Source organism: Glycomyces tarimensis, from assembly GCF_054776215.1.
Map to the genome: position 1 here is coordinate 1 of NZ_BAAHCB010000023.1, position 41,198 is coordinate 41,198.

39 protein-coding genes, 2 tRNA genes, 1 pseudogene and 1 riboswitch are annotated in these 41,198 nt (G+C 68.4%); of the genes and pseudogenes, 29 read left to right on the forward strand and 13 right to left on the reverse strand.

From position 1 onward, the window contains the following. Positions 1-246: 246 nt before the first annotated feature. The 8 genes from ACYVK3_RS18620 to rpmH all read right to left on the reverse strand — a co-directional run bounded on the left by ACYVK3_RS18620 (position 247) and on the right by rpmH (position 6,583). Complete coding sequence (locus ACYVK3_RS18620) at positions 247-1,347, reverse strand: ParB/RepB/Spo0J family partition protein (protein ID WP_460498840.1); 1,101 nt, start codon at positions 1,345-1,347, stop codon at positions 247-249. Positions 1,348-1,350: 3 nt separating this feature from the next. Next, entirely contained in the window at positions 1,351-2,484 is a 1,134-nt protein-coding gene (locus tag ACYVK3_RS18625) for a ParA family protein (protein ID WP_460498950.1), read from the reverse strand. 745 nt (positions 2,485-3,229) lie between these two features. Further along, a complete protein-coding gene (gene rsmG / locus ACYVK3_RS18630) occupies positions 3,230-3,913 on the reverse strand; it encodes a 16S rRNA (guanine(527)-N(7))-methyltransferase RsmG (RefSeq protein ID WP_460498841.1) in 684 nt (227 codons plus the stop codon). Positions 3,914-3,921: 8 nt separating this feature from the next. After that, entirely contained in the window at positions 3,922-4,416 is a 495-nt protein-coding gene (locus ACYVK3_RS18635; RefSeq protein ID WP_460498842.1) for a Jag family protein, read from the reverse strand. Between the two features lie 68 nt (positions 4,417-4,484). Next, on the reverse strand, positions 4,485-5,627 hold the full coding sequence (gene yidC / locus ACYVK3_RS18640; RefSeq protein ID WP_460498843.1) for a membrane protein insertase YidC: 1,143 nt from the start codon (positions 5,625-5,627) through the stop codon (positions 4,485-4,487). Beyond that, positions 5,624-5,959, reverse strand: coding sequence for a membrane protein insertion efficiency factor YidD (gene yidD / locus ACYVK3_RS18645; protein ID WP_460498844.1), 336 nt, complete (start codon positions 5,957-5,959; stop codon positions 5,624-5,626). The genes yidC and yidD overlap by 4 nt, the downstream gene beginning before the upstream one ends. Next, positions 5,956-6,360, reverse strand: coding sequence for a ribonuclease P protein component (gene rnpA, locus ACYVK3_RS18650; protein WP_460498951.1), 405 nt, complete (start codon positions 6,358-6,360; stop codon positions 5,956-5,958). The genes yidD and rnpA overlap by 4 nt, the downstream gene beginning before the upstream one ends. A gap of 85 nt (positions 6,361-6,445) precedes the next feature. Continuing rightward, positions 6,446-6,583 carry a large ribosomal subunit protein bL34 gene (rpmH, locus tag ACYVK3_RS18655; RefSeq protein WP_460498845.1) on the reverse strand — a complete coding sequence of 46 codons (138 nt, stop codon included), beginning with the start codon at positions 6,581-6,583 and terminating at the stop codon, positions 6,446-6,448. 570 nt (positions 6,584-7,153) lie between these two features. On the opposite strand from rpmH, the gene dnaA reads away from it, so the two are divergent. From dnaA to ACYVK3_RS18720, 13 genes and pseudogenes are all read left to right on the forward strand, one after another. Continuing rightward, on the forward strand, positions 7,154-8,902 hold the full coding sequence (gene dnaA / locus ACYVK3_RS18660; protein ID WP_460498846.1) for a chromosomal replication initiator protein DnaA: 1,749 nt from the start codon (positions 7,154-7,156) through the stop codon (positions 8,900-8,902). Between the two features lie 397 nt (positions 8,903-9,299). Beyond that, on the forward strand, positions 9,300-10,448 hold the full coding sequence (gene dnaN / locus ACYVK3_RS18665) for a DNA polymerase III subunit beta (protein ID WP_460498847.1): 1,149 nt from the start codon (positions 9,300-9,302) through the stop codon (positions 10,446-10,448). A gap of 65 nt (positions 10,449-10,513) precedes the next feature. Then, positions 10,514-11,389, forward strand: coding sequence for an NADP(+)-dependent, decarboxylating phosphogluconate dehydrogenase (gene gnd / locus ACYVK3_RS18670; protein ID WP_460498848.1), 876 nt, complete (start codon positions 10,514-10,516; stop codon positions 11,387-11,389). 88 nt (positions 11,390-11,477) lie between these two features. Beyond that, positions 11,478-12,614 (forward strand): DNA replication/repair protein RecF, encoded by a 1,137-nt coding sequence (gene recF, locus ACYVK3_RS18675; RefSeq protein ID WP_460498849.1) that lies wholly within the window; start codon positions 11,478-11,480, stop codon positions 12,612-12,614. Next, a complete protein-coding gene (locus ACYVK3_RS18680) occupies positions 12,604-13,086 on the forward strand; it encodes a DciA family protein (RefSeq protein WP_460498850.1) in 483 nt (160 codons plus the stop codon). The genes recF and ACYVK3_RS18680 overlap by 11 nt, the downstream gene beginning before the upstream one ends. Before the next feature lie 294 nt (positions 13,087-13,380). Beyond that, complete coding sequence (gene gyrB / locus ACYVK3_RS18685) at positions 13,381-15,339, forward strand: DNA topoisomerase subunit B (protein WP_460498851.1); 1,959 nt, start codon at positions 13,381-13,383, stop codon at positions 15,337-15,339. Between the two features lie 139 nt (positions 15,340-15,478). Next, a complete protein-coding gene (gene gyrA / locus ACYVK3_RS18690; RefSeq protein ID WP_460498952.1) occupies positions 15,479-17,899 on the forward strand; it encodes a DNA gyrase subunit A in 2,421 nt (806 codons plus the stop codon). Between the two features lie 255 nt (positions 17,900-18,154). Further along, positions 18,155-18,592 (forward strand): annotated as a pseudogene (locus tag ACYVK3_RS18695) (DUF3566 domain-containing protein); the annotation flags it as partial. A 199-nt stretch (positions 18,593-18,791) separates the two neighbouring features. Beyond that, a tRNA-Ile gene (locus tag ACYVK3_RS18700) sits at positions 18,792-18,868 on the forward strand. 256 nt (positions 18,869-19,124) lie between these two features. Further along, a complete protein-coding gene (locus ACYVK3_RS18705) occupies positions 19,125-19,256 on the forward strand; it encodes a DLW-39 family protein (protein WP_460498852.1) in 132 nt (43 codons plus the stop codon). 102 nt (positions 19,257-19,358) lie between these two features. Beyond that, positions 19,359-19,431: transfer RNA gene (locus ACYVK3_RS18710), tRNA-Ala, on the forward strand. Between the two features lie 458 nt (positions 19,432-19,889). Beyond that, on the forward strand, positions 19,890-20,582 hold the full coding sequence (locus tag ACYVK3_RS18715) for a hypothetical protein (RefSeq protein WP_460498853.1): 693 nt from the start codon (positions 19,890-19,892) through the stop codon (positions 20,580-20,582). 140 nt (positions 20,583-20,722) lie between these two features. After that, complete coding sequence (locus ACYVK3_RS18720; RefSeq protein ID WP_460498854.1) at positions 20,723-21,349, forward strand: class I SAM-dependent methyltransferase; 627 nt, start codon at positions 20,723-20,725, stop codon at positions 21,347-21,349. Between the two features lie 36 nt (positions 21,350-21,385). On the opposite strand, the gene ACYVK3_RS18725 is transcribed toward ACYVK3_RS18720, so the two are convergent. Next, positions 21,386-21,559 carry a hypothetical protein gene (locus tag ACYVK3_RS18725; RefSeq protein ID WP_460498855.1) on the reverse strand — a complete coding sequence of 58 codons (174 nt, stop codon included), beginning with the start codon at positions 21,557-21,559 and terminating at the stop codon, positions 21,386-21,388. Between the two features lie 409 nt (positions 21,560-21,968). Next, entirely contained in the window at positions 21,969-23,090 is a 1,122-nt protein-coding gene (locus ACYVK3_RS18730) for an aminoglycoside phosphotransferase family protein (protein ID WP_460498856.1), read from the reverse strand. Between the two features lie 20 nt (positions 23,091-23,110). Here ACYVK3_RS18730 and ACYVK3_RS18735 point away from each other — a divergent pair, with 20 nt between their 5' ends. After that, a complete protein-coding gene (locus tag ACYVK3_RS18735) occupies positions 23,111-23,551 on the forward strand; it encodes a hypothetical protein (protein ID WP_460498857.1) in 441 nt (146 codons plus the stop codon). A 239-nt stretch (positions 23,552-23,790) separates the two neighbouring features. Here the strand turns inward: ACYVK3_RS18735 and ACYVK3_RS18740 are convergent, their stop codons facing one another. After that, the gene (locus tag ACYVK3_RS18740) at positions 23,791-25,128 is read right to left on the reverse strand and encodes a dicarboxylate/amino acid:cation symporter (protein WP_460498858.1); all 1,338 of its coding nucleotides are present in this window, start codon (positions 25,126-25,128) and stop codon (positions 23,791-23,793) included. Positions 25,129-25,419: 291 nt separating this feature from the next. Here ACYVK3_RS18740 and ACYVK3_RS18745 point away from each other — a divergent pair, with 291 nt between their 5' ends. The 3 genes from ACYVK3_RS18745 to ACYVK3_RS18755 all read left to right on the forward strand — a co-directional run bounded on the left by ACYVK3_RS18745 (position 25,420) and on the right by ACYVK3_RS18755 (position 28,787). Then, the gene (locus tag ACYVK3_RS18745; protein ID WP_460498859.1) at positions 25,420-25,878 is read left to right on the forward strand and encodes a fluoride efflux transporter FluC; all 459 of its coding nucleotides are present in this window, start codon (positions 25,420-25,422) and stop codon (positions 25,876-25,878) included. Further along, positions 25,875-26,237: a fluoride efflux transporter FluC gene (locus ACYVK3_RS18750; protein ID WP_460498860.1), complete on the forward strand. Its 363-nt coding sequence runs from the start codon at positions 25,875-25,877 to the stop codon at positions 26,235-26,237. Before ACYVK3_RS18745 ends, ACYVK3_RS18750 begins: the two co-directional genes overlap by 4 nt. 96 nt (positions 26,238-26,333) lie before the next feature. Next, positions 26,334-28,787 carry a S8/S53 family peptidase gene (locus ACYVK3_RS18755; RefSeq protein ID WP_460498861.1) on the forward strand — a complete coding sequence of 818 codons (2,454 nt, stop codon included), beginning with the start codon at positions 26,334-26,336 and terminating at the stop codon, positions 28,785-28,787. Here the strand turns inward: ACYVK3_RS18755 and ACYVK3_RS18760 are convergent, their stop codons facing one another. After that, positions 28,788-29,525 (reverse strand): SDR family NAD(P)-dependent oxidoreductase, encoded by a 738-nt coding sequence (locus tag ACYVK3_RS18760; RefSeq protein ID WP_460498862.1) that lies wholly within the window; start codon positions 29,523-29,525, stop codon positions 28,788-28,790. Positions 29,526-29,639: 114 nt separating this feature from the next. Then, positions 29,640-29,881: riboswitch (cobalamin riboswitch) on the forward strand. Between the two features lie 36 nt (positions 29,882-29,917). Here ACYVK3_RS18760 and metE point away from each other — a divergent pair. The 7 genes from metE to tsaD all read left to right on the forward strand — a co-directional run bounded on the left by metE (position 29,918) and on the right by tsaD (position 37,262). Then, positions 29,918-32,149, forward strand: a complete 2,232-nt coding sequence (gene metE, locus ACYVK3_RS18765) for a 5-methyltetrahydropteroyltriglutamate--homocysteine S-methyltransferase (RefSeq protein WP_460498863.1) — start codon at positions 29,918-29,920, stop codon at positions 32,147-32,149. Positions 32,150-32,263: 114 nt separating this feature from the next. Further along, positions 32,264-33,388, forward strand: a complete 1,125-nt coding sequence (gene alr, locus ACYVK3_RS18770; protein ID WP_460498953.1) for an alanine racemase — start codon at positions 32,264-32,266, stop codon at positions 33,386-33,388. Further along, the gene (locus ACYVK3_RS18775) at positions 33,385-34,599 is read left to right on the forward strand and encodes an alpha/beta fold hydrolase (RefSeq protein WP_460498864.1); all 1,215 of its coding nucleotides are present in this window, start codon (positions 33,385-33,387) and stop codon (positions 34,597-34,599) included. Before alr ends, ACYVK3_RS18775 begins: the two co-directional genes overlap by 4 nt. 16 nt (positions 34,600-34,615) lie before the next feature. Next, positions 34,616-35,083, forward strand: a complete 468-nt coding sequence (gene tsaE / locus ACYVK3_RS18780; RefSeq protein WP_460498954.1) for a tRNA (adenosine(37)-N6)-threonylcarbamoyltransferase complex ATPase subunit type 1 TsaE — start codon at positions 34,616-34,618, stop codon at positions 35,081-35,083. Further along, on the forward strand, positions 35,077-35,718 hold the full coding sequence (gene tsaB / locus ACYVK3_RS18785; protein WP_460498865.1) for a tRNA threonylcarbamoyladenosine biosynthesis protein TsaB: 642 nt from the start codon (positions 35,077-35,079) through the stop codon (positions 35,716-35,718). The genes tsaE and tsaB overlap by 7 nt, the downstream gene beginning before the upstream one ends. Before the next feature lie 38 nt (positions 35,719-35,756). Continuing rightward, on the forward strand, positions 35,757-36,203 hold the full coding sequence (gene rimI, locus ACYVK3_RS18790; protein ID WP_460498866.1) for a GNAT family protein: 447 nt from the start codon (positions 35,757-35,759) through the stop codon (positions 36,201-36,203). Then, complete coding sequence (tsaD, locus tag ACYVK3_RS18795) at positions 36,204-37,262, forward strand: tRNA (adenosine(37)-N6)-threonylcarbamoyltransferase complex transferase subunit TsaD (protein WP_460498867.1); 1,059 nt, start codon at positions 36,204-36,206, stop codon at positions 37,260-37,262. It abuts the gene before it with no gap. A 109-nt stretch (positions 37,263-37,371) separates the two neighbouring features. Here tsaD and ACYVK3_RS18800 read toward each other — a convergent pair whose 3' ends face one another. Further along, the gene (locus ACYVK3_RS18800; protein ID WP_460498868.1) at positions 37,372-37,809 is read right to left on the reverse strand and encodes a DoxX family protein; all 438 of its coding nucleotides are present in this window, start codon (positions 37,807-37,809) and stop codon (positions 37,372-37,374) included. 177 nt (positions 37,810-37,986) lie between these two features. Here ACYVK3_RS18800 and ACYVK3_RS18805 point away from each other — a divergent pair, with 177 nt between their 5' ends. From ACYVK3_RS18805 to ACYVK3_RS18825, 5 genes are all read left to right on the forward strand, one after another. Further along, complete coding sequence (locus ACYVK3_RS18805; RefSeq protein WP_460498869.1) at positions 37,987-38,523, forward strand: NUDIX hydrolase; 537 nt, start codon at positions 37,987-37,989, stop codon at positions 38,521-38,523. Positions 38,524-38,565: 42 nt separating this feature from the next. Beyond that, positions 38,566-39,093 carry an NUDIX hydrolase gene (locus ACYVK3_RS18810; protein WP_460498870.1) on the forward strand — a complete coding sequence of 176 codons (528 nt, stop codon included), beginning with the start codon at positions 38,566-38,568 and terminating at the stop codon, positions 39,091-39,093. A gap of 21 nt (positions 39,094-39,114) precedes the next feature. Further along, positions 39,115-39,687 (forward strand): NUDIX hydrolase, encoded by a 573-nt coding sequence (locus ACYVK3_RS18815; RefSeq protein ID WP_460498871.1) that lies wholly within the window; start codon positions 39,115-39,117, stop codon positions 39,685-39,687. A 5-nt stretch (positions 39,688-39,692) separates the two neighbouring features. Beyond that, on the forward strand, positions 39,693-40,235 hold the full coding sequence (locus tag ACYVK3_RS18820; RefSeq protein ID WP_460498955.1) for an NUDIX hydrolase: 543 nt from the start codon (positions 39,693-39,695) through the stop codon (positions 40,233-40,235). A 90-nt stretch (positions 40,236-40,325) separates the two neighbouring features. Continuing rightward, positions 40,326-41,183 (forward strand): hypothetical protein, encoded by an 858-nt coding sequence (locus ACYVK3_RS18825; RefSeq protein WP_460498872.1) that lies wholly within the window; start codon positions 40,326-40,328, stop codon positions 41,181-41,183. The last annotated feature ends 15 nt before the right edge of the window (positions 41,184-41,198 follow it).

The following is a 41,198-nucleotide window of genomic DNA, read 5'->3' on the forward strand; positions in this document are numbered from 1 at the left end:
CCTCCGGGCCTCCGGGCCTCCGGGCCTCCGGGCCTCCGGGCCTCCGGGCCTCCGGGCCTCCGCTGAGGATCGTAGCCCCTTGAGCTCACCCAGATCGGTGATGACGCGGCAGGCCAGTCTGTCGGACCTGCTGCATAGACTTGATATAAGAGCTCCCTTGGGGGCGCAAATCAGCAAATATCCGATTTCACGTTTGGCGGCCCCATGAGGGCCGCCACCACCGGCGAATCGGCTACGCACCTCTGGCTACTTGACGCCGATCTGTTCGACGATCCGGTCGAGGTCGGCGAGCGAGCCGAATTCGATGACGATCTTTCCCTTCTTGCGGCCCCAGCTCACGCTGACCTTCGTCTCGAAGTGGTCCGAGAGACGCTCCTTCAACTCATCGAGTCCGGGCGCCTTGATGCGGTCCTTCGCCGGAGTGCGCGTCCCGCTGCCGCTCGGCTCGTCGAGTTCCGGAGTCTCCTCCAGGCGGCAGGCCGACACGAGCTCCTCGGTGCTTCGCACCGACAGGCCTTCGCTGATGATCCGCTCGGCGATGTGCTCCTGCGTGTCATTGCTGTCAAGCCCGAGGAGAGCGCGAGCGTGACCAGCCGTCAGCACGCCGGCCGCGACCTTCGTCTGTACCGTCGGGGGAAGACTCAACAGTCGGATCATGTTCGAGATCTGCGGTCGGCTCCGGCCGATCCGCTTGGCAAGCTCCTCCTGCGTCACGTTGAACTCTTCGAGGAGTTGCTGATAGGCCGCGCCCTCTTCGAGCGGGTTCAGTTCGACGCGATGGATGTTCTCCAGCAGCGCCTCTCGGAGGAGTTCGTCGTCGGAAGTGCGACGGACGATCGCCGGAACGCTCTCCCATCCCAGCGCCGTCGCGGCGCGCAGGCGGCGCTCTCCCATGACGAGTTCGAACCTCGCACCATCGCTGGTGTCGCCCGCCGGATCGTTCTCGGTCTTCTCGCGAACGGCGATCGGTTGGAGCATGCCGACCTCGGTAAGCGAGATCTCGAGTTCGGCGAGGTGGTCTTCGTCGAAGATCTGTCGCGGCTGCTTCGGGTTGGTGGAGATCTCGTCGATCCGGATCATCTGGAAGCTCGCGCCCGGCACAGCTACCAGCTCGGGTCCCTCCGACTCCGTCTCGAATGTTTCACGTGAAACATCAGCGGGCTCCGCGGGCGACGTTTCACGTGAAACATCGACCGCGCCGGGCACGGCCTGACGGGGTGCGCCATTCGGCCGAGGCGAAGGCTCCTCGTCGAGCTCATCGACTTCAGTGGTCATGCTCTCGGCCAATCCTGTCGGGATCAACGCCCCGAGTCCTCGACCGAGACCTCCACGCTTCGCCGCTGCCATCGACTAGTTCCCGCCCTTCTCGTTCTCTTGACCTGATCGCCGCGGGCTCAATTTGGCGCCCCGCAGGGCGATCTCCTCGGCCGCCTCGAAATAACTCGTCGCCCCTCTGGAACCGGGGTCGTACGTCAGAATCGATTGGCCGTACCCAGGAGCCTCCGAGACGCGGACGCTGCGCGGCACGACCGCGTCGAGCACGATCTCGCTGAAGTGACCGCGAACCTCCTTCTCAACCTGATCGGCGAGCTTGGTCCGCTTGTCGTACATCGTCAGCAGTATTGTCGACACGCGAAGGCGTGCGTTCAGGTGTGCCTTGACGAGTTCGATGTTCCGCAGCAACTGGCCCAGCCCCTCGAGCGCGTAGTACTCGCACTGGATCGGGATGAGCACCTCTTCGGCTGCGACGAGCGCGTTGACGGTCAGCAAGCCGAGCGACGGCGGGCAGTCGATGAAGATGTAGTCGACCTCGCCGCCGTAGGCGGCGATGATCTTCTGCAGCCGTGCTTCGCGGGCGACCACGTTCACCAACTCGACTTCGGCGCCGGCCAAGTCGATGGTCGCCGGAATGCAGAACAGCGAAGGAATGCCATCGACGCGTTGCTCGATCTCCTCGAGCGGCATCGCGTCGACGAGCGCCTCGTAAACGCTCGGCGTTCCCGCGCCATGCTCGACACCGAGACCGGTGGAGGCATTGCCTTGAGGGTCGAGGTCGATGACCATGACCCGATTGCCGTGGAGGGCAAGAGCGACTGCCAGGTTCACCGCGCTGGTGGTCTTCCCGACTCCGCCCTTCTGGTTCGCCACGGCGAATACGCGGCGCCGCGGCGGGCGCGGCATGGTGACGCTCCCGGCAGGGTTGAGGACTCGGACCGCGCGCTGCGCTTCGCGGGCGAGCGGCAGGTCGTCTTCGAGTGGGTCGGGTTGCTGCGGAATCTCGCCGCTGTGGTCCTCCACCGTAGTCCCGGCATCGCCGGAGTGCTCGGCGACGATGTCGTAGCCGCCCGAGTCCGAGGGCGTCTCGACGCGAAAACCGCGTAGCGATTCCGCGCTGCTGTCCGAATGAGTTTCCTGGCCGCCGACCGCGGCATCCGGTGCTGTGTGACGTCCGGACCTACCTCGTGGCGATGTGGATCTGCGCATCCCGTCCCGTTCCCCGCCGTCGTTCGACAGATCGTTTTGACTGCGGAAGACCGAGTCTGAGCCTCCGGCCGCATAGCCGTAGCTCGGGCCGGTCTCCCCTGAAGCCGATTCTGTCCCAGTGGACCCGTAGCGCTGCGCTTCGCCACCCGGCGATGGTGAAGTTTCTCGGTAGCGACGTCGGCGCGGAGTCGTCTCCTCCTCGCTCACAGCGGCATCGAGGACATTCTTGATGCGGCGTTCGGCAGGGGTGTCGCCGCCGATGGAGCTCTGGTGTTCACGATCTTCTGAGGGAAGGGGGTCGCGCACATTCACCGCCACAGATTACGGGCCGGATGTTTCACGTGAAACATCGACCCCGTTCTTGAAGAAGCTTACGAGCCATACACTAGCCCAAGTGAGTGAATCGTGCGTCGATCGTTTCGACAACGTGAGTCCGACGGCGGCTGAACGCTCACTGCCGCAAGGGGACTGACAACGTGAACATGCTCACCGCCGCGCTCAGTGCCTCGACCAGAACATGAAAGCGGAAATTTGCTGATTCATCCCTTCGGGGGGACCCCTAGTCTTAATCCTATGTCGATCGTGTGACAGGAAGTAGCCGAGATCTGCACCCTAGCTCCCGATACCGTGCGGCCCCGAGGTAATCCTTCACCGCCGACCACAGCCACCAGATTCCCCGGGGGCGCGGCGCCCGCTCCGCCAGTCAGTTCGCTCCCGTGCCACGTGAAGACACTGGCGCCCGCGCTCAGCGAACCCTTTCGACCCTCACTACCGTTGTGGGCACGGTGAAGACCGGATCAGACAGCTTCTCCCGGCCGCACACCCGAAGCTCGGCCCTGCTGCCGCCCGCCGAGCGGATCTGCTTGGCGTCCCGCTCGATTTCGTCGGCGGCGCTCTGGCCCTTGATCGCCAGCATCACGCCGCCCACCCGCGCCAGGGGCAGGCTCCACTTCACGAGCTTCCCCAGCGGCGCGACCGCCCTGGAGACCACCGCGTCCGCCCGGCCCTTCGGGGCGACCTCGTCGGCCCTGGCCCTCAGCACGTCCACGTTCGTGATCCGGAGCATCTCCACGACTTCCTCGAGAAAGTCCACCCGCCGCTGCATCGGCTCGACCAGTGTCACCCACAGATCGGGCCGCGCCAGTGCCAACGGGATCCCCGGCAGGCCCGCCCCGGAGCCCACGTCGATCACGTCCTTGTCCGCCGCGATCAACTCGCCGATCACCGCGCTGTTGAGCACGTGCCGCTCCCACAGCCGCGGCACTTCTCGCGGGCCGATCAGGCCGCGCTCAATGCCGGCGGTGCTGAGGAGTCCGACATAGTCCTCGGCCTGGCCGATCCGCTCGTCATCGTCTCCGAACACAGAGGCCAATGTTTCACGTGAAACATTGGCCTCGACGTTTTCAGAGCTCTCGGGCTCCAGATTCATCTGTCCTGCTATTCGGGTTTGACCACGACTCGACGCCGGGGTTCGGCGCCCTCGGATTCGCTCTGCACGCCTTCGGTGGCGTTGATGACGTCGTGCACGCACTTCCGCTCGAAGGCGCTCATCGGGTCGAGCTTCACCACCTGGCCGGTCTCGGTGACCTTCTTGGCGGTCTTCTCGGCCAGCTCCGCGAGCTTCTTGCGACGACCGGCGCGGTAGCCGCCGATGTCGAGCATCAGCCGCGAATGGTCACCGGTCTTGCGATACACCGCAAGGCGGCAGAGCTCCTGCAGCGACTCCAGCGTCTGCCCTTTCGGGCCGACGAGGCCGCCCAGGTCCTCGCCCACGATCTCCACCTGCGGGCGGTCGCCGACCACCAGCTCGTCGATGTCGCCATCGAGGTCGAGAATGTCCAGCAGGCCTTCCATGTAGTCGGCCGCCACTTCACTCTGTTCAAAGAGTTCGTCTTCGGAGGCCACCTCGTCCTCCCGCACCGTTGCTCCCATAATCGCTAACTATGTCCTATCACTAGTTATAAGCCTAGTTTGCCCGAACATGGCTGACCCTAAGCCGCTTACGCGGCCTGCGATCCGCCCCCCTTGCCTTTTTTCTTCTTACCGGCCTGCTGGGCACCGCTGACCTTCTTGGCGCGCGCGATGCGCTCCGACCGCGAGAGGTTCTTGCCCGACCCCGGCCCGCCCTGCTTGGCGTTGTTGGCGGAGTTCGAGCCGCCGCCCTTGTTCTGCGGGGCCCTGTTCTTCGGCGCCTGCGGCGACTTGTCCTGCTTCGGCTTCTGCCCCGGCTTGGGAGCCAGCGACTTCCGGCGCTCCTCGGCTTCACGCTGCTCTTCGAGAAGCTTCTCGTGCGCCTTCGTGCCCGGCTTCGGCGGCTTGTTCGCCGAGTTCTGCGCGGGCGGCGGGTACTTGCGCAGCACGTATTGCTGCTGCCCGAGCGAGAAGAGGTTGTTGATCGTCCAGTAGATGACCACGCCGACGGGGAAGATACCGCCGGAGAAGATCATGATCACCGGGATGCCGTAGAGCATCACCTTCTGGATCATGCGCTGGTTGGGGTCTTCGGACCAGCCGGTCTTGAGGATCATCTGCCGGGTCGTCAGGTACGTCGTGAGGATCATGAGCGCCACGAGGATGCCGGTCACGATCTTGACGGTCACGGCGGAGGCACCGACCTCCGTCAGGTCGGCCTCCCCGGTCATGAAGGTGCTCCAGAACGGGGCGCCGAAGAGGCTGGCGTCGACGTAGGAGTTCCAGTCCGAATTCTGACCGTCGTTGATGCCGGTCCAGAAGTATTCGGTGGTGTTCACGGTCTGGTGCGGGTCGGGCCTCCGCAGGACCCAGAACAGACCCAGGAAGACCGGGGCCTGGAGCAGGATCGGGAGGCAGCCCATGAGGGGGTTGGCCTTCTCCTTGCGGTAGAGCTCCATCATCTCCCGCTGGAGCGTCTCGCGATCCCCCTTGTAGCGTTCTTGGAGCGCCTTGATCTCAGGTGCCAGCTTCTGCATCGCCCGCTGCGAACGGATCTGCTTCACGAACAGCGGGAACAGGACCACCCTCAGCGTGATGACCACGCCGACGATGGCGAGCACCCACGCCCAGTCGGTCGCTAGGGCATGGGCACCGTTGAACACGCTGCTCCACAGGTCGTGCCATCGCAGCAGTAGCCACGACACGCCGATGTAGATCCAGTGCAAAGTCACTGGCGGACTCCAGTCGTCTCAATACCAACAGTTGGCTCGGGTACGGCTCGTATAGCGTTACGGTGAAGCTCGCGAGCCGTCGGTGAGCTTCCCCGCCGAGGGGGTACCGGGTCATAGCCACCCGGATGGAAGGGGTGACACCGTCCCAGTCGCCGCAGGCTCAACCATATGCCACGGACCAGACCGTGTCGGGACAGCGCCTCGAGGGTATATGCGCTGCAACTGGGGTAGAAGCGGCACCGGTTGGGTAGCGCCGGGCTTACCCAACGACGGTACGCGACAATCGGCACGCTCACCACTCGGGTCGCCGCCGTGGAGAAGCGGCCTCTCATGGCGTTTTCCGGGGGCGTTTGCGCTGCCGGCCGCTGCGTGCCTGGGCGACGGCCTCGGCGAGGTCGCGGCTCAGTTCAGCGAAGTCGCGCCCGGCGGCCTTCGGCGTGGCCCGCACGACCACGTCGGTTCCGGCCGGCCAGGACCGCATCTGTTCGGCGACCGCGTGGCGCAGCCGGCGCTTGGTCTGGTTCCGGGCGACGGCATTGCCGACGGCCTTGGAGACGACGAAACCCGCCCGCGCCGTTCGCTGTGTCCCGGCATCGGACGGTGTCGTGCTCGCCTGCGTCTCGGTGTCCGGCGCCCAGTGGACGACCACGCCGCCGCGGGCCGCTCGGCGGCCTCGCTTGAGCACCGAACCGAAGTCACGGCTGCGGCGAATGCGTGCGTCGGCTGGAAGCACCCGGATCACGTCCATCCACGGCGAAGCTCGCGCGCCCTGCATTCGAGCGACGGAAGCGCGCTTGCGTCGCCGAGTGCTCGAGCGCTCAGACGGACAGGCGCTTGCGGCCCTTGTTGCGGCGGGCGTTGATGATGGCGCGCCCGGCACGGGTGCGCATGCGCAGCCGGAAGCCGTGGGTGCGCTTGCGACGGCGGTTGTTCGGCTGGTAGGTGCGCTTGCTCACGTCGGATTTCTCCCATTACGAATCAAATGACTGCTGCGGCCCGCTTACTGCGGGACGCAAAAGTCAGCCTAGCAGGGCTTTCACGTACCGCTCCTGCCACGGACAGCGGGTGTGGCATGCCCCTCTGGTTCACAGGGCAACTCGCTCATGTTACTCGCCGCCGATGCGCGGCGGCCACCGGTGGTCGGGGTGTGACGGGGCCTGTGCACAGGCGGTCGGCTCCATGCGCTGCGCGCTTTGACCTGCCTGTGGATAACTTTTGTGGATTCGCGGGCGCCTTCGGCGTCACCGCAACGCGATCGCTCGATGGCGCGCCCAAAACTGCAGGTCACTCGCGTGATCTGGGGAGTCGTGCCACGACGCGCGCATGTGCACAGGGCAACTGAGAGCCTGTGGATAACCTGTGGAAAACTGCTTAGACGCACTGCGGGCTCATGCCTGGTTTCGGTGCGGATCGAACGCTCGCGGGCTTGGCGAAGCGGGCCGCTGGGAAACAAAGTCTAGCGCACGGCACGTCGACGCACGGGACGCGAGCGAAGACGCAATCGAGTATGGCTAAGGATGGCGAAGGTGACCGACCAAGATCTGGCAGCAGTCTGGTCGGCGGTGACAGCCGAACTGACTGAGGCGTCGGTGCTGACCCGCCAGCAACAGGCGTGGATGCGGCTGACACAGCCGGTCGTGGCGGTGGGCGGCACGTTCATCATCGCCGCGCCCAACAAGTTCGCCCGCGCGGCCTTTGAGTCGAAGCTGCGCGACCCGATCAGCGAATCCCTCTCCCGCCGCCTGGGGCAGTCCACGCAGATCGCCGTGACCATGCAGGACAACACCGGCGACGCCCCCGCCGAGCCGGCTCCGGCACGGGCCGCCGAGAGCGACGACACGCTGATCTTCGAGATGCCGCGAATCGATCCGCCCGCCCAGCAGGCGCCGCGCACCGGCGGCGTCCCGCACCAGAGCTCGCCGCCGAATCCGCCGAGTCTGTTCGACACCGACGCCTTCCGCGCCGGCGAGCGGCGGTCGAGTCCCCGCGCGGAGCAAGCTCCCGAACAGCGGGTCGAGGAACAGCACGCCGGGCACGACCACGAGCCGCCGAACATCCCGCAGCAGCAGCCGCACAGCACACCGGCCGAAGAGGAGCGGAACGCCTCGCACCGCCCCGCCGAGTCGAACGGCTCCTCCCCGCCGATCGCCCCGCCGCCCTCGGACGACCCCGATCCCGAGCGGCGCGGCGGCGTCTCCAAGACCACGAAGACCGCCCCGGCTCCGAAGGCGGCCGACGGCGTCGGCCGCCTCAATCCGCGCTACAACTTCGACACGTTCGTCATCGGATCGTCGAACAGGTTCGCCCACGCGGCGGCGTTCGCGGTTGCCGAGGCCCCGGCCAAGGCGTACAACCCGCTGTTCATCTACGGCGGCTCCGGGCTGGGCAAGACGCACCTGCTGCACGCCGTCGGCCACTACGCCCACGACCTGGGCACGGCCGTCTCGGTCCGCTACGTGACGACCGAGGAGTTCACCAACGACTTCATCAACTCGCTCTCGGACCGCCGCCAGCAGGCGTTCCAGCGCCGCTACCGCGACGTCGACATCCTCCTCATCGACGACATCCAGTTCCTGATGGACCGCGAGCGCACGCAGGAGGAGTTCTTCCACACCTTCAACGCGCTCCACAACGCCAACAAGCAGTTGGTGATCTCCTCGGACCGCTCGCCCAAGCAGCTCCAGACCCTGGAGGACCGGCTGCGCACCCGCTTCGAGTGGGGCCTGCTCGCCGATATCCAGCCGCCGGACCTGGAGACGCGGATCGCGATCCTGCGCAAGAAGGCCGTGCAGGACGACCTGAACGTGCCGACCGACGCGGTGGAGTTCATAGCGTCGCAGATACACCACTCCATCCGGGAGCTCGAGGGCGCCCTGATCCGCGTCACCGCCTACGCCAGTCTCAACCGCAAGCCGGTGGACCTGGGCCTGGCCGAGGAGGTCCTGCACGACTTCATTCCCGAGGGCGGCCAGACCGCGGAGGTCACGGTCGACCAGATCATGCAGGCCACGGCCGACTACTTCGGCGTCCAGGCCGCCGACCTCAAGGGCAACTCGCGCTCGCGGGTGCTCGTGAACGCCCGCCAGGTCGCGATGTACCTGTGCCGGGAGCTGACCGACATGTCGCTGCCGCGGATCGGCCAGGCGTTCGGGGGCCGCGACCACACGACGGTCATGCATGCGAACAAGAAGATCCGCAAGCAGATGGCCGAGCGACGGGCGCTGTACAACCAAATCGCCGAATTGACCAATCGTCTGAAACACACCGACGAATGAACGCCCTGTGGACAACTCTGTGGAAAAGCTGTGGATAAACCGGAATTACTGTGGAAATCCTGTGGACGGCATGTGGACAACGAACGGAAGCGCGAATTCGGTTCGCGTTTTTGCTGTGCACGAGCCTGTGGAGAACCTGTGGAAAAGCTGTGGAAAGACCTGTGGACGAGATGTGGAAAACTCGGCGCATGTCGGAGGCTGTGGATAAACTGCCGATTCATCCACAGGTTCTCCACAGTTCATCCACAGGTCGAAATCGATGTCTAGCTGGGAAAAGGCACGTTTTCCACAGTATCCACAGCACCGACTACTACGACGACAGTTATATCTATAGAGAAACCAATAGTAATAGCGCTGTGTACAACCAGGCATCAGCCAGATGAGGAGCGAGCTCGCCATGAAGTTCCAAGTTGATCGAGACACCTTCGCCGATGCGGTCTCGTGGACCGCCAAGAGCCTCCCGGCCCGGCCCTCCGTCCCGGTGCTGGCCGGCGCCCGCCTGTCGGTCGACGACGGCACGCTGACCATCTCCGGTTTCGACTACGAGATCTCCACCCGCGTCACCGTCGAGGTCACCGGTGAATCCGCCGGCACCGCCCTGGTCTCCGGGAAACTGCTCGCCGAGATCGTCAAGGCCCTGCCGCACAAGCCCGTCAACTTCACCGTGGACGGCCCGCACGCCGAGCTCACCTGCGGCTCGGCGCGGTTCACCCTGCCGACCATGCCGCTCGAGGACTACCCGAGCCTGCCGCAGATGCCCGACGCCATCGGCACCATCGACGCCGACGAGTTCGCCAGGGCCGTCTCGCAGACCGCCATCGCCGCGGGCAAGGACGAGACGCTCCCGACGATGACGGGCGTCCAGATCGAGATGACCGGCGGCGGCATCGGCCTGCTCGCCACCGACCGCTACCGCATGGCCATCCGCGACTCCGAGTGGGAGCCGAACGAATCCGACGTCGACGTCACCGTCCTCGTCCCCGCCAAGGCCCTCGCCGACACCGCGCGCACCTTCGGATCCTTCTCCGGTCCGGTCACCATCGCCGTGCCCTCCGGCACCGAGGGCGCGCCGGGCATGGTCGGCTTCATCGCCGGCGGTCGCCAGACCACCTCGCGGGTCCTCGACGGCCAGCTGCCGCCGCTGCGCAGCCTCCTGGCCACCTCGTACGCCACCGTGCTGCGCGTCAAGACCAGCGACCTCATCGAGGTCGCCCGCCGCGTCGCCCTCGTCGGCGACCGCAACTCGCCGATCCGCCTGTCCTTCGACGAGGACGGTCTCGTCGTCGAGGCCGGCGGCGCCGAGGACGCCAAGGCCTCCGAGGCGATGGACTGCACCTTCGAAGGCGAGGCCGGCAAGATCGCGTTCAACCCGACCTACCTGCTCGACGGGCTCTCGGTCGTGGACGCGCCCATCACCGCGTTCAAGATGAACGAACTGGGCAGGCCGGTCGTGATGACCGGGGAGGCCGCGCCCGAAGATGAGGAATCCGACACAAACCACGACGGGTACCTCTACATGCTGCAACCATTGCGTTGGGACGCCTAAACGGCACGAAGATGTGCAACACCCCGGCGCTGAACATCGCTTGAGCACGTGGAAGGGGACGCAGCATGCAACTGGGCATGATCGGACTCGGCAAGATGGGCGGCAACATGAAGTTGCGGCTCCAGGAAACCGGACACGAGGTCATCGGCTACGACCGCAACCCGGACAAGGCCGACGTCGGTTCCCTGTCCGAGCTCGTCGAGGCGCTCGAGGCGCCCCGTGCGATCTGGGTCATGGTCCCGGCAGGGGAGCCCACCAGCTCCACCATCGCCGAGCTCGCCGAGCTGCTCTCCGAAGGCGACCTCGTCGTCGACGGCGGCAACTCCCACTTCACCGACGATGCCGAGCACGCCGCGATGCTCACCGAACACGGCATCGGCTACGTCGACGTCGGCGTCTCCGGAGGCGTCTGGGGATTCACCGAGGGCTACGCGCTCATGGCCGGCGGCTCGAAGGCCGACGTCGAACGGCTCATGCCGATCTTCGACGAGCTCAAACCCGAGGGCGATCACGGCTTCGTCCACGCCGGCGGCGTCGGCGCAGGACACTACGCCAAGATGGTCCACAACGGCATCGAATACGCCATGATGGAGGCCTACGCCGAGGGCTACGAGCTCATGGAGGCCTCCGACCATGTCGATGACGTGCCCGCGGTCATCAAGTCCTGGCGCTCGGGCACCGTCGTCCGCTCCTGGCTGCTCGACCTGCTCGACCGCGCCCTCGACGAGGACCCCGAGCTGGCGAAGATCCGCGGCTGGGTCGAGGACTCCGGCGAGGGCCGCTGGACGGTCGAGGAGGCCATCCGCCTGCGCGTGCCGCTCCCGGCCATCTCCGACTCCCTGTACGCCCGCTTCGCCTCCCGCCAAGACGACTCCCCGGCAATGAAGGCCGTCGCCGCGCTTCGGAACCAATTCGGCGGCCACGCCGTGAAACCGGAATAGCGGCGGTCACGCGCCGCGAAGCGGCCGTGCCGGGCCGAAGTCGCGGCGCGCGGTGAAGCCGGAACAGAGGGGGGTGCATCATAGAAGCGTGCGAGTACGACAGCTGCAACTCAACGACTTCAGGTCCTACGCGCACGCCCAGATAGCGCTCGACGAGGGGCCCTCGATCCTGGTGGGCCCCAACGGTCACGGCAAGACGAACCTGGTCGAGTCGCTGATCTACCTCGCCACCCTCCGCTCCCACCGCGTCTCCAGCGACGCGCCGCTCGTGCGCACCGGCGCCGAACAGGCCGTCATCCGAGCCGAGGTCGTCCACGACTCGCGCCGCCTGCTCGCCGAGCTGGCGATCGTCCCCGGCAAATCGAACCGGGCGCGGCTCAACAAGAACCCACTCGCCAGGCCGCGCGACCTCATCGGCGCCCTCAAAGCCGTCGCGTTCGCGCCCGAGGATCTCGCGCTCGCGCGCGGCGAGCCCTCCGTGCGCCGCCGCTACCTCGACGAACTGCTCTGCTCGCGCTTCCCGCGCTTCGCCGGCGTCCGCGCCGACTACGAGCGGGTCCTCAAACAGCGCAACACGCTCCTGCGCACCGCCTACCTCGCCAAGAAGACCGGCGGCCGCGGCCCCGGCAGCGCCGAGCTGGCCACCCTCGACGCCTGGGACGCCCACCTCGCCGAACACGGGGCCGAACTGCTCGCCGGGCGACTCGCGCTCGTCGCCGACCTCGCCGAACCCGTCGCCAAGGCCCACGCCCGCATCGCCGACGGCCGCTCCGAGGTCACACTCGCCTACACCTCCGAACTCGGCGACGACCTCACCGCCGACCGCGAGCTGCTCACCGCGCGGCTGTCGGCCGCGCTGGCCGGCGCGCGCGCCAAGGAGGTCGAACGCGGATCCACGCTCGTCGGACCGCACCGCGACGACATCGAACTCACCCTCGGGGACCTCCCGGTCAAGGGCTACGCCTCCCACGGCGAGACCTGGTCGGTGGCCCTCGCGCTCCGCTTGGGCGCCTTCGAACTGCTGCGCAGCGACGGCGCCGCTCCGATCCTGATCCTCGACGACGTGTTCGCCGAGCTCGACACCGACCGGCGCGAACGCCTCGCCGAGTACGCCGAGGCCGCGCCGCAGACGCTCATCACCTGTGCCGTGGCCGCCGACGTCCCCGACCGTCTCGTCGGCGCCCGCTTCGACGTCTGGGAGGGGGAGATCCGACGTGTCCTCTAGCGGCTTCGACTTCCGGCCCCGCCCCAACCGCGGGCAGGGCCGATCCATGGCCGGCAAGCGTCGCCAGGGGGGCGACAACCCGCGGTTCCGCAAGGAATGGTCCGGGCCCGGCCCCGACAAGCGCGATCCCGAGTCGATCGGGGCCCTGCTCGGTCAGGTCGTGCGCAAGAAGGGCTGGGTCGGGAAGGTCTCGAACGCCTCGGTGTTCGGCCGCTGGACCGAGATCGTCGGGCCCGAGATCGCCGGGCACTGCCGTCCCGAGCAGCTCGTCGACGGCGAGCTGCTCGTCGTCGCCGAGTCCACGGCCTGGGCCACCCAGCTGCGGCTATTCTCCGGGCAGATCTACGGCAAGATCAGCGCGGCGCTCGGCCCCGGCGTCGTCAAACGCCTGAAGATCGTAGGGCCCAAACAGCCGACACGTTCTTACGGTCCCAGGCGCGTACGGTTTAATGGCTCCCGTGACACGTTCTGAAGCGATGCGCCCCTAGGTCCGTAGGGGGGTTCATGTCCACGCCTCCCGGTGCGACTGTGATGACATCACGCCGCAGAGAGAGGAAATTCAGGGCGAGATCGCAGTAGACTTGAGGGATGGTTGCGGTCGGGCGTGCTGAGCTCCGGCCGTTTCATCTTGGTGAGGCGCGCGGGCCGCGGGTACGCCCGGCGGGGGTCGCGGCGAAGGCGGGCACTTGGGCCGAGACGGTCGAAAGTGTCACACCCGCGGACTAGCTTTCTCACTGACCGTGAACGACGACAGAAGGAGTTGCCGGTGGCGGCGAAGAAGCAGGACGAGTACAGCGCCAGTTCGCTGACAGTCCTCGAAGGCCTCGAGGCGGTCAGGAAGCGCCCGGGCATGTACATCGGCTCGACCGGTGAGCGGGGCCTGCACCACCTCATCCAGGAAGTGGTCGACAACTCCGTCGACGAGGCCCTCGCCGGGTACTGCACGGACATCGACGTCACCCTCCTCGCGGACGGCGGCGTCCGCGTCACCGACAACGGCCGCGGCTTCCCCGTCGACCTCCACCCGAAGCTGAAGAAGCCGGGCGTCGAGGTCGCGCTCACCGTGCTGCACGCGGGCGGCAAGTTCGACTCCCAGACCTACGCGGTCTCCGGCGGCCTCCACGGCGTCGGCGTCTCGGTCGTCAACGCCCTGTCCACGCAGCTGTCGGTCGAGATCCGCCGCGACGGGCACGTGTGGCGCCAGTTCTACAAGAACGCCCAGCCCGGCCCGCTCGAGAAGGGCGAGCCGGCTGAGGAGTCCGGCACCATTCTCAGCTTCTGGCCCGACGGCGAGATCTTCGAGACGCTCGAATTCGACTACAAGACCATCTACCGGCGCCTCCAGGAGATGGCCTTCCTCAACAAGGGCCTGGCCATCACCCTGCGCGACGAGCGGGCCGAGCACCTCCAAGAGGACGGCTCGGTCAAAGAGGTCACCTTCAAGTACGACGAGGGCATCGCCGACTTCGTGCGCCACCTCAACGCCTCCAAGAACTCGATCCACCCGACGGTGGTCGCCTTCGCCGCCGAGGAGTCGGAGCAGGCCATCGAGGTCGCGATGCAGTGGAACGAGTCCTACGGCGAGTCGGTCTACACGTTCGCGAACACCATCAACACGCACGAGGGCGGCACCCACGAAGAGGGCTTCCGCTCGGCGCTGACCAACGCGATCAACAAGTACGGCCTCGAGAAGAAGATCATCAAGAGCGAGAAGGACCGCCTCTCCGGCGACGACATCCGCGAGGGCCTGGCCGCGATCATCTCCGTCAAGCTGCGCGAGCCGCAGTTCGAGGGCCAGACGAAGACCAAGCTCGGCAACACCGAGGTCCGGGGCTTCGTCCAGCGCGTGTGCAACGAGTGGCTTCCCGACTGGCTCGACCGCCACCCCAAGGAAGCCCGGATCATCGTCCAGAAGGCCTCCTCGGCGGCGCAGGCCCGCAAGGCCGCGCAGCAGGCGCGCAAACTGGCCCGCCGCAAGAGCCTCCTCGAGACGTCCTCCATGCCCGGCAAGCTGGCCGACTGCCAGTCGACCAACCCCGAAGAGTGCGAGATGTTCGTCGTCGAGGGCGACTCCGCGGGCGGCTCGGCCAAGCAGGGGCGCAACCCGCGCACGCAGGCGATCATGCCGATCCGCGGCAAGATCCTCAACGTGGAGAAGGCCCGACTCGACAAGATCCTCAAGAACAACGAGGTCCAGGGCATGATCACCGCCTTGGGCACCGGCATCCACGAGGAGTTCGACATCGAGCGGCTCAGGTACCACAAGGTCATCCTGATGTCCGACGCCGACGTCGACGGCCACCACATCAACACGCTGCTGCTGACGCTCCTGTTCCGGTTCATGCGCCCGCTCGTCGAGCTCGGCCACGTGTACATGAGCCAGCCGCCGCTGTACAAGATCAAGTGGAACAAGAAGGGCGACCTGGTCTCCTACGCCTACTCGGACGCCGAGCGCGACCGACTCATCGAGGAGGGCGTCGCCCAGGGCAAGCCCGACCCGCGTCGCTCGGACGGCGTCCAGCGGTACAAGGGTCTGGGCGAGATGAACTACACCGAGCTGTGGGAGACCACCATGGATCCGGAGCGGCGCAACCTCCTGCAAGTTCAGCTCGACGACGCGGCAACCGCCGACGAGCTCTTCAGCGTCCTCATGGGTGAGGACGTGGAGAGCCGCCGTCGCTTCATCCAGGAGAACGCCAAGGACGTCCGGTTCCTGGACATCTAGCCTGGGCATCTCATGACGGCCCGCTCGTTCACGATCCGCCTTACAGAGCAAGGAAGCACTGGTGCCTGAGAACAACCGAGACCAGCTGGACCTACCGGAGACCCACGGCCGCATCGATCCGGTCGGCATCGAAGTGGAGATGTCGCGCTCCTACCTCGACTACGCCATGAGCGTCATCGTCGGACGCGCCCTGCCGGACGTCCGCGACGGGCTCAAACCGGTCCACCGCAAGATCCTCTACGGCATGTACGACGGCGGCTACCGCTCCGACCGGGGCTACGTCAAGTGCTCCCGCGTCATCGGCGACGTCATGGGCCAGTACCACCCGCACGGCGACTCGGCCATCTACGACTCGCTCGTGCGCATGGCCCAGCACTGGAGCCTGCGGTACCCGCTCATCGACGGCCAGGGCAACTTCGGCTCGCCGGGCAACGACCCGGCCGCCGCGATGCGGTACACCGAATGCCGGCTCGACCCGCTCGCCATGGAGATGCTGCGGGACATCGACGAGGAGTCGGTCGACTTCGAGCCGAACTACGACGGCAAGACCACCGAGCCGATGATCCTGCCCTCGAGGATCCCGAACCTGCTCATCAACGGCTCCGAGGGCATCGCGGTCGGCATGGCCACCAAGATCCCGCCGCACAACCTGCGCGAGGTCGCCGAGGCCGTCGGCTGGTGCCTCGACCACCCCGAGTCCACCGAGGAAGAGGCCCTGGAGGCCCTGCTCGGCATCATCACCGGCCCGGACTTCCCCACCGGCGCGACGATCCTGGGCCGCCAGGCCATCGAGGACGCCTACCGCACCGGCCGCGGATCGATCAAGATGCGCGCCGTCGTCGAGGTCGAGGAGGACTCCAAGGGCCGCGCCTGCCTCGTCGTCACCCAGCTGCCCTACCAGGTCAACCCGGACAACCTCGCCGAAAGGATCGCGGAGCTCGTCAAGGACGGCAAGCTCACCGGCATCGCCGACATCCGCGACGAGTCGTCCGGCCGCACCGGCATGCGGATCGTCATCGTGCTCAAGCGCGACGCCGTCCCGAAGGTCGTGCTCAACAACCTGTACAAGCACACCCAGCTGCAGGAGACGTTCGGCGCCAACATGCTGGCCCTGGTCGACGGCGTCCCGAAGACCCTGAACATCGCGCAGATGGTCCGCTTCTACGTCGCCCACCAGATCGACGTCATCCAGCGGCGCACCCGCTACCGCCTGCGCAAGGCCGAGGAACGCGCCCACATCCTGCGCGGTCTGGCCAAGGCCCTCGACCTGCTCGACGAGACGATCGCGCTCATCCGGCGCGCGCCCTCGGCCGAGGAGTCGAAGGCGGGCCTGATGAACCTGCTCGAGGTCGACGAGATCCAGGCGACCGCGATCCTCGACATGCAGCTGCGGCGTCTGGCCGCCCTGGAGCGGCAGCGCATCATCGACGAGCTGGTCGAGATCGAGACCAAGATCGCCGACTTCGAGGACATCCTCGCCAGGCCCGAGCGCCAGCGCGCGATCGTCCGCGACGAGCTCGCCCACGTGGTGCAGCGCTGGGGCGACGAGCGGCGCACGCAGATCATGCCCGACGCCGGCGAGGTGTCCATGGAGGACCTGATCGCCCGCGAAGACATCGTGGTCACCATCACGCATGGCGGCTACGTCAAGCGCACCAAGACCGACTCCTTCCGCTCGCAGAAGCGCGGCGGCAAGGGCGTCCAGGGCGCGCAGCTCAAGCAGGACGACATCGTCAGCCACTTCTTCGTATGCACCACGCACGACTGGATCCTGTTCTTCACGAACAAGGGTCGCGTCTACCGGGCGAAGGCCTACGAGCTGCCCGAGGCGAGCCGCACCGCGCGCGGCCAGCACGTGGCGAACGTCCTGGCCTTCCAGCCGGACGAGACGATCGCCCAAGCCATCCAGCTCCAGTCCTACGAGGCCGCGCCGTACCTGGTGCTGGCCACCCGGGACGGCCTGGTCAAGAAGAGCAAGCTGTCCGACTTCGACTCGCCTCGCACGGGCGGTATCGTCGGCATCAACCTGCGTGACGGCGACGAACTCGTCGGCGCGGCGCTCATCGAACCGAACGACGATCTGCTGCTGGTCTCCCGCAAGGCCCAGTCGATCCGATTCCAGGCTTCGGACGAGTCGCTGCGCCCGATGGGGCGCGCCACCAGCGGTGTCATCGGGATGCGGTTCGTCGGGGACGACGAATTGCTCACCATGATCGTGCTGCGCGATAATATGGACATCCTCGTGGCCACCAGCCGCGGATATGCCAAACGGACTCCGGTCGAGGCATACCCGCAGCAGGGCCGCGGAGGCAAGGGCGTCTTGACAGCGAAGATCACGGAACGACGCGGCGATTTGGTGGGGGCGCTGTCCGTGACGCCGGACGACGAGCTGTTCGCGATCACCTCGGAAGGAGGCGTCATCAGGACACCGGCGAAGCCGGTCCGCAGAACCACGGACCGCAACACGATGGGCGTCAAGCTGATCGACCTGCCCGACGAGGTATCGCTGCTCGCCATCACCAAGAGCGCCGAAGAACCCGATGATGGGCAGGACGAGTAGATGACCGAAGCGAAGGCTACCGCTGCGGATACGGAGCGCGAGGACGTCGAGGGCGCGCCTGATCCGGCCGAGCAGGCGAAGACGGATGACAGCGAATCGCCCTCCGGCGAGTCGCCGTCTTCGGACTCGTCCGAGGCCGATCAGGACAAGACCCTCACGATCCGCCGCCCGCCGGGTATGACCCCGCCGCCGGTGACACCGGAGTCGATGCCGGGCGTGCAGCCCGCACCGGCCGCGAACGCCGGTGTGGCCAGTTCCGCGCGCGTCGCCGACGCGGTCCGCGCGGCCAGGGCCGCCGTGTCGCAGGCCGCGGCCCGCGGCCCGCGCCGGGCCAGGCTGCGGTTGAAACGCATCGACCCGTGGTCGGTCATGAAGTTCTCGTTCGCGGTGTCGATCGTGCTGTTCATCGTGATGGTCGTCGCCACCACGGTGCTGTACGTAGCGCTGGACGCGATGGGCGTGTTCGACACCGTCAACGACATGCTGGCGATGCTCATGGGCACCAACAGCGACACCGGCGTCGAAGCGGACAACTTCCGGATCACCGCGAAGGGCGTCATCGGTGCGGCCGCGCTGCTCGGCGTGGTGAACATGGTGCTGTTCACGGCGCTGGCCACCCTGGGGTCGTTCATCTACAACGTGTGCGCCGACTTGGTCGGCGGCGTCGAGGTCACCCTCGCCGAGCGTGACTGACGAGCTGAGGGACGGCCCGTGGACCCGCACAGGTCCGCGGGCCGTTTGCTCGTTCGGCGCCGGCCGCACGCGGCCGGCGCCGGTGAGGGGAGATGCCAGTGACGCCGGTCCCTTCGCCCAGGCCCCCGCTTGGCACGGCTTTCCCTGGTGGGGTAACCTTTCTCAGCGTTGCCGAACAGGCGACATCCACACCTGACGAGGGCGTATAGCTCAGGTGGTTAGAGCGCAGAGCTGATAACTCTGAGGTCCCAAGTTCGAGTCTTGGTACGCCCACCAGTAACCCGCCGCGAGACGGCGGGTTTTTTCATGCCCAGTGGCCGGGATCACAGATCGAAGGGCCGTTGAGTACCGCCGAGACCCGCTTCGACCTCGGCCGGGACTCTGCCGACACGCCCGAGATCCTCATCTGAGGCGTCCCGCGCGCGGCCGCAGGCCCGGCCGGAGCAGTGTTCGCTATGCTGAGTCGCACCGTGCGATGTCGAACTGGACATCGCGATACGTGCAAACTCTGGTAAATAGGGGGCCTGGATACATGTGGAAGAAGCTGTTGGTCGTCGCGGGTGTCGCGACGGTCGCCGTAGTGGTCGCCAGGAAAGTCAAGTCGATCAACGACGAGCGCACCCTGTGGCACGAGGCCACCACCTCCGCGGAAGACGTGCGCTAGCGAAAGGCGTTAGCCAACTCACTGCGCTCCGGGTATCCTCGCTGATGCGATGAGCACGGCGGGGATACTCGTACGGTGCGCAATACCCCCTCGCGGGGTACCGGGGCTATAGCTCAATTGGCAGAGCACCTGCTTTGCAAGCAGGAGGTTAGGGGTTCGATTCCCCTTGGCTCCACCCTTTCTCGACCGCGTGGCGGCTTAGCGGCATCAAGCGCCGTCGTCAGACAGCACAACGCCGGGCGCATGCCCGGCGTTGTCGATTCGTCGTCCACGGCAATTGGCCGCCACCCCGAGTGCCGGCTTCCGCGCCGCGCTGAGCGCGTGGCCACCTCCCCCTGACCGGGAACAGCTCGGCATCGACGTCTGACCTGATCGAGGCCGAGTCGTGAGCCACCGCCGCCTCGAGTGTCTTCACGTCGGCCCGTCGGCCCGTCGGCCCGTCGGCGACCGACAGCGACGCGAACGGGCGGTCCCTTCAGGCAGCCCCGCTTTCGTAACCGCCGGTTGGAAGAGCCGGTTCCTGTGTCACTCGAAAGGGTGGACTGTGGACGCTTGGGAACGCGAGCGCAACCCTCGGCGCGAACGCGGCGTGTACGAGGGGTCCCGCCCAGCAACCACGAATGAAAGGACACCATGTCCAATCACCCCCGAATCCCTCGCAATGCCCGCTGGTGGGCGCTCGGCGTCGCCGCCGTCCTCGCCCTCGCGTGCTCCGGCCCAGGCGGCGATGACGCCGGCTCCTCCGGCGACGACGCAGCAGCGGAGGAGAGCGGCGACTACTTCACCGAGGCGTACCCGACGTTCGAGGTCGCCGAGTTCTCAGGCACAGGCGACGACGTGGTCGAGTTGCCCGAAGGCGCCACCGACGCGATGGTGACCCTCACTCACGACGGTAGCGCGAACTTCGCCGTGTCCGCGCTGGACGAGAACAACGAATCCACAGGCGACCTCTTGGTCAACACCATCGGTTCCTACGAAGGCGTGACCGCGCTGGGCCTGATCGACCTCGGAAACGAGCCGGCGCGCCTCGAAGTCTCCGCCGACGGCTCCTGGGCCATGACACTCGCCCCGTTCGGCGAGGCCGCGGAACTGCCCGGGTCCGGGACCGGCGATGGCGTCTTCCGTTACGAAGGCGACGCGGCAACGTGGGGCGTCACTCACGATGGCGAATCCAACTTCGCCGTCAGCTACTACACCGACGCCGACTTCGAGATGCCGCTGCTCATCAACGAGATCGGCGCCTACGAAGGCGAGCAGCCGGTCGGCGCCGGACCTGGCCTCGTTGTCATCAACGCGGACGGTTCCTGGACCGTCGCCCCGCAGTAGCGCCACTGCACACCGAGACGCCCCGGCTCCCGCATGGGAACCGGGGCGTCTTATTCCGCCGGCTTCGGCGGTGGCACTGGTCGTCGGGCAGCGCGGAAACGTCTGCCGCCGCCCATGTGGAGCGGGGTAGGTTCGTACCCATGTCACCGGTCAAGACTCTCGATGATCTGCGGCGGATCTGGGATAAGCGCGCCGACAGCTACGACCGCTCCATGTCGTGGGCCGAACGCAAGCTGTTCGAGGACACCCGCGCCTGGATCGCCGGCCGCGCCTCCGGGCGGACCCTGGAGGTCGCGATCGGCACCGGCCTCAACCTGGAGCACTATCCGAAGGGCCTGCGGCTCACCGGCATTGATCTGAGCCCGCGCATGCTCGACATCGCCAGACGGCGGGCCCGCACGCTCGGCATCGACGCCGAACTGCGCGTCGGCGACGCCCAGCGGCTCGAATTCGACGACGCCTCCTTCGACACCGTCACCTGCACGTTCTCGCTGTGCGGCGTGCCCGACGACGCCGAAGGCGTGGCGGAAATGGTGCGCGTCCTGCGCCCCGGCGGTCGACTCCTCCTCGCGGACCACGTCATCGGCGGCCCCCTGTGGTTGCGCGCGGCGCAGCGCCTGATCGAGCTCGGCTCCGTGCCGTTCGAAGGCGAGCACTTCCGGCGCCGACCGCTGCGCCACGTCGAGGCCGCCGGGCTCCCGCTCGAGGAACACGACCGGTTCAAGAAGGGCATGATCGAGCGGCTCGCCGCGCGCAAACCGGCGTAGGGGAACGGCCCGTTCAAGGTACGAGCCGGGTAGGGGTCACTGCCAGCGGTAGCGGCGTTCGGGCCGGCCCCTGCCCGAGTAGTTCAGGGCGACGTCGGCCTTGCCGCGATCACAGAGGTGTTCGAGGTAGCGGCGGGCACTGACGCGGGAGACGCCGATGCGCTCTGTCCCGAAACCACACGGAACGGTGTCATGGTCGAGGTGTGTCAAGGAGCGTCGTCGACGGTCCTTGACATACCTCAGCGGGCTCGATGCCGGTGAAGGTGGTCCACAGCCTCGGGGCACTCGTTCGGGCGCGCTGTTGGTGGTCTGGTGGGCGTGGACGAGGAGTTCGTAGTCGATCAGCCAGCGGTCCCAGGCGTCTTCGCGGAGGCGCGAGAACCGGTAGGGCTCATCTGCGGGACGTTCGTCGGTCCGGAATCGGCGGCGGTGCGAGCCGGGTGTGTGCTTATCACTCCTATGTCGACCGCACCACGCGGTCATCCGTGAATTACACAGGACAATGTGGCTAAGCGCACGGCGACGACGCATTCGACGCCACCCAAATTGAGGCCTACCAGGCAAGAACGTCGTGGCGCTTGGAGATGAGGCCCCCATGCCAATGGCATCGCTTCTCGGCTCAGGCGCGCTCGATCGCCCGGAGTACGTCGGCATAAGCGGACCGATCGTCGACGCTCGCGGTTCCTGTGATCTGCGCGATCGTCCACAACGTGCCCCAGGCCCGCACGCGTTCGAGATCCGCGCCGAGCCCGTCGGACACGGCATGCAGTAGCTCAGTACCGCCCAAAGGGCCGTGGAACTGTTGTTTGAAGAGGAAATACGCGCCATCGAAGGCGCGTTCGGCCAGCACCGGTTTGGGGTCGATCAGCAGCCACGGCTCCCGATCCGCTGTGACGACATTGCTCAAATGGTTGTCGCGGTTGGCAACCCCGAGTTCGTCCGCGTCGGCCAGCGCGGAGCAGAGTTCAACGCCGAGCGCGACGTCTTTCGCGACCTCCGGGGTTGATTGCGCTGCGGCCGTGTCGAACCACTCCGCCCAGCGCTTGAGGAGGTCGGCGGCGGTCGGGAGCTCGGGGTAACCGGCGGCGGGGGCCGGGGCGCGCCAGAGCCGCCGGAAGAGGTCGCAGGCGATGGCGAAGCGTTTCCGCGCGGCCGCTCGTTCGCTCAGGCCCGGGAACTCGTGGTCGAGCAGCGCGGTGCCGGGTCGGGCGCGTTCGAGCAGCAGCGCGCCCGAGTCCGGATCGTATTCGAGAAGACGCACCGCACCGTCGCCGTCGTAGGTGAGCAGGGCGGTCGGCTCGGACTGGGTCTCCTCGTCCAGGAGGTCGACCTTGAGGACGGCGGGGGTTCCGTCGGCCCGGTCGAGTGGCAGCACATATGCGGTCGAACCGCCTGCGAAAGGCGCCTCGGCGGGTCGCAGGTCCCAGGACGCGGTGAGGCGGGTGACCGTGGAGGGGAGGGTGTCGAGCCAGCGGCGGCCCCGGTCGCCGTGCCAGTCGAGGACGTTCTGACGAATGGCTTCGGGGAGGGGCGCGAATGACATCGCCACAGTATCGGTGTCGGTGGACCTCCGCACCAATGCTTTTCGTGGCGAGCGATCAGTGAGGTCATGTAGCGGAAGCCATGGTGCGACAAGAGGTGCCAGAAACGCGACAAGTGACACGAAGTCGCAATCTTCCGGACCAGATATGCCGCTTCGTAATCTCATGACATGGCGAAGATCCCCCATGAAGCGCTGCATCTCATCTTCCGCGGCACTACTTGAGTTTCCTGGAGAACAAGTACGAGCTGCCGACCACGCTGCTGGTGATCACGCCAAAAGAAGCGACAACGCGCTGGGCACGGGGACCGCTCACGCTCGGCCCTCCGCAGCGGCCGTCCATGCGTTTGCTTCCGTTCGTGTGCGGACCGGACAACATGCCGTTCATCACCGAACCCGAGGCGGCGGCCGAGGACGTGGTAGTCACCGTGTTCGCCGCGCTCACCCACCGCCCGGACCCGGACATCGAGAAGGCGCTGCGGCCGCTGGCCGACGCGCTGGACTCGCTTGAACCTGCAACGGCCGCCTACTGGGCCGAGTTCACCGAAGGTGGTCTCGGCAAAGAATCGCGCCAAACAAACCTGGAGGAAGATAATGAAGACCATGTCGTACCGATACGCCTCCGAGATCCGCCGCGAGGCCGTCGCCGAGACCATCGCTGATGCAATATTCGCGTTCCTGGACGAACGTGGTGTGCCGATCAGTGAAGAAGAAAGGCAGCGTGTCTCCGAATGTACCGATGCTGACGTTCTCTAGCGCTGGCTGATGCGAGGCCATTCTGTGGGCAGCGCGGCCGAGTTGTTCGACGAATAGCGGACCGCTCATTCGCGGTTCGGGGCTCAACGGCGCGAGAGGCCGGCCCGCATGGGCCGACCCCTCGCCTTGGGAGAGAACAAGGTCTTTAGGTTGCGGGCTGCAGCTCCGGCTTGAGCGGCTTCGCCTCTTCCTCCGGTTCCACGACCTCGGGTTCCTCGTCCAGCGGACGCGGCGCGGCGTCGTACACCTCTCGGTCGAGCAGCCCTTCGGACTTGGCGACCAGCACCGGGACGGTCATCTGTCCGGCCACGTTCGTGGCGGTGCGGATCATGTCCATGATCGGGTCGATCGCCAGCAGCAGGCCCACGCCTTCGAGCGGCAGGCCCAGCGTCGACAGGGTCAGCGTCAGCATCACCGTCGCACCGGTGAGTCCGGCGGTGGCCGCCGAGCCGATGACCGACACGAACGCGATCAGGAAGTAGTCCTGGACCGCCAGCTCGATTCCGTAGACCTGTGCGACGAAGATCGCGGCGATGGCCGGGTAGACCGCGGCGCAACCGTCCATCTTGGTTGTCGCACCGAACGGCGAGGCGAACGCGGCGTAGTCGCGGCTCACCCCGAGGCGCTCGATGACGATCCGCTGCGCCATCGGCAGCGTGCCGACCGAGGAGCGCGAGACGAACGCGAACTGGATCGCCGGCCACGCCTTCCGCAGGAACTGCAACGGCGAGACCTTCGCGACGAAGCGCAGCAGGATCGGGTAGACCACGAGCATCACCAGCAGCGCACCGACGTAGATGTCGGCGCTGAACACCGCGAACGGCGCCAGCAGGTCCCAGCCGTAGGAGTAGACCGCCTTGCCGATGAGCGCGGCGGTGCCGATGGGCGCCAAGCGGATGACCCACCACAGCGCCTTCTGGATCAGCGCCAGCGCCGAGGCGTTGAACTTCAAGAAGGGCTCGGCCTTGTCGCCGATCTTCGCCGCCGCCGCGCCGACCACGATCGCGATGAAGACGATCTGCAGGACGTTGACGTTCACGAACGCGTCGACCGCGTTCGTCGGGATGATGCCGGTCAGGAAGTCCGTCCAGGACCCGGTGGTCTCGGGGGCCGCCGCGTCGGCGTCCAGGGTGACGCCGTTGCCGGGGTTCGTGGTGAGTCCGATCGTCAGGCCGATGACCACGGCGATCAGGGACGTCGCGGCGAACCAGCCGAGGGTCCTGGCGACGAGCCTCCCGGCGTTCGCCAGGTTTCGCAGGTTCGCGATGGCGGCGACGATCGCGGTGAACACCAGGAACGGCACCACCAGGAACAATAGTTGCACGAACAGCGAACCGACGGTGTCCAGACCGGTGCCGAGCCAGGCGATGGACCATTCACGGGCGACGTAACCCAGCGCGAGGCCGAGCACGAGGCCGACGAGCAACTGGGCCGCGAACGGGAACTTCCGTTTACGCCGAACTTCGGTGGTGGGTTTCGACATGAGATACCTCGATGTTTCGGGCGGGCAGCACGGCGCGCACGGCGCTGCTGCCGTCAAGGTGGGATGCGCTGGAGTGGGCCCCTCCAGCCGAGAAGCGATACGTCGGCGAGCCCGCCGGTGAGGTCGATCGAGCTAACGACACAGGACGGTCGACACGCGGCAGAAGTCGAGGTGACGCCTGCGTGTCAGATGCTGGTTCGTAACGGTGTAGCTCATCGCGCACCAACGCTACAAATTTGAAGACCCTCGCGCAAGCTTCGGTGAGCGACTCCATACCGCTACATTCGATCCGTGCCCGGAACACACCAGCCCCGCCTGAGCCACGTCCTGCGGGCCACGCCCCGGTCGGCGCTGCTCGCCGTCGCGGCCGGTGGCGCGATCGGCGCGCTCGCCCGGTACGGCCTCGCCGTCGCCTTCCCCAGCGACCCGGGCGCGTTCAACGTCGCCACGTTCGCCGCCAACGTCCTCGGCGGCCTCCTCATCGGCGTCCTCATGGTCGTCGTCACCGACGTCGTGCCGGGCACCAGGCTCGTCAGGCCCTTCCTCGGCGTCGGCGTCCTCGGCGGCTTCACGACCTTCTCCACCTACATCGTCGACATCGGGCAGACCGTGGACGCGGGCGCGGCCCTGCTCGCGGTCACCTACGCGTTCGCCACCATGACCGCCGCGCTCCTGGCCGCCGCCGCGGGCATGTACGGCACTCGCCGGCTCCTGACGCGCCGCCGCCACCGGCCGAGGGAGTCCCGGTGACGCTGCTGCTCATCGCCGTCGGCGCTGCGATCGGCGCGCCCGCACGCTTCCTGACCGACCTGATCATCGCCCACTACGCGGGCCGCCACCTGCCCTGGGGCACCCTCGTCGTCAACGTCGTCGGCTCCGGTCTGGCCGTCTTCCTCACGGTCACGATCGCCGACCACGAGCTGACCGCGCTGCTCACCATCGGCTTCTGCGGGACGCTCACCACCTACTCCACGCTCTCGTACGAGACGCTGCGCCTGATCGAGGACGGCCGCCGGCACCACGCGCTCGCCAACGTCGGGGCGAACCTCGGCGGCGGGCTCGCCGCCGGCCTCGCCGGGTTCGGGATCGCGCACCTGCTCGTCCTCTGAGCGGCAGCGGCGACACGCCGTGCCCTGAGATCCGGTGATCGCCGCCGCGCGTGTCCGAAGATCAGTGTCCTACCAGTCGCTCAGAGAGGACCCCAGATGCCGGGCCACCGCTCCCTGCCGTTCGTCGCCGCCGCGCTCCTGCTGCCGCTGCTCACCGTCGGCGCCGCGCACGCCGACGGGCCCGAGGAGGTCTGGCTCGTCGAACTCGACCCCGGCGTTCCCGCCTCGGCCCTGGAAGCGACCGCCTCGGGGCTCGACTTCGAGATCCGCCACGACTTCGAGCAAATCTGGAACGGCGTCTCGGTGGGCGCCGACGCCGCGACCGCCCGCCGGCTCGAATCGCTCGACGTGGTCGACGGGGTGTGGGCCGACGTCGCCTTCTCCGGTCCGGCCGGCCCCGACCGCGAGGCCGAACTGGCGCTCGCCACCGAGACCACCAACGCCGTCGACGCGCACGAGCGCGGCATCGACGGCTCCGGCGTCAAGGTCGGCGTCATCGACACCGGCATCGACTACACGCACCCGGACCTCGGCGGCTGCTTCGGGCCCGGCTGCCGCGTCGTCACCGGCACCGACTTCGTCGGCGACGACTTCGACTCCGACGACCCCGAGCACGACGAGCCCAAGCCCGACGACGACCCGGCCGACTGCGGCGGCCACGGCACCCACGTCGCCGGGATCGTCGGCGCCGACGGCGAGGTCACCGGCGCCGCACCGGGTGTCGAGTTCGGCGCCTACAAGGTCTTCGGCTGCGAGGGTTCCACCAGCGCCGAAGTCATCATGCAGGCGCTCGAAGCGAGCTTTGAAGACGGTATGGACGTCGTCAACCTCTCACTGGGCCAGGCGTTCCAGTGGCCCGGCTACCCGACCGCCGAGGCCGCCGACGCGCTCACCGAGCAGGGCGTCGTGGTCGTCGCCTCCATCGGCAACTCGGGCGAGTTCGGCGTCTACTCCTCCTCCGCGCCGGGCGTCGGCGCCGACGTCATCGGCGTGGCCTCCACCGACAACCCCGCCGAGCGCATGAGCGCCGCCCGCGTCGAGGGCCTCGAACGGCGCATCGGCTACAAGGCCATCGGCGATGCGCCCGAGCCCGAACCGGGCCAGGTCACCGACCCGGTCGTCTGGCTCGGCCGCGCCTGCGAGGACGACGCGTCCGAAAACGACGTCGAGGGCAAGACCGCGCTCGTCGTGCGCGGTGAATGCACCTTCAAAGCGAAGTACGAGCGGGCCGTCGCCGAGGGCGCGACCGCCGTCGTGATCCACAACGACCGGGCGGGCCCCTTCGGCGGCTCCGGCGCCGAAGACCTCGGCGCGCCGCTCATCGGCATCACCGAGGCCGACGGCGAGGACCTGCGCGACCTGACCGAGATCGGTGCGGCGCCGACCATCGAGTTCACCGGCGGCACCGTCCGGGTCGAACTGCCCCGGGGCGGGCTCGCCTCCGCGTTCAGCTCCTACGGGCCCGCGCCGGACTTGGCGTTCAAGCCCGACGTGGCCGCGCCCGGCGGCGGCATCTGGTCGACCGTCCCGGTCGACGAGGGCTCCTACAAGTCGCTCTCGGGCACCTCGATGTCCGCGCCGCACGTCGCCGGGGCCGCCGCGCTGCTGCTCCAGGCCCGGCCCGACTTCGAACCGGGCGACGTGCGCCTGCGTCTGACGAACACGGCCAGGCCCGTCAAGTGGGGCGAGAACCCGGACCTGGACTTCCTGGAGGCGGCGCACCGGCAGGGCACCGGCGTCGTCGACGTCATGCGCGCGCTCGGCGCCGAGGGCGCGCTCTCCCCCAGCGGCGTCAACACCGGCGACGGCACCGGGCCGCGCACGTTCGAACTGGAGCTGAGCTCCGAGTCGCCGAGCTGGGAGACCTACCGGCTGCACCACCAGGCGGCGATCGCGACCACCGGCGACATCCGCCGGCCCGGATTCGACGTCGCGAAGTCCGCGGTGACGTTCGAACCGAAGACGGTCGAGCTGTTCGGGGGCCAGAGCGCGACGGTGACGGTCACCGTCACGCCGAACGCGGAGCTGCCCGAGGGCAGCGTCTTCGGCGGCCGGATCGTCGCCAAGCCCGACGACGGCGGCTCGCCGCTCGCCGCCGCCTACTCCGGCTACATGGGCGACTACCTCGACATCCCGGTGCTCGAGCACCCGGACTACCCGAAGCTGGCCGTCGCGCTCAAGGGGGACCCCGAGACGGGCGCGGTCGACTACCGCGACCTCGAGGAGGGCGAGACGTTCAGCATCGCTCAAGGCCCGCTGCCCTCGGCGCTGGTCTACCTGGGGCACCAGGCGGCCGCCATGGAGGTCGCCCTGGAGCACGTCGACACCGGCGAGGTCTTCGAGTGGGACCGCGAGGAGTTCCTGCCGCGATCGCCCGGACCCGACGACACCGTCGTCGTCGAACTCGGCGGCACCTCCGCGGACGAGGAGGTCGAGCTCGTGCCGGGCCGGTGGCGTATGGAGATCCGCGTGCTCAAGGCTCTCGGCGACGAGGCGAACCCCGACCACTGGGAGCAGTGGCGTTCGCCGGAGGTGACGCTCGTCGAGTAGTCACTCGCGGCGGTGGACCTGGCCGGGGCCGATCTGGTCGCGCGGCATCATCGTGATCTGGTCGACGTTGACGTGCGCCGGCCGGGTCGCGACCCACGCGACGGCCTCGGCGATGTCCTCGGCGCTCAGCGGGGTCATGCCGGCGTAGACGGCGTCGGCCTTCTCCTGGTCGCCCTCGAAGCGGACCAGGCTGAACTCGGTCTCGACCATGCCCGGGTCGATCTCGCACACCCGCACCGGTTGGCCGAGCAGCTCGATGCGCAGGACGCGGGTGAGCGCGGCCTCGCCGTGCTTGGCGGCGTTGTAGCCGGCCCCGCCGTGGTAGGGCACGCGGGCCGCGATCGAGCCGATCGTGATGACCTGGCCGTCGCCGGAGTCGATCAGCAGCGGCAGCAGCGCCTTGGTGACGCGGACGGTGCCCAGGACGTTGGTGTCGTACATGCGCTGCCAGGCGTCGAGGTCGGCGGTGGCGACCGTGTCGAGGCCGAACGCGCCGCCCGCGTTGTTCACCAGCAGGTCGCAGCGGTCGATCTCGGCGTGGAACGCGGCGACGGAGGCGTCGTCGGTGACGTCGAGCGGCAGCGCCGTCCCGCCGCAGTCGGCGGCGACCTCGGCCAGGCGGTCGGTGCGTCTCGCGCCGAGCACCACCTCGTATCCGGCGGCGGCCAGTGCCTTCGCCGATGCGGCGCCGATGCCGCTGCTGGCCCCCGTGACGACGGCGACGGGTCGAGTGCTCATGATGTCCTCCCGGTGCTCGTTCCCGCGTGACGATACCGATCCCGTCCACTGGGAACCGTGGCGCACACGCACCTTCACGGCGGTCGAATGTCCGCCGAGCGCGGGTGCGGCCGTACCATCGAAGGCGACGCCGGTTCCGGGACAGCGGCACGCTGGCCCGGCTAAGAGGGAACCTGGTGCGAGTCCAGGACTGCCCCGCAGCGGTGAGCGGGAACGAAAGCCGTCATGAGCACTTGGCCGCGATCCGCACTCGAAGGAGGAGCGGATGGAAGCCTGGGAAGCGGCGGCCGGTAGGCGCCTGGTGAAAGCCGGGCGAGCCCGCGAGTCCGAATACCTGCCGACGTACCGCGTCCGCGCGGTCCACGCTGTCGCAAGTTCGAGGGAACTGACACATGAACGATGAGAAGAAGGCCGTGCACGCCACCGTGCTCGGCTACCCCCGCATCGGCGCGAACCGGGAGCTCAAACGCGCCGTCGAGGCCCACTGGTCCGGCCGGCTCGACGCCGCCGGTCTGGACGCGGCCGCCGCCGCGATCCGCTCCCAGATGCTCGACGATCTCGCCTCGGCGGGCCTGGACTCGGTGCCCGTCAACGTGTTCTCGCTGTACGACCACGTGCTCGACACGATCGTGGCGGTCGACGCGCTCGCGCCTCGGCACCGACGCGAGAGCGAGACGGCCGCGTACTTCGCCGCCGCGAGGGGTGACGACGAGGCCGTGCCGCTGGAGATGACGAAGTGGTTCGACACCAACTACCACTACCTCGTCCCCGAGATCGGCCCCGAGACCGCCTTCCGGGCCCGGCCCGAGAAGGCGCTCGGCGAGTTCGACGAGGCGCGCCTGCGCGGGCTCGACGCCCGGCCGGTGCTGCTCGGCCCCGTCTCGTTCCTGCTGCTGGCCAAGGCCTCCGGCGACGCCCCGGCAGGGTTCGATCCGCTGGAGCGGATCGAGGAGCTGACCGGCGTCTACGAGCAGTTGCTGTCCACGCTGGTCGGGGCCGGCGCCGGGTGGGTCCAGCTCGACGAGCCGGCGCTATGCGCCGATCGCACGGCGGCCGAGCTCGAGGCGGTGCGCTCGGCCTACGAACGGCTGACCGCGGTCGCCAAGGTGCTCGTCACGGGCGGCTACGGGCCGTTTGGCGAATCGCTGCCGGTGCTGCTCGATTCGGGCGTCCAGGGCATCGCGCTCGATCTCGTCCGGGGCCGGAGGGATATCGAAGCCATTGAGTCCCTGAACGTTTCACGTGAAACATCGATCCTCGCCGGGGTGGTCGACGGGCGCAACATCTGGCGCACCGACCTGCTCGCGGCCGCAGCCGACCTCGAACGGCTGCACCGCGTCACCGACCGGCTCGGCGTCACCGGCTCGTGCTCGCTCCTGCACGTCCCGGTCGACCTCGATGCCGAGACGGAGCTGCCGGCGTCGCTCAAGGAGCGGCTCGCCTTCGCGCGCCAGAAGCTGCGCGAGGTCGCGAGCCTCGCCGACGCGGCAGCGCCGCGCCTCCAGCGACCGCCGGCCCCCGATGAGTGGTGCGACGAGACCGTCCGCTCCCGGCTCGCCGCGCTCCCAGCCGGTGCCGACCGGCGCGTCGACTACGCCGAGCGGGCCGCCGCCCAGCCTGAGCTGCCGCCCCTGCCGACCACCACGATCGGCTCGTTCCCCCAGACCGCCGAACTGCGCAAGGCCCGCGCCGCCCACCGGCGCGGCCTGATGATCGCGACCGACTACAACGCCCGGATGCGCGCCGAGATCGCGGCCGTCATCGCCGAGCAGGAAAAACTCGGCCTCGACGTGTTCGTCCACGGCGAGCCCGAGCGCAACGACATGGTCCAGTACTTCGCCGAGCAGCTCACCGGCTTCGCGACCACGGCCGCCGGCTGGGTCCAGTCGTACGGCTCGCGGTGCGTGCGCCCGCCGATCCTCTACGCCGACGTGGCCCGGCCCGAGCCGATGACCGTCGAGTGGATCTCCTACGCCCAGTCGCTCACCGACAAGCCGGTCAAGGGCATGCTCACCGGCCCGGTGACGATCCTGGCCTGGTCGTTCGTGCGCGACGACCAGCCGCTGGCCGACACGGCCGAGCAGGTGGCGCTCGCGCTGCGCGACGAGGTCGCCGACCTCGAGGCGGCCGGGACCTCGATCATCCAGGTCGACGAACCGGCTCTGCGCGAGCTGCTGCCGCTGCGCCGGGAACGGCGCGAGGAGTACCAGCGGTGGGCGACGCGCGCGTTCCGCATCGCGACCTCCGGCGTGAAGCCGGAGACGTCGATCCACACGCACCTGTGCTACTCGGAGTTCGGCGAGGTCATCGACGCGATCGCGGACCTCGACGCCGACGTGACCTCGATCGAGGCCTCGCGCTCGAAGATGGAGGTCCTGGCCGACCTCGACCGCGCCGACTACCGGCGCGGGGTGGGACCGGGCGTGTGGGACATCCACTCCCCGCGCGTGCCCTCGGTCGGGGAGATGGCCGAATCGCTCCGCCTCGCCGTCGCCGCGGTCGACCCGAAGCGGCTGTGGGCCAATCCCGACTGCGGGCTGAAGACCCGCCGGTACGAGGAGGTACGCCCGGCACTGGCGAACCTCGTCGAGGCCGCCAAGATCGTCCGCGGCGAGCTCGCGTAGCGGTATCCGCGCCCGATCGGGTCCATGCTCACCGAGGTCCCCCGATCGGGCACGTAACCTTGAAGCGTGGCGATTGACAACTACCGCATCGTGTCTGAGCCGGTATCCGGCGATATGTCGGGGCTGGCGAAGGCGAGCATGGATTGGCGGCGTCTGGCGCACAACGTCGAGACGCTCGCGGCCCTGACCGCATCGCCCCTGATGGCGATGGTCAAGGCCGACGCCTACGGGCACGGCGTGGTCCCGGCCTCGCGCGTCAGCGTCGAGGCCGGAGCCGCGCGCCTCGGTGTCGCGACGCTTCGCGAGGCATGGCGTCTGCGCCGCCTGCCGGATCTGGGCGACGTGCCGGTCCTGGCGTTCCTCTACGCGCCCGAGCAGCCCGGATTGACCGAGGCGATCGAGGTCGGCGCCGAGCTCGGCATCTCCTCGCTCGCCCAGCTCACCGCCGTGGCCGCGGCGGCCGAACGCGCCGGCGCCGTCGCGCGCCTCCACCTCAAGGGCGACACCGGCATCTCCCGAGGCGGGGTCGCCGAGGCCGACTGGGAGGCCTTCGCCGAGGCCGCCGCGAAGCACCAGGCCGCCGGGAGTGTCGAGGTCGTCGGCGCCTGGAGCCATCTGGCCTGCGCCGACGAGGTCGACCACCCGGCCAACGCCGAGCAGAAAGCCGCGTTCGAACGCTTCCTCGCCGTCGTGGCCGCCGCCGGGCTCGAACCGCCGGTCCGCCACCTCGCCAACTCGGCCGCGCTCATCGCCGACCCCGAGACGCACTACGACCTCGTCAGACCGGGCATCGCCCTCTACGGCTACAACCCGGTGCCGAACCGCGCCGTCGACCTCAAACCGGTGATGGAGCTGCGCAGCCAGGTCGTCGCCGTCAAGCGCCTCCCGGCAGGCACCGGCATCTCCTACGGCCACACCTACCACCTGGAGCGCGACGCCAACGTCGCGCTCGTGCCGCTGGGCTACGCCGACGGCATCCCGCGCGCCGCCTCCGGGCGCGCCGAGGTCTACCTGGCCGGGCGCCGCCGCCAGGTCCTCGGCCGGATCTGCATGGACCAGTTCGTGGTCGACCTCGGCGACGACACCGTCAGGCCCGGCGAACCGGTGGTGCTCATCGGCGCGGGCGACCACCACCCGGACGCCGACGACTGGTCGGCGTGGGACGGGACGATCCCCAACGAGATCCTCACCGGTATCGGCGCGCGCGTGCCTCGCTATTGGAACCGGGGGACCGAGTGAACCGCCAAGCCGGGCTGCGCCGGCTCGCCATCGCCGGCGGCGTCGCCGGGGGCGTCGCCGCCGGTGCCGCGATCGCCGTCGGCGTCCCCCGCTACCTCGCCCGGCGCGCCCGATCGGCGCCGAGCGACCCGTACGCGCACGAACCGTTCGAGCTGCCGCCGACGAACTCGGTGCGCACCGTCATCAGCCACGACGGCGTCCCGGTGCACGTGGAGACCGTCGGTCCCGAGGACGCGGACCTGACGATCGTGTTCGCCCACGGCTACCTCCACGACCAGGCCACGTTCTACTTCCAGCGCAAGGCGATCGCCCGAGCCATCGACGAAGGCTCCTCGCTGCGTGCGGTGTTCTACGACCAGCCCGGCCACGGCCGCTCGGGGCCGCTGCCGCGCACCGAGTACTCCATCGACGACCTCGCCCAGACGCTCCACGACGTCGTCCGGACCGTCGCCCCGAAGGGCCCCCTCGTCCTCGTCGGCCACTCCATGGGCGGCATGACGATCCAGGCGTTCTCACGGGTCGAACCCGAGCTCTTCCGCGAGCGAGTGAAGGGCGTCGCGTTCCTGTCGACCAGCCCCGCCGGGCTCGACACCATCGAGACCAAGCCGATGCGGGCGCTGCGGCGCATGCGCCGCACCGTCCTGCCGATGCTCCAGCAGATCACCGGCTGGACGCCGCAGCTGATCGACCGGGCCCGGGTGCTGTCGGCCGACATCGGGTGGCTGCTCGCCCGACGCAACGCCTTCGGGCACGTCGATCCGCCGCCGTCCCTGGTCAGCCTGTGCGAGCGCATGAACCGTCACACTCCCGTGCAGAGCGTGGTCGGGTACGTGCGCGCTATCCTCGACCACGACGAGACGGCGGGATTGTCGCAGTTCAAGGACATCCCGGTGCTCGTCACGGTGGGGGATTGCGACCTGTTGACGCCGCCGCAGCATTCGCGGCGGCTCGCCGACGCCATCCCCGGGTCCCGTTTCGTGCTCATAGCCGAGGCGGCCCATTCACCCCACCTCGAGTACCCTGGTGAGATCTCACAACTGTTGTTGGAGATGATCGACAAAGTCGCGGTCGAGATCGACTCGGTGAACACCGCCGCGGCCGCCGCTGGCGAGGGCGCCGCAGCCCCGCCGCAGCGCCGCCGATGGTCCCCGTTCACCAGGCACGACCAGCGCCATGTCGTACGCGGAACACAAACGCAGACAGAGGAGTGACATCGTGAGGCTGACTATGCCGACAGCCGCGGACACCCACGAATTCGGGCAGCGCCTCGCCGGGCTGCTGCGCGCGGGCGACCTCGTGATCCTCACCGGGCCGCTCGGCGCCGGCAAGACCGCGCTCACCCAGGGCATCGGGGCCGGCCTCGGCGTCGACGGCCGCATCACCAGCCCCACGTTCGTCATCGCCCGCACGCACCGTGCCGGCACCGCCGGCGTGCCGCTGGTGCACGTCGACGCCTACCGGCTCGAAAGCCTCGACGAACTCGACGACCTCGACCTCGACACCGACGTGGCCGACTCGGTCACCGTCGTCGAATGGGGCGCCGGACTCGCCGAGCGCCTCGCCGAATCGCACCTCGAGATCGCGATCGAACGCGCCGCCGACGAGACGCGCGCGGTCGCCCTCCACGGCCGCGGCGGCGACTGGGCCGCCCGCCTCGCGGCGTTCGAACAGCCGGTCGGTGCCGTCGCATGCTGACGCTCGTCGTCGACACCGCCACCAGCGCCGTCCAGGCCGCACTCGTCGACATCGACGCCGACGACGAGCTGTTCCTGACCGCGTTCCGCCGTGACATCGACAGCCGCGGCCACGTCGAGCGGCTCACCCCGTTCATCGAGGAGTGCCTGGCCGAGACCGGGCGCACCGCACGGGACGTCGGCGCGGTCGTCGCCGGCGTGGGGCCCGGCCCGTTCACCGGCCTTCGCGTGGGCATGGTCACCGCCGCCGCGTTCGCCGACGGCCTGGGCATCCCCGTCTACGGCGTCTGCTCGCTCGACGGCATCGGCGGCAACACCCGCGGCAGGGCGCTCGTCGCCACCGACGCGCGGCGCAAGGAGATCTACTGGGCGGTCTACGAGAACGGCGGCCGCGTCGGCGAGCCGCAGGTCGGCAAGCCCGCTGAGCTGGGCGAAGTCGACGCGGACTACGCGATCGGGGAAGGCGCGAGCAAGTACGCCGACGCGCTGGCGGTCCCCGCCGAGACCGATGCGGTCTACCCCGACCCGGTGAAGCTCGCCGAGCTGGCGGCCGGGCGCGTGCGCTCGGGCGCGCCAAGCGAGAAGCTCACCCCGCTGTACCTGCGCCGCCCCGACGCGAAGCCCGCCGGTGCCTGACATGGTGGCGTGCGCGCCAACGTGGTAAAGCTGGGATGATGGACGGCGACTTGCATATGGGGCGTCTGCGCTGGTGGCATCTGCCGGCGGTGGCGCGAATGGAGCGGATGATCTTCGGGCCCGAGGCGTGGAGTGAAGGTCTGCTGTGGACCGAGCTTGCCGCCGGGCACGACTACCGCGCCGTGTTCTGCGCCGAGCGCGTCGTCGGCTACGCCGGCGTGGCCCTCACCGGCAACGAGGCGTGGATCAACAACATCGCCGTCGACCCGGACCTGCGGCGGCGCGGCATCGCGACGATGCTCATGGACGACCTCGTCGCCCGCGCCCGCGCGACCGGCGCGAAAGCGGTGTTCCTGGAGGTCGCGGTCGACAACGCTCCGGCTCAGCGGTTGTACGACCGGTACGGTTTCTACGGCATCGGCGTGCGCAAGAACTACTACCAGTACACCGGCACCGACGCCGCGGTGATGAGGATGGATCTGTAGATGAGCGAACCATTGGTGATGGGCATCGAGACCTCGTGCGACGAGACCGGGGTCGGCATCGTGCGCGGCACGGAGCTGCTGGCCGACGCGATCGCGTCGTCGGTCGAGGAGCAGGCGAGATTCGGGGGCGTCGTGCCCGAGGTCGCCTCGCGCGCCCACCTCGAGGCGATGGTGCCCACCGTTCAGCGCGCGCTCGACGAGGCCGGGGTGACCCTGGCCGACCTCGACGGCATCGCCGTCACCGCGGGGCCCGGCCTGGCCGGTGCGCTCATGGTCGGCGTCGGCGCGGCCAAGGCGTACTCGCTCGCCACGGGCGTGCCGCTCTACGGCGTCAACCACCTGAGCGCCCACATCGCGGTCGACACGCTCGAGAACGGTCCGATCCCCGAACCGGCCATCGGCCTGCTCGTCTCCGGCGGGCACTCCACGATCATGATGGTCGAGGACCTGGCCGGGAAGGTGTCGCAGCTCGGCGCCAGCATCGACGACGCGGCCGGCGAAGCGTTCGACAAGGTCGCCCGCCTGCTCGGCCTGCCGTTCCCCGGCGGGCCCTACATCGACAGGGCCGCCCGCGAGGGCGACCGGGCCTACGTCGAGTTCCCGCGCGGGCTCACCGCCGCGAAGGACATGGAGCGGCACCGCTACGACTTCTCCTTCTCCGGGCTCAAGACCGCCGTGGCCCGATGGATCGAGGCGCAGAAGGCCGAGGGCAACGACATCCCGGTCAACGACGTGGCCGCCGCGTTCCAGGAGGCCGTCTGCGACGTGCTGACCCGCAAGGCGATCCTCGCGGCGAAGGAGCACGGCGTGGACACGCTGCTGCTGGGCGGCGGCGTCGCGGCGAACTCGAGGCTCCGTGCCCTGGCGACCGAGCGGGCCGAGGCCGCCGGGCTCACGCTCCGCTTCCCGAGACCGAAGCTGTGCACCGACAACGGCGCGATGGTGGCGGCGCTCGGTTCGCACCTCGTGGCCGCAGGGGCGTCGCCCTCCGAGATGCGGTTCCCGGCGAACTCCTCGATGGACGTGACGATCGTCAGTCTCGCCGACGACCTCGCCTGAAACTCCTCAGCGTTTGCTTGCGGATTCACTCCCGGCGGCGGCGGTGGGTGCCGCCCGCCGATAGCACAGCGGCGCCCGCCGAGGCGGGCGCCGTAGTCTGCTCTTCGGTTCAGCGTCTCACCATCGCGATCAGGCGGCGGTTCTCATCGCGGCGGTACCAGGCGATGCCGGCGAACGCGGCGGCGAAGACCAGCGTGTTGACGCCGGCCCACAGCGGCATGTCGAGCGGCACCTGGTTGACCCAGGTGGCGCAGACCATCGTGATCGCCAGGCCGGCCGCCGCCAGGCTCGACAGCCTGGGGATGACCAGGCCGATCGCGCCGGCCAGTTCCACCAGGCCGGTGACGACGCGGAACCACTGGCCCGCGCCGATCTGGTCGAAGGACTCGACCGAGGCGGTGTCACCGAGGATCTTCGGCACTGCGGCGAAGACGAAGAACGCCGCGAAGACGGCCTGGGCGACCCAGACGGCGATGTTGGCGCCGCGGCGGTGCGTCCTCGCGGCGGTGGTGGTGACGGCGGTGGCGGTGTAGGTCTGAGCAGTCATGATGATCACGGTCCTTTTCAGTGGTGCGTTCGTCGTTCTGCCCATAGGTCGATCGGTGTGACGCGATTTCGACACCCGCCGGGAAATGCTTCGAGAAAAGTTCCGCGCGCCCTCCTTCGGCGAGCCGATGCCCTCTCGCCGAAGGAGAGCGACGGCCGCCCCCGATAGGCTTGGGGCATGGATCGAACCCCTGACGGCCTCCCCTACCGCCGCGCCGCGCGGGTCCTCATCGTCGACGAGGACGACCGCGCGCTCCTGTTCTTCGGCGCCGGACTCGTTCGGCAGGACGCCGACTACTACTTCACCGTCGGCGGCGGCGTTGACGAAGGCGAGACACTGGCCGAGGCCGCCGCCCGCGAGGTCTTCGAGGAGACCGGCCTGCGCGTCACCCCCGAACAGCTCGGCCCCCTCGTCGCCCACACCGAAGGCTCCTGGACCACCCACGACGGCATCCGCCGCTACTCCGACGACAACTTCTTCTTCCTGCGCACCGAGCACTTCGAGGTCAGCCTCGACGGCCTCGAAGACGGCGAGGACAAGGAGATCAGCCGCTTCGAGTGGCTCTCGGTCGACGACCTGCGCGCCACCGACGCGTACGTCTACCCGATCGGCCTGGCCGGAGTCCTCAAGCGGCTCATCGCCGGCGAGACCTTCCCCGAGCCGTTCGAGCTGCCCTGGGTGAACACCTCCCCCGAACCAGCCGCACCGAGCTAGACGACGGTTGTGCGTTCAGGTCCGGGCTTCGATACTCGCGACATGACATACGAAACCTCGCATCACGTGCGCCACTGCGCCCGCGTACTCATCGCCGACGAGAACGACCGAGTGCTGCTGCTCCACAGCTCCGGCCACGTCACACCGGAATCGGAGTTCTACGTCACCGTCGGCGGCTGCGTCGACGAGGGCGAGAGCCTCGCCGAGGCCGCGGCACGCGAGACGTTCGAGGAGACCGGCCTGCGCGTCGACCCGGCCGACCTCGGACCGGTCGTCGGCCACACCTCCGGGCACTGGCATGAGGGCCACCAGGAGGACTTCTACTTCTTCCTGCGTGCCGGGCACTTCGAGGTGAACTTCGACAACGTCGAACCGTGGGAGGCCGACCAGCTCAACGGATCGGCCTGGCTGTCCCTCGACCAGCTCCAGGCGGCCGACGATGCCGTCTTCCCCGTCCCGATCGCCGCGCTCGTCAAGCGCCTCATCGGCGGCGACATACCGTGCGAGCCCTTCGAGCTCGCATGGACGGACTGGCGCGGCGACGACAAGCGCTGCCCGCTCCTCGAATAACGCCCGGTGGATACTCGAACGGTGAGCGCCGAACACCAGACCACCACGGTCCGGCGCCGCTGTGCCCGCGTACTGCTGGTCGACGAGGACGGCCGGCTCCTGCTGTTCTACAGCAACGGGTTCGTGGCGCCGGGCGTCGAGTACTACGTCACCGTCGGCGGCGGCGTCGAGGACGGTGAGACGCTCGCCGAGGCCGCCGCCCGCGAGGCATTCGAAGAGACCGGCCTGCGCCTCGACCCCGCCGAGCTCGGGCCGGTGGTCGCGCACGCCGAAGGGCTCTGGTCCGACGGCCCCGAGCTCGTGACCCACAACGACGAGTCCTACTTCTACCGCCGCGTCCCGCACTTCGAGCCCGTCCGCGACCGCCTCGAAGCGATCGAGCGGGAGGAGCTCAACGAGTCGCGCTGGCTCACGGTGGACGAGGTCGAGGCCGCCGACGACCGGATCTTCCCCGCGCACGTCGCCGAACTGCTCAAAGGACTCAATGCGGGTGTGCATCCCCAAGCGCCCGTTGAGCTCGCGTGGGGCGCCTGGTGCTGGGACGCGAAATGGGGCTGGACGGCCACGGAGCGTCCCGGGATACTGGGTCAGTGAGCGCGATGGACGAAACACCACAGATCAACCGGCGCGGCGCCCGGGGCATCGTCATGGACCAGGACGACCACGTCCTGTTCGTGGGCCGCTCGGCCGTCCCCGGCAGGCCGGCGAAATGGTTCCTGCCCGGCGGCGGCATCGACCCGGGAGAGACGCCGGCCGAGGCCGTCCTGCGCGAACTGTACGAGGAGACCGGTCTGCGCGTCCGAGCGGAAGCGCTCATCGGCCCGGTCGCCCTGCAACGCTTCCACACCGTCAACGACCATGGGCCGTTCACCCAGGAGAACCACCTCTTCTTGGTCCGCGCCGACCGGTTCGAGCCGCGCGTCTCCGGCGGCGACGCCTACGAGCAGGACCTCGAGTTCAGGTGGGTGCCGGTCGCCGAGTTCCTCACCACCGACGGCTTCGACCGCATCGAGCCCCTGCTCGGGCTGGTCAAGCGGCTCCTCAGCGGCGACATTCCGCTGGAGCCGGTCCAACTCGAACCGACCGGACCCGCTCGCCCGGCCGCGGCGGGCATCGTCGCACGGCGCCCGGAACGCCCTTGAGTATCAAGACCTTTCGAGTCGCCGCGGCACCTTCTCGTTGCGCCACCCGGACAACCGGATTGTCAGAGTGCCCGACTATGATCACTGACCGTGACGACTCACGTACACGACACGCCACTGAAGTTGTGCCGCAGCCGACCCGAATTCGCGGTCGAGCTGGCAGGCGACCTCCTTGGCATCGCGATCCCCGACCACGACGAAGTGATCGGATTCTCTGAATCGGCGACCGATCAGGAAGTGCGGGACCTCAACTGCGACAACGTCGTATTGTGCCGCGGCGGCAATGCGAACCGACTCGGCATCATCGTCGAGGTCCAACGCAAGAAGGACAAGCGGAAGCGCTTCTCTTGGCCCGCTTACCTGGCGAACATCAGGCATCGGATCGGCGCCCCTGTGGTGCTCCTGGTGGTCTGCCCTGACTCCGGCACGGCTGTGTGGGCGAGAGAACCGATCGAGACCGGCCACCCGGAGTTCGTCTTCCGGCCGCTCGTGCTCGGTCCCGACAACTACCCGAAGCTGACGGCGCCATCCGGTACCGGTGCGCTCGCCGAGCAGATGGTGCTTGGAGTCCTCGTCCACCGCAATGACGAGCAAGTCGAAACGATCATGAAGGCGGCGAACAGTGAGCTTGCACCGCTCCCTGTGGAGCGCGCCGCACGCTACGCTGAATACATGCTGGGCCAGCTCGAGGAGCGGCCTCGCGCGATACTGGAGGCTCTGATGAGAACTGAAACCTACCCGTACCAGAGCAAACTACTCGCCGAATACGAGGCCCGCGGTGAGGCCCGCGGGATGGCAGAAGCCCTCCTCGACCTCCTCGACCATCGCGGCCTGCCGATCACCGAGCGTCAACGACACCGCATCGAAAGCTGCGAGGATCCGAAGCAGCTCAGGGCGTGGCACAAGCTCGCGATAGTGGCGCCCACCGTCGCCGACATCTTCGGTTGAACGAGCGTGGGGGGG

What these genes read in the sequence shown, in the direction of transcription:
- tsaE (WP_460498954.1), top strand. Translation starts at nt 34,616, where the DNA reads ATGCCGACAGCCGCGGACACCCACGAATTCGGGCAGCGCCTCGCCGGG.
- ACYVK3_RS18730 (WP_460498856.1), bottom strand. Translation starts at nt 23,090, where the DNA reads ATGCAGCGCTTCATGGGGGATCTTCGCCATGTCATGAGATTACGAAGC.
- tsaD (WP_460498867.1), top strand. Translation starts at nt 36,204, where the DNA reads ATGAGCGAACCATTGGTGATGGGCATCGAGACCTCGTGCGACGAGACC.
- dnaN (WP_460498847.1), top strand. Translation starts at nt 9,300, where the DNA reads ATGAAGTTCCAAGTTGATCGAGACACCTTCGCCGATGCGGTCTCGTGG.
- metE (WP_460498863.1), top strand. Translation starts at nt 29,918, where the DNA reads ATGAACGATGAGAAGAAGGCCGTGCACGCCACCGTGCTCGGCTACCCC.
- tsaB (WP_460498865.1), top strand. Translation starts at nt 35,077, where the DNA reads ATGCTGACGCTCGTCGTCGACACCGCCACCAGCGCCGTCCAGGCCGCA.
- rimI (WP_460498866.1), top strand. Translation starts at nt 35,757, where the DNA reads ATGGACGGCGACTTGCATATGGGGCGTCTGCGCTGGTGGCATCTGCCG.
- ACYVK3_RS18705 (WP_460498852.1), top strand. Translation starts at nt 19,125, where the DNA reads ATGTGGAAGAAGCTGTTGGTCGTCGCGGGTGTCGCGACGGTCGCCGTA.
- gnd (WP_460498848.1), top strand. Translation starts at nt 10,514, where the DNA reads ATGCAACTGGGCATGATCGGACTCGGCAAGATGGGCGGCAACATGAAG.
- ACYVK3_RS18635 (WP_460498842.1), bottom strand. Translation starts at nt 4,416, where the DNA reads ATGGGAGCAACGGTGCGGGAGGACGAGGTGGCCTCCGAAGACGAACTC.
- ACYVK3_RS18755 (WP_460498861.1), top strand. Translation starts at nt 26,334, where the DNA reads ATGCCGGGCCACCGCTCCCTGCCGTTCGTCGCCGCCGCGCTCCTGCTG.
- ACYVK3_RS18740 (WP_460498858.1), bottom strand. Translation starts at nt 25,128, where the DNA reads ATGTCGAAACCCACCACCGAAGTTCGGCGTAAACGGAAGTTCCCGTTC.
- ACYVK3_RS18805 (WP_460498869.1), top strand. Translation starts at nt 37,987, where the DNA reads ATGGATCGAACCCCTGACGGCCTCCCCTACCGCCGCGCCGCGCGGGTC.
- ACYVK3_RS18620 (WP_460498840.1), bottom strand. Translation starts at nt 1,347, where the DNA reads ATGGCAGCGGCGAAGCGTGGAGGTCTCGGTCGAGGACTCGGGGCGTTG.
- yidD (WP_460498844.1), bottom strand. Translation starts at nt 5,959, where the DNA reads ATGAGAGGCCGCTTCTCCACGGCGGCGACCCGAGTGGTGAGCGTGCCG.
- gyrA (WP_460498952.1), top strand. Translation starts at nt 15,479, where the DNA reads ATGTCGCGCTCCTACCTCGACTACGCCATGAGCGTCATCGTCGGACGC.
- ACYVK3_RS18760 (WP_460498862.1), bottom strand. Translation starts at nt 29,525, where the DNA reads ATGAGCACTCGACCCGTCGCCGTCGTCACGGGGGCCAGCAGCGGCATC.
- ACYVK3_RS18810 (WP_460498870.1), top strand. Translation starts at nt 38,566, where the DNA reads ATGACATACGAAACCTCGCATCACGTGCGCCACTGCGCCCGCGTACTC.
- ACYVK3_RS18820 (WP_460498955.1), top strand. Translation starts at nt 39,693, where the DNA reads ATGGACGAAACACCACAGATCAACCGGCGCGGCGCCCGGGGCATCGTC.
- rsmG (WP_460498841.1), bottom strand. Translation starts at nt 3,913, where the DNA reads ATGAATCTGGAGCCCGAGAGCTCTGAAAACGTCGAGGCCAATGTTTCA.
- ACYVK3_RS18720 (WP_460498854.1), top strand. Translation starts at nt 20,723, where the DNA reads ATGTCACCGGTCAAGACTCTCGATGATCTGCGGCGGATCTGGGATAAG.
- ACYVK3_RS18715 (WP_460498853.1), top strand. Translation starts at nt 19,890, where the DNA reads ATGTCCAATCACCCCCGAATCCCTCGCAATGCCCGCTGGTGGGCGCTC.
- ACYVK3_RS18800 (WP_460498868.1), bottom strand. Translation starts at nt 37,809, where the DNA reads ATGACTGCTCAGACCTACACCGCCACCGCCGTCACCACCACCGCCGCG.
- ACYVK3_RS18625 (WP_460498950.1), bottom strand. Translation starts at nt 2,484, where the DNA reads ATGCGCAGATCCACATCGCCACGAGGTAGGTCCGGACGTCACACAGCA.
- alr (WP_460498953.1), top strand. Translation starts at nt 32,264, where the DNA reads ATGTCGGGGCTGGCGAAGGCGAGCATGGATTGGCGGCGTCTGGCGCAC.